The sequence below is a fragment of the Oligoflexus sp. genome (assembly GCF_035712445.1).
In the GTDB taxonomy this organism is placed as follows: Bacteria; Bdellovibrionota_B; Oligoflexia; order Oligoflexales; family Oligoflexaceae; genus Oligoflexus.
Window position 1 is genome coordinate 1 of sequence record NZ_DASTAT010000071.1, and the last position, 57,671, is coordinate 57,671.

Genomic DNA, 57,671 nt, shown 5'->3' on the forward strand with positions numbered 1-57,671 from the left:
TGTATGATGTATTTCTCGATTCCACTCGGGCACCGATGGATCGCCTCTTGAATATGGATGGTTTGCTCGCGCCTTCCTATGAATGGCAGAAGGAATTGGGAACCCTGCCCTCCATCACTCTATTTGACACAACTCAGCCCATGGACCTTTGGTAAGGCCACTTGCCTGGGCCTTGCCTTGCAACAAATTCCCTGTTCACACGTTCCTGAGATGAGACGAAACGTTGAATAGGGCATCCGCGTTATGATCGAACCTTTGGGATACCTCGATATCATCCTTAAATCGCTGGAACTTTTCAGCCTCATTGGGCTCCTTGTGCTTTTTTTCATGCAGCATAAGGGCTATAGGCGTGCAAGCATCGGGCGCGATTCCTGGCCTACAATTTTGGTTTATAATATTTTGACTCTCGGAGCCTACGGTATCTATTGGCGCCTTAAAGTCACGTACGCCCTTCATTCCCGCGATCGTTTGTCGGGGTGGCAGTGGCTCCTGCTCCTGCTGTTCGTGTTTGTTGTTTATGTCACCGATATCAGGGTTCTGACTATCCTCACGATTTGGGATTTCATCCTGGGCAGTCGTCTCCAGAAGACAACTGGGGAGCAGTTTTCATGGCTGTGGACTTTTGTGTGCGGGCATCTTTATCTTGCAAGTTATGTGGAACGTGAAGCGGATCGCTTGCCTCTTGATTTCCGAGTTGAGCGCCCCGATCGAAGGCCGGGTATTGTGACACTTTACTGCGCTGCGGTTTTGGTGGCTGTGGGGGTTATTGGTGTTTCTTTGTGGGCTCTCGCTCGGCATCGGGCTCAGGAATTTGCGAAGATTCCGAACGAAGCTTTGGACCACAGTGGATACTGGCACGAGGTTCATGAGAAGTACGAGAAGATTTATGCCGAGGATGAAAAGGGTCGTCGTGATGTTTACGTGATGATCAATAGTCCTGAGTTTAATAATGTGAGGGAGTGGGCACGCTTTACTCTCGACACAAAGTTTTACAAGGGGGGGTTCTATACCTATAACTGGTTCAGCTGCGTGGATCGTTATGAGGTGGTGGAAAGCCGGCCGGATCTATTGGTGACCAGGAATGATAACGCTCAGTCTATTGTTGAAAATCGAATTCAGGCTGAGAAATTTGCAGTCAATCGGGAGGATTTTCTTAAGAATGCCACTGTCGCCCGAGGCTGGGAGCTCGGGCAGCTTTTGAGGAGTCCTTGGTCCTGTGAGCTGAGCTTTATCCTCCACGCTTGGAACCAGGCGATCGACTTTAGTCGAGATCTGGTCATGCGGCGCATTTTTCCGGACTGATTCCGCGTTCACGGAAAGGCAAGCTCTGGTCTCCCAAAATCAAATCTCATGAACATACCGCCTCCGTGCATCCAGAGGCGCTTCCGTTCATCAAGATACATATTCGAGATGCTGATCATGCCCCATTCATTGATAAGATCCTTCGAGAAGGGTAGCAAGGTCCACTTTCCCGTCTTATGATCGACCTGAAAGATTCCCCGTATGGTCAAAACAAGGCTGGAATTTTGCTCAAAAGGAATGACCTTGGAGATTTCCGTGACTTCCTCCAAAGGAACCTTAAGCGGAAGGACTTTGCCTGACTTCACGTTGAGTATGGTTTTCTGATAGGCATCTTGGATGCGAACGATCGCATAGATCCAATCGTTCATCAAGGGAACAGCTGAGAACACGTCTTCGAACTTCATATCAAAGTCGGAGTAGTCGATTCGGTATTTTTGGGAGAAGCTCAAGTCCTTGTAACCTACAAAGCCCTGGCCATCAGTTCCCCAGAGACCGTCATCCAAAGGGAAAAGAAGTTGACCGCTGTAAGGAACAGAAAAAATTCCCGCATCCCTTGCAATCAGAACATGACCCCCACCTTTTCGCGTGTAGAAAGCCATGTCTCTCCACGTCTGAAAATCACCTGTCCCAGGTGCGGACGCTTGCTCTTCAGGATAAACGACCGGTTCCCACGGGCCATCCTCTCGCGACACGAAGATCTTAGAACCACTCACTAAGAATACGCTGCCATCCGGCGCTCGATATCCGAAGCTGGCCACGGGCAGCTCGACTTTTGTAGTAGGCTTCCAAACGCCGTCTCTGAGGCCAAACAAGGGCCCTTTGTAATAATTAAAATTCAGCTCCATGGGAATCCCAGGGCTTGACCAGACGCTGTAAAAATCCTTTGTGGATGGAAGTCCCATATCTTCAAGACTGAATGCTGAGAGAGAATTCACTTGAAAGACGTAGGTACCATAAGAGGAATCAGACACTCTTAGGGCGCTCAAGGTCAGTGTCTTCTCACCTGTGATCGACACACTACAGGGAGTGGACTCATCATAACAGCTTAAACCATAAATATTCAGAGGAATTCGAACCCGACTCCCATTGAGAAGTCCTGTTATCCCGTAGTTATCAAACCACCACACCTGCCCTCTGTTATCATAGAGCGGGTAGTATGTCTGAGGCGCTTCGACAATATCAGATGGATAGGGCAAAGCTTCCCATCCATTGATTTTCGGACTCCATACAAAGCGTCCAAAGGTTAACACCCCTGCTGGTGAGAGATGGAACTGATCCCGTAACTCCTGGGTTACGGGCGGCAGAGTCACCTCGACAAAGCCCTTACCATCCAGACGCTGGACAGAGGTTGTTTCGCGCACCTGACCGTTCGAAACCATCCAGACGATGCCGTCGCGATCCTCCAAGAGTCGGCTTTCGTCCTTAATTATCAGTTCTTCCCAGCTCGACATGCCCATCTGAAGGCGATACGCTTTGGAGTTTCCGTAGATCCAGAGGGCGCCTTTCGAATCTTCGTAAACTTGAAAATTTCTGCCAAGATCAGACACTTCCTTGAGCGGAATGAAAGACCAGATGCTATCTCGTCTTTTTGCCAGAGTTGTCACGCCGCTTCCCATGGCATCCTCGACGCCGCAGAGGATCTCGCTCACGCTGCTCTTATAGAGAGCGGAACACTCGGTCGATTGAACCCGATCCCATGTGCGCCCATTCCATTCATAAATCCTGCTTCCGGTTCCTGACGCTGGTTCCGGATTGCCGAGGCCAAGAATTTTTCCATCACGATTCTGTACGAACTCCAGAATGTGCGCACGTCCTGCATCGTCGGACGCCGTCAGAGCCCATTGGTCATCCTGAACCCGATACACATTGTTTTGCTGATGAAGGAAGAGAAAATTCCTCTTGGAATCGGTAAGGACAGACCAGGGTTGATACACCTGAGGCGCGTCCTTTACCGGCTTCAAAGACCATCGACTGGAATTGAGCCAAACTCGGGCCGAAGCGGTTTCGGAATGAGATGCCCCATCATCCACTTTTGCTGTCAGTTTGATCTGGGACATTTGAATGTTCTTCTGTTCCCAAGCTTTTTGAATACTAAACGAGAGGGAAGTATCGCAAGGAACGAAATCACCCATGCTCTGACCCTGGCATCGACCGCTTGTGCAGATAACGCGATCGCCCTTGAGGGCGTCATTCCCTTGAAGCAGAAACTCGACTTTGCACTGAAGTCTTTCCTTAAGCTCGTCCTGGCTTAGGAGCGGATGTGTCAGCTGAACCTGAGCCTCCAGATTCGCATAAGGAAGATCCATGACCTCACCGCCATCGGTATTCCACTGGCTTCTGTTCCACCGGAGTTCGATCCTGGGTGCCTCGGTCGAGACCGCCAGCGTCTGGCATTGCAAGGGACTTGCGTTTTCTGCTTTGTCCTGAGTGTACACAAAGTAATCGAATAATCCCGATTCATTCACAACAACGCTGCGAACTTTCGTGAACATGCTGCGGACAGCGCACTCGCCTGTCGGAATGCATTGTCCTGCGTCTGACCTCTCTCCCCTGCTCGAGGACTTTTCCTTACATACAAAGAGACTGTCGCTGACATTAGCCGGTTGCCAGGGCAACTGATCCCCAGGTTTGAAGACGGGGACTTTAAGCTTTTCATCGACGGGAAAGGCTGAACTCAATAAAGGGCTGGCACGTATGATAATGAGGTCGCAGCTTTCGTTCGGGACCAGAGGGCGGGGACCAGCATCGAAACCATCTGCTGGATCTTCCATGTGTGCCCGTATTCTATAAGTTCCCTCCTCCAGGGAACTTGCGTCGAGCTGCAAGGGAAGAGACAGCTGGGTCGCACCCCAATTTTTCACAAATAAGTCGGTTTCCAGCCGCGTTTTCTGATTCAAGGCGGAAATCGTGATGCGGACAGGAGCCAGCGAGCCTGTGACTTCAATCTTGAAGGGCTGGAAAAACCTGGCGTTGGCGAAAATTCCTTGAGGATCGCACTGAAGACTTGCCTTAACCTCAGGACTTGGGGTCAGGGTGACCTCCGGTTGGGTGAAACTCCAAAGGCTGGCTCGGTGTTCATAAAAAGCGCTAGATCGGGAATCCTTGCTACTGATCAGAACCTGCCCGGACACGGAAGGAAGCTTCACGCAACCTTTCGATGTAACTGGGAGATTATAAGAGATCTTCCGGTCATCGTCTCTAAATACGACACGCAGATTCAAAGCTGACAGTCGGGTCTCTGATTGAGCCTCGAAGTCCGATATCCTGAGGTACTTGCCTTTTTGTACCTCCTCTTTGGCCACTCCACAGTCCAGCGCCAATGATTCTGCTTGATTGCTCAGCCTGTAACAGCCCTGCATCGACATTGCTAGACCGGAAAGTATCACAAGCGGGATCAGACAGCGCAGCAGCATAAATGCTCCAACTCAGAAAAGTCCTCCTCAATATTCCAATAAATGTGCCAGGGATCGGGAACCGCGAAGAGAGACTTCGAAATTTTGATCTTAAATAATTTATTTAACACACTGATTTTGATGCTAAATTTTCGTGCATTTCCCATCATTTGATGACGCCAGGTTTGATGCTTAATTCCCTCGAGCGAATCGCAAAATAGCCGATAGAGATCAATCTTGCGACGACTATTCCGCTCAACAAGGGATCCAGCCATGCAAAGTTCCCATAAGCTTTCAAGGGTCATTTACTGTCTTTTGTTAGGAACTCTGCTGTCCTGCAGCAATGAAACAAGACCAAATCCAGATCAAGTCACACGCCGTGCAGCCGAAGCTGTGCAGGCCCCTGTGCCGAATACGGGCGACCCTGCCAGCAATGAAAGCCCTCAGACCACTACGCAGGATCCTGGAAGCCCTGCATCGCCAGTCGCCCCTCAAGGCCAGGCGCCGACCATGGCGACGAACGTGGCAGCCACTGGGAAGGTCGTCGTTGACTTTACCCCTGTCGCCCCCGTCCCTGCCGGGCGATACGCGCCGTCCAACATCATGGCTGTCTTTGTCACCGATGCGAATAACACTCTGGTTCGAACGCTGTTCGCAACGCCGAGCGGCCCCAGAGCCATGTATCTCAGGCGCTGGCAAAAGCTGACGGGAACTCAGCTCGATGGTTTCACAGGCGCTACGCTGACCGCAGTCGCCAAGCCACCAGTGGACAAGCTCTCTTGGGATATGAAGAATCGTGCGGGAGTGATCGTACCGAATGGGAACTACAAGCTGTGGTTTGAAATCGCCACGGACAATATCCCCGCATTGGCAGCAGACGTGACCAATGCGGCTCTATCGAACGCTCTTCCCATCGATACAGCGCGTGGCTATAAGAACCTGATCGTTCCGATCGTTGTGGGACCGGCTGGCAGCAATAAAACGGACACAACGAATCAGGCTTTCACCAATGTTTCCATTGTGCACACACCTTAAGCATTATCCTTCAACTTGATATCCGACCGCCGCCGCTGAGTTTCCAGCCACTTGCTCAGGAGTTTGTTCATCTCCTCCTGGCGAAGCTGGTTCTCAAGCTGCGGCTTCAGCTTCACGTATTCATCGCTTCCCGAGAACTCACGCTTGGCGACGTAGAAAATCGAATAGCCCATGGGCGTTTCGATGGGCCGGGTGTAGCGGCCTTCTTCGAGTTCACGGATGGCGTTTTGGAAAAGTGGTGCAAGGTCTTTCAGGAAGACCTGGGGCATCAGTCCACCGTTCTCGCGGGCGGATTCGTTGTCGGAATAGATCTTCACAGCTTTCTCGAAAGGCATGCCGCCTTCGATTTCCTGATAGACTTTTTCCACGAGCTGCTTTTTACCGGCTTTCACAGCATCCACCGCACCGGGAGGAACGGCGATCTGCAGCTGACGCAGGGTCAGGCGAATGTTTTCCGCCATCGTTCCCGAGTTGCGCAGATAAAAACTCTGCACATCGCGATCGGTGATCTTCACCTGGGGCAGGATTTCACGGCCCTGGAATTGATTGATGATCATCTGGGTGCGGAAGTCTTCCCGATACTGGTCATAGGTCATTCCCTGCTGGCCCAGAGCTTCCATCAGCTGCTCGCGCGTCAGGTTACGACGGGCGAGGAAACTTTTGATCTCCTCGTTCAAGGCTTCCTCGGTGACTTCGATATCGAGTTCATCCGCTTTCTGCATGATGAGCTTTTTATTGATCAGATCCTGAATCGCAACCTTGGCAGGTGGATCATTTTCCTGAGCGGGCCAGGGCGAGACTTCCACCAAAGGTCCCTTCTCGACCTTGCTCTGCACTTCGCTGGCGGTGATGGCCTGACCATTCACTTCCGCCGCGAGCCGATCGATCAGCTGCTCCGCAGCCGGGGCCGTGGGAACGCTCAAAACCACGGGACTGCTCAGCAGCACCATAGCAGTGACAATATGACGCTTTAGAGCGCTCGTGAAGACTTGATTGGTATGGTGTTGAGAGCCATTTCTACCCATTTTTTATATTCCTCGTCCTCTCGCTTTTTCCTCAGGATATCCTGAATGCGCCCTTTGGCGGCTTCAAAGCCCAGATCGGCTTTGGGGAACTTTCGTTCTAGCATAATAATGTGGAAACCATAAGTTGACTTTAAGATTCCCTGGATTTCACCGGGCGCCATTTCAAAGGCCACATCGAAAACCGAGGGCATATCCGACTTGGCAAAAGGTCCAAGCCGGCCACCTTCCTTGGCCTCAGGCGAAATGGAAAGCTCGCGGGCTATGCTTTCGAAATTGCTCGTATTCACCCGAGCCCTGACTTTCTTCGCTTCGGATTCCGACGCCAAAACGATCTGGCGTATGGTGACCCGAGCGGGCTCATGAAATTCACTCTTGTGCGACTGATAATATTCCTTGAGTTCAGGCTCAGTCAGTTTGATATTCCCGGCAATCCGCTCCTTCATGTACTGATCCAGGATATCCTTCTCACAGAGCATGTTCTTCAGCTGATTGCGGGTTTTTTCATGAGCGAAAAGATCACCCTGCCCCTGCACGGTGCTGGTCCACTGCTCAAGGCAATGCATAAAGCGGCTCGGCTCGTTGATGTTGAATTGCTGATCCGAGGCAATGAACTGATAAAGAAGTTTGCGTTCGATGAGATCGGCCATGATCTTGTTATAAAGTTCAAAGATGGGCTTCTGCGGAGGCTGCGCTTCCCCGCTTCCCCCCTCCTGGCTTGGAGCGGCATTCAGCTGCTTCAAATAAAAATTGTATTCCCACTCGATATCCTGATGCGTGATCAGGTAGTCACCGACGTAAACGGTGAAATCAAGATCCTCAAGCGAGGCGTCCTGCGTCTGCTTGCCAAGGAAAAAGGTGCCTGTATGAAAGATCTTCCATGTGAAGTAACCCACCAGGAAACAGCCGATCCAGGCCCCCAAAATCACATAACGTTTCCTGAACATGGACCCTCCTTAGGCTTCCAGAGTCAAAGGCAAAAGAACCTCGATCAGGCGCTGCAGGTTCCCCCCATGAGGCACCTGTTTCAGATGAATCATCAAACGGAAATCCGCGGTCAGGCTCAGCGTGCCCGCATGCTTCTGCACGGCTTCGGTCAGACGTCTGATATGGTCCTCTTTAAGCTGCGCAAAACGCAATTCAAAGAGTCCCTCGCGAAGCTGCTGCAGCTGCTGCACGCGGAGTTTTCGCAGAATAACTTTGAGAGCAGCGACCTGGAACAGACACTGGGCCTCATCAGGCGGCGGTCCGAAGCGATCCCGCGACTGCTGCACAAGGCTCTCCACTTCCGCCACATCCCGCGCACTGAAAAGCGTCTTGTAAAGCCAAAGGCGCTGTTTCTCTTCGGCGACATAAGCCGCCGGCAGCGAGGCCGAAACCGGCAGTTTGATTTCCGGATCGATCTCGGGCTCGATATCCCGCCCCCGCAGCGAATCCATTTCCTTTTCCAAAAGCTCCATATACATATCAAAGCCAACATCCGCGATGTGGCCGGACTGCTCGCCACCCAAAAGATTGCCCGTGCCGCGCAGCTCCATATCGTAGCTGGCAATCTGAAAGCCGACTCCCAGCTCCTGATGGGCTGCCAGGATCTCAAGCCGCCGCCGCGCATCATCACGATCCGCCAGAGCCCCTCTGGTCAGAAACCAGGCATAGGACTGCCGGCTGGAACGCCCCACCCGACCGCGCATCTGATAAAGCTGGGCCAGCCCGAATCTATCGGCGTTGTTGATGATGATGGTGTTGACGTTCGGCATATCGATTCCGGATTCGATAATGGTCGTGCAAAGCAGGACCTTATACTTCTGCTGAATGAAATCTATTATAACCGATTCCACGTTGTTTTCCTGCATCTGACCGTGGGCGATCGCTATACTCACGCCGGGCAGCAGTCTTTCCAGGAAATTTTTCACCTCGGCAATGTCCTGGACGCGGTTATGGACGAAGAAGACCTGACCGCCGCGGGATACTTCCTGTTCAATGGCTTTTTTGATCAGCTCGTCCTCGAAGGGCGCGATATAGGTCCGAATCGCAAGACGCTCGGTGGGCGGGGTTGCGATGACCGAAATATCCCGTATCCCGAGCAGCGACATATGCAGCGAGCGCGGAATGGGTGTGGCCGTCAGAGTCAGGACATCACAGGAGGCCTTGATGTTTTTGATAGCTTCCTTATGCCCGACACCAAAACGCTGCTCCTCATCGACAACGAGGAGTCCGAGGCGGCTCGGCTTCACATCCTTCGAAAGCAGCCGATGCGTTCCGATCAGGATATCCAGCTTCCCTTCATTAAAGGACGTGATCGTCTGCTTCATCTGTCCGGCCGGGACGAAGCGATTGGCAACGCCCACTTCGATTCCATAGTTTTTACAGCGGGCCTTGAAGGTCTCGTAATGCTGATAACTCAAAAGCGTGGTCGGGGCCAGGACCATCACCTGCCCTCCGTCCAAAGCCACCCGCATGGCGGCGCGCAGGGCGACCTCGGTCTTGCCGAAGCCGACATCACCGCAGACAAGGCGATCCATCGGCTGTTCCGACGAAAGGTCGTTATTCACCTCATCAATGGCCTTTTGCTGGTCGGAGGTTTCCACATAAGGGAAATCCGCTTCAAACTGATAATAAACATCCGTGGGCGGACTGAAGGGATCGCGCTTTTCCAATTTCCGCTGGGCATAGATCTTAAGAAGCTGATCCGCCATATCCCGAATGGCTTTGCGGGCCTTGGCCTTGCGCTTCTGCCAGCCTGAAGACTGGAGCTTATCCACGGACGGCTGCAGCTCTTCATCAATCTTGCTCGCATAGCGCTGCAGAAGATTCAGGCGGTGAACCGGCAGATAGAGGCGATCCTGATCCGCATACTCCAGAATCAGAAAATCCGTCTTCACACCCGCGACTTCCATGGTCCGCATTCCGATGTAGCGACCGATTCCATGATCGACGTGAACAACAAGGCTTCCGGGCTCGATATCGTTGAAGGATTTAAAGGCGTTGGCGGCGGACTTGGGCTTTCTTTTGGGGACCTGGTAGTTCTCGCTGAAGATCTGATGCTCCGGCAGGATCAGTAGGCCTTCGCGTTCCTCCCAGATCATCTGCGGTGTGTTTCCCACCGCTATCGCGACCGCATGCTTCCACCTGGGTCTTGATTCCAGGCTTTCCACGCCCTTTTCCGTGAGTATGGAAAAGGGAATGTGATGATGCTGCAAAACGCTCTTCATGCGCAGAATATGTTCTTCCTGCCGAACCAGGATCAGAGCCTGGCGGGCGGCATTCGGGAAATCGGCCAGACGCTCCATCCAAAAATTCACGCTGGCCTTTTCCGTGGCGGCCGGAGGCACAAGATCGGTGGGAAGAAGACTCGCAAGACGCCAGGTCTCGACCCCTTGCCTTTCGCTCAGAAGGCCCCATTCGATCGAAGAGGGAGCGGCCTCCAGTTTCGCCTGGAATCGTTCCATGGAAAGAAAATGTTCATGCGGATCAAAGGATGGCCGCTTCGCCAAACGATCATCCTGGTATTCGGCCTGGATTTTCTGCAGAAACTGCTGCAGCCTTTCCTGGCAGACATCAAGCGAATCGACAAAGACCAGTCGATCCTTCGCTCGCATGAAATCCAAAAGGCAGGCCCCGCGACGCTCCCGAAAGACGGGCAAAAAGAGCGGAATTTCGCCAATCGCATGCCCTGCGGCAAAGGCATCCACAAGACCCTGGCGATCAGATGTATGCAAATCCTGATCGAGCAAAGCCTCATAAAGTTTCTGAGCATCGGCCGCCCGCCGCTCCCTGGGCAGGACCTCCTCCCACACCGGAGCGAGCCAAAAACCCTCATGGTGGTCTTCCGAAAGTTGGGTCTCGGTCGCGAAACGCCGAATGCTGATCAAAGTGTCAGCCATGAATTCAAGGCGCATGGGGCCTTCGGCAGCGGGACTGAAAACATCCAAAAGCATCCCACGCACTGCAAACTGCCCGGCTTCCTCGACCTGGGCCACCTGCCGATATCCCTGCTCCAGAAGGCGGCTGATCAGGGCATCCACGTCGTATTCCTGCTCTTTTTCCAGATAAAGCAGAGCTTCCTGCAGCTGCTGGGGATCACTGGTTTCCTGCACGAGCCCGGCGAATGAAACAAGACAGAGTCTAAGGCGCTGCCGCGTGGAAAGAAGTCCCGAGAGTACACGCATACGTTGATGACGAAGATCACTTTGATTGGCATGACGCTGCAGGCCCCAGAGCGAAAGGGCCTGAACGCTTGGGATATCGTCCTCCAGCTTGCAGTTGACCCGCAAGACTTCCTGCCACTCATGCAGACGCTTCGGATCCGCGACGACAAGAATAAGGCACGCATCGTCGCTCTTTTGCGAACTTTGATAGTGATGCGCCAGAGCCGAAGCCAGCCAACACTTTTGCCCTTCCTGCAAACCCATGATCTGCAGCTTTTTCCGCAGCTGTTCGGGAGCCAAAAGGCTGTCGTAAAGACTTGATATACTCGAATGCACTTGCACCTGATTCACACCTTGTCGTGCGTACTTTGAAAAAAACCCCGAGGGCTCCAGCACCGCTACTTGAGACACCTCAAGAAATACTATAGAAGTCTAAACAAGAAATTTCACCCTCCGCGTATCGCACAGAGTGCAATCCCTATGAGGACACGATGGAAACAAAAGGCAAGGTCATAGCGAACAAACGTCTACTGGTTGCCAACCGGGGCGAGATTGCCATCCGCATCTTTCGCGCCGCCACCGAACTGAACATGCGAACCGTGGCCCTTTATAGCCACGAGGATCGCTTTTCCGTCCATCGCTTCAAGGCCGACGAGGCTTATAAAGTCGGCAAAAAAGGGGACCCGCTGGGCGCGTACTTGAACTGGCAGGAAATCATCGAACTCGCTGTCGAGAAAAACATCGACTTCATTCACCCAGGCTATGGTTTTCTATCTGAAAACGCTGATTTCGCCAAGGCCTGTGCCGACGCCGGGATACTCTTTTGTGGTCCGTCAGCGCACGTCTTGAATCTTTTCGGGGATAAGCTGGCAGCCAAGCAGGTTGCCAGGGAATCCGGCGTGGCTGTTATCCCCGGGACCGAGCAGCCCGTGGAAACCCTGGAGGAGGCCCGCCGCTTCTGTGCCGAGATCGGTTATCCTGTGACCCTCAAGGCTTTGTCCGGAGGCGGAGGCAAAGGCATCCGAGCGGTGAAAAACGAAGATGAGCTGGTCGAGGCCTTTCAAAGAGCCCGCTCGGAAGCGATGAGTTCCTTCGGCCGTTCTGAGGTGTATCTGGAAAAAAATGTGCAGCACGCCAAGCATATCGAGGTCCAGATCGCAGGTGATAAGACAGGGCAGATCATTCACCTTTATGAACGGGATTGTTCGGTCCAAAGACGTCATCAGAAAGTGGTCGAGGTCGCCCCGGCCCTGGGCATCAGCAGCAAAACCCGCGAGGCGCTGCTGAAGGATGCGGTGAAAATCGGTCAGCACGTGAATTACGTGGGTGTCGGCACGGTGGAATTTCTGGTCGGTGAAGACGGTCAGCATTATTTCCTGGAAGTGAACCCACGCATTCAGGTCGAACATACCGTCACCGAGATGATCACCGGCGTCGACCTTCTGCAGATGTCGATCATGCTCCCTGCGGGTCGCAGCATGAATCACCCGACCATGAGCATCCGCTCGCAGGACGATGTGCGGCAGCGCGGGGTTGCGATTCAGTGCCGTGTGACGTCGGAAAACCCTTCGAAAAACTTTGCGCCTGATACGGGCGTGATCCTTGCCTATAGACCGGCCCAGGGTTTTGGAATCCGCCTGGATGAAGGCTTCGGCAACTCCGGGGCCATTGTCACGCCTTACTACGATTCGCTTTTGGTGAAGGTCACTGCGCATAGCGTCGACCTTTACGGGGCTGTGCAGAAGATGATCCGGGCGTTGAATGAATTCCGGATCCGCGGGGTGAAGCATAATATCCCTCTGCTTCTGAATATCGTCTCGCATCCGAAGTTTGCCAAGGGCACCATTGATACGAGCTTCCTTGAGCAGCATCCGGAGGTCTTCGATATCCAGCAGCCTCGCGACCGTGCGACCAAGATTTTGAAGTACATTGCCAATGTCACCGTGAACAACCCGCACAAACTTCACTCCAAGATCAACCCGCGGGAGCCGGATTGCTATAAGCTTGAAACCAAGGGTTTGCCGACGCAGAACATCGTTACGGCCAAGCAGGTCTTTGATCAAAAAGGGGTGAAGGGCCTTCAGTCCTGGATCATGGAGCAGAAAAAACTCCTGATCACCGACACCACCATGCGCGATGCGCACCAATCGCTTTTTGCCACGCGCCTCAGAAACTATGATATTTTCCAATCCACAGCCTACTACTCCAAAGCCACGCCCGGATTCTTCTCGCTCGAATGCTGGGGTGGCGCGACTTTTGACACCTGCATGCGCTTTTTGAAGGAAGATCCCTGGGAACGCCTGGCCCATCTGCGCGAAGAGATCCCCAACATCCTCCTTCAGATGCTCCTGCGCGGGGATAATGCGGTGGGTTACACCAATTATCCTGAATGGGTGATCCGTGATTTCATTCGGCTTACCAAGGAAGCCGGACTCGATCTTTTCCGTATCTTCGACTGTCTCAATAACCCTGAGCAGATGGCTGTCGCCATGGACGAAGTGAAAAAGCGTGGTGCGATCGCCGAGGCTTGTATCTGCTATACAGGTAACATCCTGGATCCGAACAACACCAAGTACACTATCCCCTATTATGTGAACATAGCCAAACGGCTGGAAAAAATGGGCTCGGACATCCTTTGCATCAAGGATATGGCGGGCCTTCTGCGTCCGCGCGCGGCCTCGATTCTTATCCAGGCTTTGAAGGAAAGCATCAGCATTCCCATCCACCTGCACACGCACGCCACATCCGGCAGTTCCGAAGCCATGCTGCTGGCCGCGGCGGAAGCGGGCTGTGATATCGTCGACGGTGCGATCAGCTCCATGTCGGGCCTCACATCACAGCCCAGCATCAACGCAATCGTGGCGAGTCTGGAAGGAACCGACCGCGCGCCTGAGCTTTCCATTCGAAATCTGGATGAACTCAGCCGCTTCTGGGAATCTGTCCGGGCTCAGTACCATGCCTTTGACCCTGGCATCAAAGCGACGTCGACCGATGTTTATGAACATGAAATCCCTGGCGGGCAGTACAGTAACCTCTACGATCAGGCGCAGAAGGTGGGTGTGAAATCCACAGAGTTCTACGAACTCACCCGCCGCTATCAGGAGGTGAATACTCTTTTCGGGAATATCGTCAAGGTCACGCCGTCCTCGAAAGTCGTGGGCGACATGGCCCTGCTTCTGCAAAAGCATGGCATGACAGGGCCGGAGCTCATGGAACGGAAGCCGGCGCTTGATTATCCCGACTCCGTGATCAGCTTCTTCAAAGGGCACATGGGCGTGCCCTACGGTGGATTCAATGACGAGCTGCGCGCCCTCATCCTTGGACCCAATCCCCCCGCTCCGGAAAAGCCGCCTGTTACCAATGATGACAGCTTCGACAAAGCCCGGGCTGAACTGACCCGCATTCTGGAAACCGCGCCGCATGATCGCGATGTACTTTCCTACCGGCTCTATCCGAAAGTCTTCAAGGAATACCTCACGGATATGCGGGACTATGGAGATGTCGCGGGCCTTCCGACCGATGTCTTCTTCTATGGCCTTCCCACCAATCGCGAAGTCGAAGTGGAGCTGGAGCCTGGAAAAACCCTGATTATCAGCATCTCCGGCATCACGGAGCCGGATCGCGACGGCGTGCGCAGGGTCTTCTTCCAGTTGAATGGTTATCCAAGGACGCTCGAGATTCTGGATGAATCCGTCGCGGCCCCGGGTAAAAACCGCCCGAAAGCCGATAGCATGAACACACTTCATATCGGGGCGCCCATGCCTGGAAAAATCCTGGAGGTGCGGGTGACTCCCGGCCAAAGCGTGGACAAATCCCAGGTGGTGATGGTGACCGAATCCATGAAAATGGAGTATGCGATCAGCGCCAAGGTTGGAGGCAAAATCAAGGCGGTTCTCGCCAGCAAAGGCGAGCTTGTTCAGGAAGGTGACCTTCTGATCGAGCTTGAAGGCTAAGCCTTCCCCTGCTTTCCCGAAGCCGCCACGTAGCGCATAAAGACCAAAACACCGGCCCAGGCCAGGATCACAAGGATGCTGATGATCTGGGCCGGTGACAAATAATCCGTAAATATCTGCCCGCGATCATCCCCGCGGTAGAACTCCAAAACAAAGCGTGTGATCGCATAGCCGACAATCCCTATGGTTCCGATTTCTCCGGGTCGCCGCTTTAAAAGCGTTCGCTTTGACCAGCTGTAACCTGCAATGGTCAGGCAGACCGCTGCCTCTATGAGCTGCACGGGATAACGGTAAAGCTCATCGTTCAGGTTGGGAAACTTCACGGCCCAGAACGGTATCTCGGATTGATTGGGAAGGGGCAGGCCGTAATCATCACCATTCAGGAAACAACCGATGCGACCAATGGCAATGCCAAGCATGAGGGACGGCAGAGTCAGATCCGCCAGACGAATGATGGAAAGTTTTTTCCAGTGCGCATAAAGTATGGCCGCAAACGCGGCCAGCAGAATTCCACCGTAAAGCGTCATGCTGCCGAGCTCAAAGAACCCGCTCAGGCTTTCCCCTTCCAGAATTATGGAAAGCCCGCGCGCGCCCGTATATCCCGCGATATAAGCGATTAGAAACAGCGAATCCAAGGACCTTGCCTGACCCTCAGGCCAGGCGAGCTTCCCCCAAAGACCAAGCGTCCACCAACCCATAAGGGCAGCCAGCACAAAGAATGCATGCCAGCTCGGAACGACAAAGCTGCCCCATTGAAACAGGATTGGATGCATACGCCCCCCGCATATTTAAGATCCCAGATTCTGCTGTTTCCAACTTGCAATCCCAAGCTGCTGCAGTGAAGCCGCGGCTGAACCGAGGCCCAGAAGCAGGAGCAAAAGACTGATTACCCATCGTCCTTGCGCAGCGCTGAGAGCAGCGAACCCGAACGTGCTCAGCACGCTCCAGGCCGTCCATATCCGAAGGCGCATAAACCAGCCCGCGATGCCGCAGGGTGAATCCCGGTCGCTCCACAAAAGTATATGATCGTCCGGCAGCTCCTTTCTCGGCCAGTCCTGATAAAGCCAGCCTAGGGCTAAAAATCCAAGAATGGTCAGGACCCAGACCCCAAGAGTATGCTGTCCATCCAGACCCGCGCGCGCATCCATGAACAGGAAGTAAAGGATCGGCGGCAGGAGCAAAAGGCTTCCTTTATAGCTTAAACTCCGCTGCACGCTCGCCTGCACGCCTGAAACAAGGACTGATGCCAAACAGCCCAGGATCAAAACAGCCGCAAAAATCTGCTGATTGAAAGGGCTCAGTCCACCGAGGATGGCCGGCATCAGCTGCCAGGCTGCGAAGATGATGGCAAAGCGCATTTGAAGCGACCAGCGCCGATGATCCTCGGGCCTCACGACATCCATGAGATCCACAAACCCTTGCTGAAAAGGAGGAAGGCCAAACTTCAAACAAAGACCGATGAGAAAGAGAAAGCCGGCCAGCACCGGCCGGATGCGGTCCAGCTCGACCGAGGGCAGCGGATAAAAAAGATTCTCCACAATCGGATGCACACCCGAGAGCGCCACCGCGGTTCCAATCAGCAGCCAGCTTAAGAACCAGCTCATGCTGACTTTGATCCAGGCTTCACGCAGGGCATCCGTGGATCGCCGCGAAAGAAGATCGAAGAGTAAAATCAGAACCAGAACCTCGACACCCACCCACGCAGCCAGGGGCTCATCCAAAGCGAGCGCCAGGATCCACGGTAAAAGAAAAAGCGTATCCAAAAGCATAAGCCATGCACTGCGCTTCGACGAGGGTTCGGATGCATGCGGCACGAATCCCGGCACAGCCACGAGCCAGACCATTACGATCGGATAAAACCAATTGGGAAGACTCATCGCTGCACTCCCGGCGTCTGCATGAAATAGCCGAGTACAGTCAGCAGGAGAAGGGCGAGCAGAACGAAACGTATCTGTTTGGAAGTGTCGCCAGTCATCTTGGTGCTCAGGACGGAGCCGATGACCTGAAGCGCTTGCAGGATCCCTTTCATCTTCACCCTTTCAACCGACGCAATCGATCCATTGTCATTTCATCCCAGTCCGGCCACTTACGGGCCACAGCAGCCGAGAGGAGAATGAGCCAGCCAATATTCAAAAGAACAAGCGTTGTTCCCAGCCAAAAGCTCGGAGCTTGCGACAGCCATATTTCATTCTGGGCGATCACAAGCGGAAGGAAACACCAGGGAAGGTACTTGACCCTTTTTAAACGCATGAGCAAAAAAAGGCTCAGGATGAGAAATACTATCATCAGGTCCACCAAACTGAAGGACAGACACCACAGGCGACGCAGCCCGTTCCCAAAATACAGCCAAAGAGACCGAAAAACCAGGGTTCTTCAGTCCCCTGCGTCCCTGCCTTCGCATCCGTGCCTGAAGTGCGACCCGCCCAAGCCTGACAACTGCGCCTGCAGCACGATCCGCCCAAGCCTGCGGCAGCTGCGCCTGCGGCACGACCTGTCTCCACCTCCTCTTGCTTCGCTCGCGACCGTCCCCTATGATCGGGTTTTGTAGCTTGCATTAAAGGTCTTTTCGACGTGGGGGCATTTTGTCGAACAACACACCTGCAGCCAAAATCACAGTATTAGGCTCCGGCAACTTCGGGACCTGTCTTGCGCATCACCTTGCGCAGAAGGGAACTCCGGTCGTGATGTGGGGCCGTTCCCAACTGATCGCCGACAGCATCAACACCAAACATCGGAATCCCAAATACCTGAGTCATATAGAATTGTCGCCTCTTCTGAGCGCAACCACCGAACTCAGTGACGAACGCCTTAAAAACACCGAATTTCTAATCCTGGCGATTCCCACCCAATCGCTGCGGCAGGTCCTTGAGACTCTGAAGGGACGCATTCGTCCGGACACAGTGATCGTGTGCGCGGTCAAAGGCATCGAGAATGATACGCTCTGTTTTCCCTATAACATCATTCAGCAGGTGCTTGGAGAAAACTATGCGACGCAGACAGCCATCCTTTCCGGTCCCAGCTTTGCGATCGAGGTCGCCGAGCAAAGACCCACGGCCGTGTCCGTCGGCTGCATGGATAAGCAGGTCTGTAACCGGGTCCAGGAACTTTTCCACACGGCTTACTTCCGCGTTTATACCCTGGATGATCCCATGGGGCTTGAGGTGGCCGGCGCTCTGAAAAACGTCATTGCCGTGGCCGCAGGCGCCGCGGTGGGACTGGGCATGCAGCAGAATGCACGGGCCGCCCTCCTGACCCGCGGGTTGGCCGAAATCACGCGCCTCGGCGCCATGCTCGGTGCGCAGCCTTTGACGTTTATGGGGCTCGGGGGTGTAGGTGATCTCTTTCTGACCTGTACCTCGGAAAAAAGTCGGAACTTCACCGTGGGCTATCGCCTTGGCAAAGGTGAACAGCTCGATGTCGTTTTGAAAACGCTTGGATCGGTGGCGGAAGGCGTCTGGACCGCGCGCGCCGCTTATAATCTGAGCCAGAAATTGGGTGCGGATACGCCGATCATCAGCGCCGTGCATGGCGTTCTATTTCAAGGGAAGACGATTTCGGAAGCGCTCTATGGGCTTTTGAATCGGGATATGAAGGCGGAAGTGCAGCTGCCGCAAGGAACGAAGCCGCACGCATGAACGTGCGGCCGCTTTTTCAACCCTGATCACCCGGCTGAAGTTTTTCACTCAGCTTGGGCTTGGCGCTGAAGTTTTCAAGGAGCGAGCGTGGGGCCTTATAGAAGGCATCCGTACCCACCTTCATAGACACATGCTCCGCATCCCCCTCGATTTTCCAGATCGAAGCCTCCACGGTCTTGCCATCCTTGAAGGTGAATTTGGTGGAATGAAGAGGAGCACCCTTCATCAGAGCCAGCGCCTCATCAGCCGTCAACACCACCGCGGCTTTGGCAAATTCGAAATCAACCAGCAAAAGTCGGATGAAATCAGCCTTGTCTCCGCCTTCCTTGGTCTGCCATTCGCCGTCCTTTCTTACGTAAACCTTGCCGTCCACATCCACCTCGGTGGCCTCGGTCGAGTTGAAGCTGAACATGGCCTTATTCTGGAAATCAGCCAGGGATTTCTTCAGACCATCCTTCATCTTCTTATCGAGCACGATAATGCCGTCGTAACCGGGAACCGTGGTGTAGATGTCCTCGCCGTTTTGCATGAAGGCATACTGAGTCAGCTGGTCAGCACCGCCGGTCAGCACAAGAGTCGCAAGACGCGTTGTGCCGGGCTTTTTACCGCTCAGAGCCTCTTTCAAAGCCGGGGAAGGATCGTCCATGAATTTGGCCACGCGCTGATTCTCAAAAAAGCTCAGGAACTGCTTCACCTCGGTCGCATCCGCCTTGAAGGGCTTCGGCGTTTCGATGGACCAGTCTTTATCCTGACGCTTCAAGGAAATCAGCGGCTCATTCTGATACTGGTAGCTGATGGCCTTCACCTGGTCCATGTTCGGCCAGCGAAGACTTTTGTCACGGAAATCGAAGAGCTCTTTGTTGCTGGCCGTGAACGCGTAATGATTGACGAGATAAACATTGTTCGTCTCATCAACTTTCGCATAGCTGCTGTAACCGACAGGGCTTTTGGCCCCGATGCGAATCGTGGTTTCCTTGCCGTCCTTATCCTTCATAGCCACGGTGACTTTCGGCTGATCAAGACCGTATTCCTTCAGCTTGTCACCGGCCGCTTCAAAACTCTTTTCAAACTTCAGCTCTTCAAAAGTTTTCAGGAGCCGGCCCACGCCTTCCGCATCACCAGGATAGGCAATCGGGGAAAGAACCTTCCATTGATTACCTTCCTTGGCCATCTGCACCTGAACCGTCCGGCCGTCATCGACCTTGGTGTAGTTGAGGCTGGTGATCTCATCCGGCTTGAAGGTCAGAAGCTTGTTTTTCAGCTCCTTTTCCTTGGTCTCAACTTTCGTCTGCCACTCATCCCAGTACGCGATTCCGCCCAGACCCAGGAGGACCACGCTGAAAATCAGGGGTTTGACAAAGGTCTTCATTAGGCTCTCCTTCTCCGCATCCAATAGAATACGCCCGCACCCAGAAAGCTGGTGGGATACACATAAGCCAGGAAGAGGAGCAGGAACTGGCTCGACGCCGTGGTCAGATCCAAAGTACTCCTGTCACCGTCCTTGGCCCGGATGGAAATAAAATCCTCATCCTGAGTCAGATAGTTGATCGCATTCAAAAAGAGATCAACGTTCTCCTGGCGCTGGGCCCCGAGGTTACTGGCGAGCTGCGCTGAACCGCCAACGAAAACCCGCAGTTCCTTGGCCGCATTGCCCTGCGAATCACCTTTAACGTCAGCCTGAGCATCCTTATTCGCTTCATTCGTGGCGACCTTGGCGCCACCGACCTTGCCGCTTGCGGCACCGAAGACATCGAACGAGCCCTCGACGATACGGTCTTCGGTCAGATTCTTAAGGTCAGCCTGCGTTTTCACGCCGGTCACCTTCACAATGATCTGGGAGGACTTGGCCAGACCAACAGGCTTAAGCTGAAGTTTATTGTCATTCACGATGTCGATCGACCGGGTATTGGCCGTCATCAGGGCGACTCCACCGCGTTTGACAAAATCCGCAGTGACGGGCGAGAAGCTGTCAAAGTCGGTGACGATCGCATTGTTCTGACCCAGGACCTTGGCGCGTTCATCACCCGGGCGGATGATCAGAAGGTCATCATTGAAGCGGAAACCCACGGACTCGACCAGCTTGTTCAGGTTCGGCACGGGCGTCAGCGCATCGACAAGAACCATCAAAGGCCGGGCGCTTTGCAGATACTGCTCCAGCACAGCCAGCTCGGAAGGCTGCAGGTCATACTTCGGTCCTGCGATCACCAGAAGATCCGCATCGGCTGGAATGGAGGTGGTTTCAAGAAGGTTCAGCTCTTTGACCACAAAGCGTTCCGATTCCAATTCCTGCTTCGCGGCCGAATAGCCCAGAGCTTCCTGGTTACTGAGTTCCGGTTCGCCATGGCCTTTGGTGAAGTAGATGGTCTTATCCTTCTCCTTCATCACCCGTACCAGCGCGTTGCTCATCTTTTCTTCGGTGAATGAAGTCAGACGGGCTTCCTGTTTTCCGTATTTAAATATCACGGTATCCACGGTCGTGATGTTCTCGGCCATGGCGCGGGTCGGATCGGTCTGAGGATCTATGTACTCGACCTCAAAGCTGCCGCCCTTCAGCTCATAAAGCGAAAGGGCCTTACGGAACTGGTTCTTCTTCATCTCATCCTGGAAAAACGCCAGAACCTTGACCGGCTCTTTGCGTTCTTTCAGCTGATTCACCAGCTTCACCGATTCCGGACTCAGGGTGTTGATCCCTTCCTTGGTCACGTCGAAGCTTTTATTGAAGCGATCACGGCGACTCAGGTAGCCGGCACCAATGGCCAGAAGAACAGCCAGAAGCACGCTGAGCCCTTGACTCATGCGGTGGCGGCTCCCCTTGCGGGTGAACATCGTTTTCAAGCGTTTGCCATCCAGGACGACCCAGACGCTGATCGCGAGCGCGGCCAGAATCCAAAGGACGATACTGACCAGCGGAAATTCCTTGTAAGCGCGACCTGTAGCCAAAGCCAGAACCGCGGTAAAGACACCCAGAAAAGGCAGAAATAGAAGACCACTGCGCATTGCCAATTACCTCCAACGCTGCGATTCGACGGCGACGTTTGTGAAATAAAGAAAAAGACTGATGAACGCGACGAAGTAAGTCACGTCTGCGACCGTGATCAGACCATTGAAAAAGTTATCAAGGTGCGTGGTGGCCGCCAGGTATTTCACAAACTCTTCCATCATGCCGGTGCTCGAAATATTGGGTGCGATCCAGGTCAGGATCAGCAGCAAAAAGAGTCCGAAGACGGTGAACATGAACGCCAGAAATTGATGACTGACCATCGACGAGATCCAAAGACCGAAAGCCACCTGCGAGCACATGAGAAGGAAAAGGCCAAGGTAGGAACTCAGGATGGGTCCGAATTCAGGATTGCCGTATTTGAAAAGGAAGATAGGGAAAACCGAGGACGCGAGCAGAACCATGCCCAGGACGCCGGCAGCGGACAGGAACTTGCCGAGCACGATCTGGGTGGACGAGACAGGCGCCGTCATCAGAAGGCGGTGAACCTGCGTTTTCTTTTCCTCCGCGAACGAGGCCATGGTCACTGCGGGCACCACGAAGAGCAGGATGAAATGGAGGTTCTGAAAGATGGCCGTCAGCAGCTGACTCAACTTGGGCGTCTCGCCGCCCATCTGCATGGCCTGATTCTGCAGGTCAAGAAAGGTCGTGCAGAAGGACTGAAAGAACATACCCATGAAAATGAGCAGAAACCAAAAGGTCACCGAACCTTTGATGGATGAAAAATAAGCCTTCAGATCGCGCTGAGCAATCGTCAGTACAGCTCCCATGTTTGACTTTCCTCCGGTTGATTAGTGGGTCAGTTGGAAGAACACGTCTTCCAGCTTCTTCGACTTCACGGCCAGCTCCTGCAGACCATGACCGCCGTTCAGAACTTCCTGCGCCACGCGGTCCAGCACCTGATCCTGATCAGCTGTGCGGAAGGTGATGGTCTCGGCGCTTTCCGACTCCAAGGTCAAAGCGCTGAGAGACGGCAGGCTTTTCAGTTTTTCCACCAGGGCCGAGGCCCCCTGACGAACGCGCAGTTGATACTGACGACCGGATTCCAAGCGGGAGACCAGCTGCTGATGGGTTCCCTGCTCGACCACGCGGCCGTGGTCCACGATCACGATCTGATCGCAAACGGATTCCACTTCCGAAAGAATGTGGGACGAGAAAAGTATGGTGTGCTGACCTTTGAGGGATTTGATCAGCTCGCGAATCTGGACGATCTGGTTCGGGTCCAGGCCTTCGGTAGGTTCGTCGAGGATCAGGACTTCAGGATCGTGCACCAGCGCATGCGCCAGCCCCACCCTTTGCTTATAGCCCTTGGAAAGCTGACCGATCAAACGGTTCCGCATATCGGTGATTTCCAGCTTTTCCATCAGCTCCAGCGTTTTCTGCTTCGCTTTGCTTTTGCTGAGGCCATGCAGCTGGCCGACATAAAGCAAAAATTCCTCGACCTTCATCTCTTTGTGCAGGGGCGGTTCGTCCGGCAGATAGCCGATCCTTCTTTTGACCTCGATCGGGTTTTCCGAGATCTCATAACCAGCAATCCTGGCTGTACCAGCATCCGCACCGATGCATCCGCACAGAATGTCCATTGTCGTGGTTTTTCCGGCACCATTGGCTCCCAAAAACCCGACGATCTGACCTTTCTCCACCTTAAAGGTGATGTCAGTCAGAGCAGGAACGTCACCGAAGCTCTTTCGCAGGCCGACGACTTCAATCATCCATACCCTCCTAGACTTGTTCGCTAAAAACAGGCGAGCAGAACACACAACCCCACTGGCCAAGGCGGTTCGGGCTTATGATCTGCGACTTTTTCCAGAAAAGCATTGTTAATCTGAGAAGTCCTTAAGTCAATGCCGCTTCATCCGGACTTCGTCCTGGCATTTAGCCCTTCCTGGCTAAGGTCCGAGGGAAGCGACCTGCCCGGATCCTGCACACTTTCCCAAAATAATTTTTGGTATCCGATACTTCCCGAAAACTTTGGAACTTGATAGACTCATCCATTGGAAGGCATTGGGGAAACTACGATCCCGTTTTGGCCTAACTCGGAGGTATCGTAATGGCTACTTTGACCAAGGACGTTCTGGTGGAGATGATTCGCGATAAAGTTGGCTTTCCTGTCAAAGAAGCCAAGGAGATCCTCGAGATTATTCTCGAAGAGGTCAAGCTTCGCCTGGAAGACGGCAAAGACGTCAAAATATCTGGTTTCGGCAAGTGGACCGTGAAGGAAAAGCGTTCACGTCCCGGTCGCAACCCGCACACAGGCGAGAAGATCGAAATCTCGGCCCGACGTGTCGTGACCTTCCATCCCTCGGATAAAATGCGTGATCAGGTGAACCGCGAATTCGCGCACCTCACAGGCGACGAGTAAATCAGACCACGCTTGAAAAGCCCTGGACAATTTCCCTCGGACTATGCGATCCCATTCGCATTGCTGTCGTGGATAGCGTACAGTATTGCGATGGACGCTTGGGAGGGCGGGACGTGAGACTCACGAAGATTTATACCAAGATTGGTGACAAGGGTGGAACCACCCTCGCATCCGGGGACAAGATATCCAAGGCCGCGCTGCGACTCGAAGCGTATGGGACTGTGGATGAGCTTAATTCCTGGATGGGTCTTTTGCGCGATCAGCTCAAGCTGCAGAATGAATTTCAAGGTCATTGGTTGGATCAAAGTCTGGAGCGCATTCAGAACGAGCTTTTCGATCTGGGTGGTGAACTCGCGACTCCAACGAAGCATCTGAACATCGAAAAGCAGCGGGTGGTATCAGCCGCCGACGTGGAAGTCCTGGAACAGGAAATCGATAACGTAAACGAGAATCTTCAGCCCCTGGCGAACTTCGTTTTGCCCGGCGGACATGTTTGCAATTCCACGGCGCATCTAGCACGAACTGTGTGCCGACGCGCGGAACGCGAACTCGTGCGGCTTCGTATTGACGAACCGGACGTTCGTGGAGAAACTCAAATATACCTCAATCGTTTGAGTGATTGGCTCTTTGTCATGGGCCGATTGATCAGCCAGCGCCTCGGTTGCCCGGAAGTCCTTTGGCAACAGAAGCGGCCAGCGGCGACGCGCAAGTAGAAGCCTATCCGAAAACCCCGGAGGGGCGAGGCAACGGGAAGCGAGCAGCGCAGTTTGCGCCCGGAAATGAGCAGCGGAGCGACGAAGTCAACGAAGCATATCCGGGGTTTTCGGATAGGCTCTAAGGTTTTTGGCGTGATGGGCGAATCCAATCCACTCTACTCGGAGCCTGAGCCTAGGCCCAGCACCGAGACATCCAGAATGCCCGGAACGGGTCTGATTCCCCGTAAATCACGGGTCCGCTGGTGGCTTGCGCCGCTATGGGCCACTGCGCTTTATGTCAGCACGCATCAGGCGGCCAAGGCAGCGATTGCCAGCGCCTTTCTTTTGCAGGATCCTGAACTCACCATCCTACTCAACAAGCCCCAAACGATCGCCCAGGACGGCCAAAGGTTTATCCAAAGGCATTTCCTGGGCTATGGGGTTTATATCCCGCTGGAGGACATTGTCATCCGCGGCAAGACGTCGGTGGAGCCGACGATCGTTCCTTTGATGGAACAGTCCTGTGGCGAGGGTCAGGCCTATGTGTGGGTCCCCCTCAGATTTCAACTGCCCGTTGTTGGCGAAAAGGTGCTCGAATGGTGTCTGGTCAAAGCGTAGAAGAAATCCCGGTCATTCCCCCGTTTGCCGTTATTGATGGAAGCGTCGGCGGCGAGTGGCGCAGTCCGCTCGATCAACAGCGCGAGGATATTATCAACTGGGTGGTGAACCTGCTCGGTGTCGAGGAAGTCGTGCGGGCCAAGGAAGAGTTCTTTGCGCAGACCGGCATGATCTTCCACGATGATGAAAGCTATCATCGCCGGATGAGCTACTTCATTGATTACTTCCTTTTCATTCGACCGCTCGTGCATCTGGATCCCGAGAATCCACCGACACCCTTCGCCCTTTATCGGGACAAGCATCCCCAGACGACGATTCACAGCTATACGCATTCGCTTTTCAAGGTGCTCAAGATTCAAAGCACGGGCCTTGTGCTGAAAGATCTTTGTTCCGACGATAAGATCCGGATTCAAAAGCAATCGGACGAACTTTTTGATGGAATCGCCAAGAGTGATGTGTTCCAGGGCTTTGTCTTTCATATGGACGAAGCCCCGGTCCTGAGTCACGGCCTGATCTTTCATCCGGCCCGTTCACATCGACTTTTGGTCAAAGCCCTCAAAGAAGCTAAAAAACAGGGTCTTTTCGATCGCTTGACCTTCCTCGCCCAGGGCGCGCGTCTGCAGCTGAAACACGCGAGGCTCCGGCACGTAGATCCCCGCATGGTCTATGCGGAGCTTCGGTCCTGACATCACGGTAAAGCCAGAGCCTGGAATGCCGATAATCCCGTCGTAGGCCTTTCTCAAGTCGACGACGGGAGTCTCATGCTGCGGCAGTTTCATGAAATCGCGATCAACCAGCTTCGAGTTGATCCCAAGATCATGGCGGAAGCTGAAGCCCTTGCCCGCACCAAGAACGTGCTTCTGGTGCATGCGCTCATTCGTGTGAAGGCCGCGGATAGCAATAAGCTCCTGGCAGCCTGGGCGCATTGCCACAAGCTTCAGATCGCCGACCTCGACGCCATGGACATCCCCTCCGACATCATTCAATTGATCCAGGACCAGGTCGCGCGTCAGGCCCGAGCCATTCCCATTGACCGCGTGGGCAATAACATCATCGTTGCCGTGGAAAACCCTCACGATTTGAATACGATCAACCTGCTTCAGCTGAAGACGGGCTATTCCTTGAAAACCGTCCTGTCGTCCGAGGATAAGATCAACAAGGCCCTGGCGCGCTATTATCCGCAGCGCGGCCTTGAAATGGACAAATTCAATAAGACGAGCGTCACCCAGACCCGAAATAAGCCGGCCGAGCAGCGGCTGGTCATCGACGAGAACTCCGGGAATGATGATGGTCCCGTCAATGATCTGATCAATAGAATTATGATGGCCTGTCTTCAGCGGGGCGCCTCGGATATTCATGTCGAGCCCTATGAAAGCTATATGCGCGTGCGTCTTCGCATCGACGGGGCGCTGCAGGAAATCGCCCGTCCCCCGGCGCACATGAAAGCCGCGATGGCCTCCCGATTCAAGGTTATGGCCGGTCTTAAGATCGAGGAAAAGCGCCTGCCTCAGGACGGTCAGATCAGTGTGACGATCGAAGGCAAGCCCATCGACTTTCGTATCAACACGCTCCCGACCTGGCACGGCGAGAAGGTGGTTCTGCGTATCCTCGATAAGTCGAGCCTTCAGGTGGACATGACCAAGCTCGGCTTTGAGCAGGACGACCTGCGCCGCTTCAAGGACAGTATCCATAAGCCTTATGGAATGGTGCTCGTCACGGGTCCTACCGGTTCCGGTAAAACAACGACGCTTTATTCCGCTCTGGCTGAACTGAACCAGGTAGCCGACAATATCATGACAGCGGAAGATCCCGTTGAATTCACCCTCGATGGCATCAACCAGGTCCATATCCGGGCGGAATTCGGCCTGACCTTTGCCGATGCTCTGAAAGCCTTCCTCCGCCAGGATCCCGACATCATCATGGTCGGTGAGGTGCGCGACAAGGAAACCGGGGAAATCGCCATCAAAGCGGCGCTCACGGGTCATATGGTTTTGTCCACGCTCCACACCAACAGCGCGTCCGACACCATCGTGCGTCTGCAAAACATGGGTCTCGAATCCTTTAACCTGATTTCCGCCCTGCAGTGCGTGGTGGCCCAGCGCCTTGCGCGCCGCATCTGCAGCAACTGCAAAATCGTTGATGCATCCATCAAGCCCGAATACCTGATGAGCATTGGAGTGCCGCGTGAAGTCGCGATGACAGCCAAGGTTCACAAGGGCAAGGGCTGCGAACTTTGCGGTGGCACAGGCATGAAAGGTCGCGTGGCCATCCATGAAGTGATGGTGATGAACGATGAACTGAGATCCGCCATCATGCGATCAGCACCGGCAATGGAACTCAAAACCATCGGCATGCGCAACGGCATGCGCACCCTTCGGCAGAATGGTCTGATCAAAATGCTGAGAGGTGAGATGGACGCCCTGGAGGTGGTCAGCAATACCGCCGCTGATGATGAAAATGAGCATTCGGGCCATAACGCAGCCTAGAGGTAGACGATGGATTATTCAATGCAACAGCTGCTGCGTACGCTGGTTCAACAGGGAGCCAGCGACCTGCACATCTCTTCAGGTTCGCCGCCCCGTCTTCGTATAGATGGGCACGTGGCCCCTTTGAATCTGCCGCCCATGACGCCGCAGAAAACCATGGAACTCTGCTACAGCGTTCTGACTGAAACGCAAAAGAAAATGTTCGAGCAGCGGAAGGAGCTTGACCTTTCCTTCTCGATTCCGGGCATCGCCCGCTTTCGTGCCAACATCTATTATCAGTCGGGTCAGATCTCGGGCGCGTTCCGTGTGATTCCGCATAAGATCAATACTCTGGATGAATTGAGCAGTCCGCCGCTCCTGAAAAGCCTTTGCGCACTGCCTCGCGGCCTCGTCCTGGTCACCGGTCCCACGGGTTCCGGTAAATCGACGACCCTGGCCGCCATGATCAATCACATCAATGAATCGCGCTATGATCACATTGTAACGATCGAAGATCCCATCGAATTCGTGCACCAGCATAAAAACTGCGTTGTCGATCAACGCGAGCTGGGCGAGGATACACAGAGCTTCGCCATGGCTCTCAAATCCGTTCTGCGTCAGGATCCCGATGTGATTCTGATCGGTGAGATGCGCGATCCCGAGACCATTTCCGCGGCCCTTACCATTGCCGAGACGGGTCACCTTGTTTTCGGAACGCTCCATACCAACGGTGCGATATCGAGCATCAACCGCATGGTCGATTCCTTCCCCCCGCATCAGCAGTCCCAGATTCGTACGCAGCTGGCTATGAGCCTTGAAGCCGTGCTTTCGCAGATGCTTTTGCCCAAGGAAACAGGCGGCCGGGTGATGGCCATGGAAATCATGCGAATGAACAGCGCTATCCGTGCTCTGGTGCAGGAAGGCAAGATTCAGCAGATCTATTCCGCGATGCAGACAGGTCAGGCCGGAAGCGGCATGCAGACGATGAATCAGTCCCTTTATCAGCTGGTGAGTCGACGCCTCATCACCAAGGAGCTCGCGCTCCAGAAGAGTGCGATGCCGGATGAACTTCAGGATATGCTGAGTGACAATAAACAGAAAAGCATAAGACGATAGGCGATAAAGAGTGCCGAAGTACGCATACAAAGCGAAGTCGAAAACCGGGCAGGTGAAATCCGGAGAGGTCAGTGCCGCCAATAAACAGGCAGCGAAGACGCTATTATCCAATAAGGGCCTGCGCATCCTGAAACTGACGGCCACGGCGGATGATCTGGGTGATGGCTCCAGAATCCGTGGCCTCTCGCGCTTTATCTATCGCGACAAAAGCGGCAACATTCAGATTCGCCTGGGAGCGCAGTTGCCGACGACCCGCGAACTCGGCCTTTTCACCAAGCAGTTCTCGCTTATGATTGAGAACGGCATTCCCATGCTGCAGGCTTTGCAGATGCTTCGGGATCAGCAGCGCAAGATCGACTTTTCCGAAACCATAGAAAAAATCATCCGCGCGATCGAACAGGGGGCAAGCCTTACTGATGCGCTGGAACCCTTTCCCGAGATCTTCGATTCGCTTTATGTGGCCATGACCCGCGCCGGCGAGGCCTCGGGTCGCCTGGATGTGATTCTCAAGCAGCTCGTTTCCTATATTGAAAAAGCCGCGAAACTGAAGGCCCAGGTGAAGTCGGCCATGGCCTATCCTATCATCATCGTGGTCGTCGCCGTCGCCGTCGTTACCCTGCTTCTGGTCTTCGTGGTGCCGAGTTTCGCCAAGCAGTTCGCTGAAAGCGGTCAGGAGATTCCAGGCCTGACTCAGCTGGTGATCGACATGTCCAACCTGCTGGTCGATAATTGGATGGAAATTTTGGGCACCATCGCCGCGAGTTTCTTTGCCCTTCGCTATTACTTGAAAACTGAGAACGGAAAATCTGTATTTGACAAAGCCATTCTGAAAGCCCCTATTATCGGCGAAGTCATGATCAAAATTTCCGTGGGGCGTTTTTGTTCCACGATGTCGACGATGCTCAGTTCCGGCGTTTCCATTCTCGAAGCCCTGACCATCTGCGCGACGTCATCAGGCAACAAGTCGGTGGAAAGATTCGTTCTGAATGTACGCGAGGAAATCTCCAAAGGCAGCACCTTCGCCGAGCCTTTGGCCGTCGACGACTTCTTCCCGAAAATGGTGGTGTCCATGGTGGCTGTCGGCGAATCCACGGGTACGCTCGATGAAACCCTGAAAAAGGTCACCGACATTTATGAAGAGGAAGTCGACAATGCGATCGCCGCGATGATGTCGATGATCGAACCTCTGATGATCGTGGTCATCGGCGGCATCGTCGGCTTCATCGTGATCGCCATGTATCTGCCGATCTTCGGTATGGCGGGTACGGTCTGATCAGGGACCAGGAGCCTTGGTCCACTTGTTATGGCATTCGGAACAAAAATACTGAAATCTTCCGTCAGCCTCGTATTTTGTGGCTTCCGGTCCCGGGTGCTGGCAGCGCGGGCACTTTTCGTTCTGATGATTGAACGAACAGAGTGAATTCCGGCAACGATCCTCTCCATTCACATCCTTGGTCGGCCCCTGACAGATGGGGCAACGGGACCGTACGCGACGCTCAGAAACACTCATGACTTCCGGGCTCCTTGATGCTTTTTCCACCATTGTATCAGTTTTTTAGCCACAATGGGGAGGAGCGCCATCGCAATGAAGGAAAGAATCAGGCGCGGCGAAAACAGATCGCTGACGCTTTCGATCCCGCTCAATTCCGTTCCTGTATAGGTAAAGAGAAAAATCACCGGCAGCATACCGAGCTGGGTCGCCCAGAGGAAGGTCCGCGTCGGGATCGGAGTCAGGCCCATCACAACATTTGTGACAAAATAGGGAATGACGGCAAACAGCCTGAGAGACACAAGGTAGAACGCGCCCTCGTCGCGAAAGCCGCGATTGATCATCTCAAGCTTCCCGGCATAACGCTTTTGTATACTGTTTCCTAACAGATAGCGGGCCGAGAGAAAGGCTCCGGTCGCGCCCAGTGCCGATCCCACGGATGCGAGCACAGTCCCGAGCAATGGCCCGAAGATCGCACCGGCGGCAAAGGTCAGTGACAAGGCTCCCGGTACGGACAGGGCAGCCAGGACTATATATGTGACCACAAAAAGCAGCGCCGTCATCACCCTATGCGAGGCGTAGTAATCCAAAAGTTCGTGTTTGGCTATTTTCAACTGGGCAATGGTGAGAAAGCGTCCCAGATCGTAGTGGATGAAGGCGGTAAAAAAGAGGAGGAGGATGAGGACCAGGAGCAGTTTCTGCCAGCCAATCCTCATGCCACCTCCTTATGGTCGATTAAAAGAATTCCCCGTCATGCGCGGTTGCCGTCCGCATCTCACGCCAGAGCGGGAGCAGCTGCCTTAAAAGAATCTCCGCCTGCTTTTGCGAAAGCTGGGTCGCCGCATCGCTCTTGGCTTTGTTCGGATCCGCATGCACTTCCAGGAAAAAGCCATCCAGATAACCCGTCGCCGTCGCCGCGCGGGCCAGCACGGGAGCAAATCCGCGAAGACCGCCCGAGATTTCGCCGCTCGATCCCCCGGCTGCCGGCAGCTGCAGGCTGTGAGTGATATCGAAGATCACCGGCGCTCCCAGGTCGGACATCACTTTGAGTCCGCGCATATCAACTACCAGATTACCATATCCAAAGGTCGCGCCCCTCTCGGTCAACGCAAAATCCGGCGTGAGCTTGTCCTCTTCGGCCGCCGCCAGCACCTTACTGATAATATGCTGGGCATTTTCAGGGGCAAGGAATTGACCCTTTTTCACGTTCACGGATCGCCCGGTCTTCACCGCGGCGACGACGAGATCAGTCTGCCGGCAAAGGAACGCGGGAATCTGCAGCACGTCTATGACTTCGGCCGCGGGTCCCACCTGCGCGGTCTCATGCACATCGGTGAGGACCTTCAGGCCTGGGAACTTGTCTTTCAATTGGGAGAACCAACGCAGGGCCTGATCAAGGCCGGGTCCACGATAGCTGTTGATGGAGGTGCGATTGGCTTTATCGAAACTGGCTTTGAACACCAATTGGAAATCGAGTTCCTTCGCAAGTCCAACGAGCTGCGTGCAGACGGCTTCGAGGAGTTCATAGGATTCAGCCATGCACGGCCCGGCAATCACGACGGGTTTGCTGGGCTGGCGTTTGAAGAGTGGAGTATTCATAGCGGCCTTTCACAAGTGCGTCAGGAAAAGAAGGTTACCATTGGCACAGACTCTGTTACTCTAGTCAGACGCAAGTGGCAACTCAAGCTTCTCGCAACGATTTGGCTTTATACGAAGAAAGTCTTGACTGAAAATCAGGACTGCTTTATTTACGAATCTCCCTTTTGGGAAGTGGCTCTTTAGCTCAGTCGGTAGAGCAGTGGATTGAAAATCCACGTGTCCCCAGTTCGATTCTGGGAGGAGCCACCATTATGTTCCTTCGGTGGTAACATGGATATTTTCTTGACGGTCGTTCACATCGCTGCTGCTATCTTTATGATTGTTGTGATCATAGTGCAAGGCGGCAATTCTGGCGGTGTAGGCGCAGCCTTCGGTGGTGGTAACTCAACAGGTCTCTTTGGCGCCGCTGGTGCTACAAGCTTTCTTGGCAAGTTGACCTACATCATGGCCGGTGTATTCATGGTTACGAGCATCGCCTTAACGATGGTCACGGGTAAAACTGGTAAAACTGGTTTGACGGAACGCCTTGAAAAGGCCGGCGCCAAAACAGAACAAACCACTCCAGCCCAGCCTCAACCCGAAGCAGCTCCTGCTGTTCCGCCAGTTGAAGGTCAAGCACCCCAAACCGAACCGAACAAACCCTAATTCTATTGCTCAGGTGGTGGAATTGGTAGACACGCATGTTTGAGGGGCATGTGCCGAGAGGCGTGCGGGTTCAAGTCCCGCCCTGAGCACCAGTCTACTAAGAGTCAAACCCGGTGACCGAGAGGTCTCCGGGTTTTTACTTTTTGCCCCTGCTTGCCAGTCCTGAAAACGATTTCTTCCAAAGTTTTCTTTACTTCCACAATTTTTGCCAATGTACGAGCTGGCTACATAAGTCGAAAATTTTCGTCTTTTTAGGCTCTTACTTTCCCAATGCCTATCCACTTGGAAAAGCGTCCAAAAACGCTGGAATTCAGCCCAAAGTCGGCCATTGACACAAAGCAGCTAGTTTTTTAAGTCTCGGTCCTCGTAACGCAAACCACTTAAGAGATCTGGACCATGACTATCAAAAAAATTCTACTCCCTGCTTTCCTTATCTTCGCTTCTGCATGTGGTCAGAACGCTCAGCAAACTGAAGCCGTTTCCACCGCCATGGGCAACGATGACAGCTGCCTTACATTTCCACGGCCATCGGATGGAAATCTCTATCACTGCGCATCTTATCCCATGCACACCTTGACAGGCGATTCGGCCGGATTCCGTTCCACACTGTTCCAAATTTCAAGTGCCTTCAATCCTGCTCAGCAGCAGAAAATTGCGCGCGCTCTGGATCTTGCCATGTGGGCCGTGGGTGAGCACTTCATTCACCGTTACGTGGAAAAGCAGGCCAACTCTGATTTCATGGCATGTCTGACTCGGAAGAATCCGATCGAGCTGGTGCCTGCTGGTGCGCCCGCGGCCATACGCGGAAAAACTGCGGCTTTCTATGCGGACTACGCAATGGGTGGGATCACTATCCTTCAAACGTTCCATGACCAAAAACGCGTTCCAGCAAAGATCACCGTCACCAACCAGCCGGCAACCACTCTGGCCCAGGCTGTCGTTGGAAAGGATTATTCCGCAGTCGGCGCGAGTCAGAACATGGACATCCAGATCAATATTCAGGCGCTGAATAAAGGTACGGTCAACGATCTGCCCATGACCGACCAGATTTTGGCTGGCATCATTTTCCACGAATGGCTGCACCGGATTGGCTTTGAGCATCAATCCGGTCAGGAAGCGAATACTTTTGTTCGTGCAGCCGGTGAGTGTGTGGGATCTCAAAATCGTTAATACACTGAAGGGCTGATTCAAAGTCAGCCTTTCAGCTTTCATCCATAGTAAAAATAAAGTTGAACTGATCCAGAATCAATTCCCAGTCTGCAATGCTCACAAAATCACCCTTGCAGGCAATTCTCGACTTGGGAATGATATAAACAAACTGCTTTCCCTTCTCTGTGTTCGGCAGTCTGACCCCCGCATAAGTCCCATCCGCAAGGCATTCGTCTTTGGTTTCCACAGTGATCGTTTTCATTTCTTCCAGAGCCAGCGCGAGGAGCTGTCGAGTCTGATCCGTCAGTGCTTTTCGTGTTTCTTGCTGAACAGCAGGACTACCCAAGTTTTCCACTTTTTCCAGGTAGCCGCCACGGATGCGATAGACGACATCAGAAATAACGGAGTCTCGAAATTCCTGACCCTGTTCATTTTTGCAGCCAATCCATGCTCCGCTGGTGCCTTTCACCAGCTCGAGTTCCAAATCATCTCGAATTTCAAGCTTTGGAACAGCAACCGCGTCCTCGGATTTCTCCACCGCAGCCTGGGTTTTCATCTCCCGTGATTCCTGCTTGGATGAACACGCCCCCATCAAGGGAAAAGTAGTGGAAACAAAAATCAGCACGAGCCGTCGCATAGAAGTCTCCATCCGGTTAGACCCCTTTCCATGCAATACTTGACCCAGTCTTTATATCTTATAAATCAATAACTTGGATGGGAAAATCTGGGTAGAAATCTGACGGTGGCTACCCTCGATTCAGTGGGAGCGTGTGGCTTTTCGGATACGTCTGTTACCAGAATTTTTGGGCTTTTCGGTGAAAAATTCGAATTATTTCAGCACCTGAAGATGGCTCTGGGCTTGCATTTCAAAGCTTGGCTGAGTTTTTGTATGAAAAGGAATATAAAATGAAATCAGGAATCCTCACTGCGACTTTTATTATGCTGGCTTTGACTCAAACAGCCTGCCTGACAACCGTTGAAACACGACCCTTTCCCGAAGCTTACGCGCACGATCATCATTACCATCACGCTAACTGCCAACACGTTCATCATGAACACAGTTCCTATCATCCAAGCACTGTCCGCGTTGTTCATCCACGTCGCGTGTATGTCCCGGTTTATCGACCAGCCAGAACCACGGTTACTGTCCGCCGCTATTAAACCAGGTTTTGATCTGCTCAAGAGTTTGATGCAGGACCTCTGCATCCTCCTCTTTCACGCCCGCACACGCTTCTTCCAAACGTTCATCCTTGGTCACCGCCATCGCAATCAAAGCATTCCGCCGCAAACCCTCGCGCTTGGCGCGGGTTAAGGGTGTGCCGCCCATCCAGGCTTCGTAGCGGGATTGGCTCATGGTGGCGAGGTCGAGGAGATCGGGATTGATCAGGTCGGGACGGGTGGGTTCGGATGTGGGGAGGGCTTTGCGGTTATAGGGGCACGCGAGCTGGCAAAGATCGCAGCCGAAGATATACGTGGGAAGGTGGGGCCAGAATTCGAAGGGGATAGGACCACGGTGTTCGATGGTCCAGTAGGCGAGGCACTTGCGCGCGTCGAGTTTATAAGCTGTATCGAGGGCCCCTGTTGGACAGTTGACCTGACAACGACGACAGGTGCCGCAGCCGCCTGCGTCGGTTCTTTGGTCAGGGTCGACTGGGGAGGTCGAGTCACTTAAGGTTAAGTGATGGCTCAGGAGGATCTCTCCGATCAGCATGAGGCTCCCGTGATCAGGATGGATGAAGCAGGTGTTCTTACCGATGAAACCGCGCATGGTACGGGCAGCAAGGGCCCGTTCGAGAAGTGGCGCGCTGTCGATGGTTACACGGCCTTGCAGGCTTGGTTGTTGCGCTTGAAGCTTGGAGAGAATGCGCGTCGCCTTTTGCTTCATCGACTTATGATAATCGCGAAGACGAGCATACTGCGCTACCCTATACTCCCCTTTTAAAGCTGCATTCAGCTTATCTCCCTGATAGTAGGGCAAGGCAAATACAAGCGCCTGCACCGAATCCGGGAGCAGCCCACGCGGATCTTCCCGCAGTTGTTTATTATTCTCAAGAAACTGCATACCCGCATGCTGACCTTCGCTGAGCCATTTTTCAAATAGCTCAAAACGCGGTTCAGGCCCGAGGTCCACCAGCCCCAAAAGGAGCAGACCTTCATCACTGCAAAGTTTCTGCAGTTCCTCGCGTTTCATGTCGCGCGGCTCCGGAGCATCGCCTCGACATCAGAAAACTCCGCGGATTTTCCCCACCAGAGTTTCTGCCCCAAAAGCGCCTGACCGATCAGCATCGGCAGACCATCCTGCACGGGAATTTTCCTGGCCTTCAGATCATCAAGAAGCGCCGATGTTTTCCCATAAACCAAATCAACAAACGTCCCCTTGAAGGAACCAAGCCCAGGCAGCAAATGATCCAAACGATCCCCATAAAGAGGCGCGCTGGTGGTCTGCAGCAATAAAATTTTCGAATAGCGCTGACACACCGCATCCAGAGTACCCGCATCCAGATCAAGGAACTCCACACGTCCAACTGGTTTTTGCCAACCTGCATCCCGCTCCGGTGTCCTGCGCAGGACAATCAACGGCCTCGGCGTCACCTTTAAAAAATGCTCATAAAGCGCCAGTGCGGCCCCACCATTCCCTAAAAAGACCACAGCCTCATGATCATCCAGCCCACACCCAAGCTGCGCCAGCCCCAGCAAAAACCCTTCGGCATCCGTGGATGTCGCCTCCCAACCATTCTTCCCACGATAAATCGTATTCACCGAAGCCAGCCCGGACCCCAGAAAAGTCCGCGCCGCTTCCTCTTTAAAAGGCACAGTGACATTGAAACCAAGCGCCCCGAAATCCCACATGGCCCGGAAAAAATCCGGACCTGGGAACTGGCGCGAGGGACTGTCGAAACGCAGATAGACCGCATCAATCCCGAGCTGGGCCGCAGAATAATTGTGAATCAAGGGTGAGAGGCTGTGACTGATTCCACTGCCCAGTATACCCAGGCAGCGGCTGCTGGCTTGAATCATCGTGTTTCCCCGTGACAGCGAGCGTCAAAACTCAGGCTGGAGGCAGTTCCGTCTGCTGTTGACGCATCTCGTGCATGGGAAGGTTATGCTCGATGAATTGAATATTGACGAGAATATTTTCGGGCGAGCCACCCAGACTCTTCATCCGGGTCACTTGGCCACGAATCGGCGCTGTGGCGCCGGCATCGTGCGGGTGCAGAGGACCCAGATCAAGACGCAGTTGACTTCCCTTGCGCAATCCACGATCCGCAACCACCAAAGTGGCGCGATCTGACGTCAGCGAACGCAGATAACCCTGACGCGGAGGCTCGGACTCGCGCTCGGTGGTATAGGCGATTTTCATGGAAAGCTGATCGGTACGGGTCTCTTCCAGTGGAGGGATCATTTGACGCTGGCGACGGAAATACCAGATGACAAGCGGCCCAACGAAGAGAAGCACCGTGAAACCCAGAAGCAGGGCAAACATGCCGATTCCACCACTGGGATCTGTACTTGAAAGTTCTAGAGCCATGCCCTAACCAATCTGTCCCTCGCTTGACAACCGGCCTGGATCGCCGTGCTATACTTGTGATAGGCAATTGCGCCTGTTATCAGGTGATGTTACATATCAGGGCAATTCTTTTGCGCACCTTTTGAAACCGATTATAAATCACAAATCTCTTCAGCGCAAAGATACTAAATCTGCAGCAAAGGATATTTTTTTGAAAGTTTTGCGCAGTCCTTCAACCCCAATGCCTCATGCGTTTCCCATGGAAGCAAGCGCGATTACGATCGGCAACTTCGATGGCTGCCATCGCGGACATCAGGAACTGATTGCCCGAGTACGTTCCATGGCTCAAGCCCAGGGATATTCCAGCCTGTGCTTAACCTTTGATCCGAATCCAAAACAATTTTTCAAACCGGATCGCCAGGTTGGTAAACTTTTTCAAGCGGCACAAAAGCTCAGGGCCCTTGCTGAACTTGGTCTCGATTACACTGTGATCCAGGAATTCGACCTCGCCTTCAGCCAGCTTAAACCCTATGAATTTTATCAAGCTCTTCTTAAGCAAAGCTTAAGAGTCAAGGCCATCGTTGTCGGTCATGATTTCCGTTTTGGAAAAAATCGCGAAGGCACCCTTGAAGTCCTGCAGACACTCGCACAGCCTGATGCCTGCGCGGTCGATGTCGTGGAGCCTCAGGACTGGAACGGTCAGGTCATAAGCAGCAGTGCGATCCGAGGCTATCTGCAGGAACGCGAACTGCAAAAAGCCCGTGATCTTCTGGGCCGGCCCTATCTTTTGGAAGGACCTGTGGTCAGCGGTAAAAAGTTGGGTCGACAGCTTGGTTTTCCCACGGCCAATGTCGCGACGCAGGATCAACTCCTTCCAGGACTTGGTGTCTATGCGGGCTTTGTCGTGATCGGCAAGGAGCCCAGCATTTTCAAGATAGCCCCGACTCGCAAACCCTGCATTCTCAACATTGGCAAGCGACCCACTGTCCCAGGGGCCGAGCCGACCGTGACGACCGAAGTTCATATTCTCTCAAATGATATCGGAGCGGACGCTCTTTACGGGGAAACCCTGGGGGTCTACCTCACCCATTTCGTGCGGACCGAGCAGAAATTTGGATCCCTGGACGAGCTGAAAAATCAGATTGCCTTGGATTGCCAGAAAGCGCGGTCGTTGCTGGAGAGAGCGTAAAAGCAAGGGAGTCGACGCTCCCTTGCTGAAGATCATTAACGAGGATTGGCGCTGATCTCGGTGTAAACAGGATTGGCGTAAGTCTTCGCCACCCAGTCACTCACATCAAAACTCAAACGGCGAATTTCGCGATCAAGCGTGAATTTTGATTCATAAATCAAAGTCACGCGGCTGCCTGTCACCGACAGAATCTGAGCGTTCGAGAGCGTCGTATCAAAATCCTGCGGCTTGGGTATCGTTTCCTGATCAAAGTAGGAACAGGGCTCAGACACCAGTCCTGTCCAGGGTGTGGTTCCATTGTCACGCGTCGGCAAAAGCGGCAAGGAAGCGCCATCACTCATGCGAACGAGCAGCATGATGTTACTCGCCTGCGTGCGATTCTTACAGAACCAGGCTTCGTAGCCAGTCAGAAGAAGGTAGGCCCCGTCCGCGGTTGCCGAGATATGGCCAAGAGTCAGAGGCTGATTGCGGCGATAGGCTTCCGCGGAAAAATCCACGGGACTGGCCGCAAAAGCCTGAAATTGAGTGGCTTCCTGAACAACGCCGACGTTTTTCTGATAGCCTTCGGCGCTTGTTTCATAGGTCCCGAGCTTGGCCTTCAAACGCACGCTGTCAAGGGACTTGGCATAGACCAATCCCAAAGCCGAGGCTGCGCTTGGAATATTCGCATCGGCAAAATCCAAAGCCAAAGTATCGGTTTGAAGATCCCAGCTGCCGCCTGCAGAGCGCTTCCGATATTGAACGGTCACATTCCCATTGGTCCCCGCCTTGCGGGTGAAGACATAAACATCCGACCCGGACACGGCGAACTGGGCTCCGTACTCGCCGCTCAGAACAGCCTCTTCGGCCGCCACGGGAGGCGTGCCAGCTGTGAAAGAATAAATATGTACCGAATCCTCAGCGTCCTTGCGCTCTGTATAGGCAAAATACCGCTGGCCAGAGGGAGCCAGGGTCAATTCCCGAAGGCGCGACGCTGTTTCCAACGGCAGCGTGGTCGACTGGGTCTGATCAAACGAGTTCAGCAGCAGATAGCTCTTTTCTGTTCCGTAACGCCAGGTTAGGATCCAGTTTCCATCGTCGCTGAGGCTTGTGCTCAATTCATTGAGGTCGGGCTCCAGAGTCATAGTCTTGGAAAGACGCTCCAGCTTCGTCTCTGCGGCTTCGTTATAAACGAAAACGCGGTAGGCTCCGAGATCGCGCTGTGACAGGAACACCATCTTTTGGCCATCAGTGCTGGATTGCGGCGCAAAATCAATGTAGGCGGGGTTTTCAGCCACAGCAGCTGTGCCAGTTCCGGTTTTGGTCGTTTCAGTGGTGCTGCTTCCGCAGCTGATAAGGCACAAGGCCAAGGGCCCAATCCAAGCTCGCATAAGACTTTGATTCCTCCGATGATGGGAAAACGCCGACAGGTATTTTATTCCTATGGGCAAGCGGGGCATGACGGGCTATGCTCAAAGGGTGGAGCCCTCTCTGCCCAGTTCAATGGCACGTCCTCAAGGACATATCCCTAGCGCGGCACCGATTATAACCATGAACGCAGAAAAATTGCGAAAGCTAAACCATAAAAGCCAGGATGACCGTTACTTTAACCGGGAACTCAGCTGGCTTGCGTTTAATTTTCGAGTCCTCGAAGAAAGCCGTCGTTCCCGCACGCCACTTTTGGATCGCTGTCGCTTTTTGGCGATTTGCTACTCGAATCTGGACGAGTTTTTTATGGTTCGGGTCGCTGGCAAAAAGCGCTCTCTGCGGCAGGGCTCCCTGCCCGGTGACAGCCCTGATCAGCTGTCCATTCCCGAAACGCTGGCGCGCATCCATGAAGGCACCAAACGCCTCGTCGAGGATATCGGCGAGATTTGGAATAACGAGCTTTTGCCCGAGCTTCGCGCGCAGAATATTCGCCTGGAAAAAATTGATAGTCTGGATGCTTCTGCCCAGAAGGCTTTGGCTCAGTATTATCGGGAAACCGTCCTGCCCGTTCTTACGCCTTTGGCGGTGGATCCGGCGCATCCCTTTCCCTTTCTGGCCAATCGCCGCCTTTATTTGATCGTCGTTTTCAAACCGGAAAAGGATGATGTCCCGCTGCCGCCCATCGCCTTTGTCGAAGTGCCAGCGGTTTTGCCGCGACTTTTACCGGTGAATACTGATCCGAATGATCGCGTGTTCGTGATGATGGAAGATCTGATCGCCACGCACCTCGGTACGCTTTTCTTTGGAATGCCCGTCACGGCCGCTTATCCGATCCGCGTCACGCGGAATCTCGATTTTAAGTTGCTCGAAAGCCAGGTCGTCGATCTTTTGAGTTCGGTGCAGACCGAAGTCAAAGCCCGCGATCAGGCGGAAGCCGTGCGCTTGGAATACGGCGCGGATATCCTGCCGGAATTGAAGGCGCACCTGGAGCTGCGCCTTGGTCTGACGCCGGAAGACAGTTACGCCATGAACTGTCCTTTATCTATGACCGATCTCGCGCTTCATGAAATTCCGCGCGATGATTTGAAGTTCCCCTCGTTCAATCCGCGCCTGCCGCCGCGCATGAATACGCAGCGCAGCATTTTTTCTTTGATCCGCGACGAGGATATGCTCCTGCATCATCCTTTTGAAAGCTTCTATGCCGTCATCGAGCTTTTGCACACGGCGGCCTGGGATCCGGATGTCCTGGCCATCAAGCAGACCCTCTATCGGACATCAGGCGACTCCCCTATCATTGACGCCCTGATTCTGGCTGCAGAGCAGGGAAAGCAGGTGACCGCCGTCGTCGAGCTGAAGGCACGCTTCGATGAAAACAACAACATCACCTGGGCCCGCCGCATGGAACGCGCAGGTGTGCATGTGGTCTATGGTTTCGTCGGCTTGAAAACGCACTGCAAGATGACTTTGATCGTGCGGCGGGAGGATCATCAGCTGCACCGTTACGTGCATCTCTCGACGGGCAATTACAATTCTTCAACCGCTCGCCATTATGTGGACATCGGCTATATCACGGCCCGCCCGGCTTTCGGCGAGGATGCGAGCCTTCTTTTCAATATGCTGACGGGCTTTAATATCCTGAGTCGGGAAACCGAGGCCTTCAAGCCCTTCCCTTCACCTTTGCAAAAGCTCGTCGTAGCGCCGCTTTATCTTCGGGATGAACTCCTTCGCCTGATTGATCGGGAAATCCAGGCTCATGCCGAGACGGGCGACGGCTTGATCTTTGCGAAAATGAACTCGCTCGTCGATGGTGCTTTGATTGATAAACTCTACGAGGCGTCCCGCCTGGGCGTCCGTATTCGCCTGATCGTGCGCGGCATCTGCTGTCTGCGGCCGGGCGCACCGGGTCTGAGCGAGAATATCGAAGTGATGTCCATCATTGGCCGTTTTCTGGAACACAGCCGCATCTTTTATTTCCGGAACAAAGGCGCGGATGATGTGTACCTGGGCTCTGCCGATTGGATGCCGCGGAACATGGACAGAAGAATTGAGGTGGTTTTCCCCATCGAGGACAGCAAGGCCAAGAGTCGCATCGTCGAGGAAATCATCCCGACCTATTGGGCCGATACCGAAAATGCCTGGCTGCTGCAAAACGATGGCGCCTATACGATGCGCAGCACAGTCGAAGGGTCAAAATGGGACTCTCAGCAGAAGTTTATTGAAATTGCCCGGGAGCAAGGTATCAAATCGCTTCCATATGACAAAGCCATACGGCATGATTTGAAGCGTAAAGGACGGCCGATTGTGAAGAAGATCGGCAACCGAAAAACCGCGAAGTCAGAGGACTAGACCATTCCAATCCGACCGAGTTTTCAACCCAAGTCTCCTCTGGCTGTGATTGATCTCGGCAGCAATACCTTTCATTTGGCGATTACTGCGCTGGATGAAGCCGGCCAGATCCACGTGATTGACGGTCAGAAGGAAAACATGCGGATCGCCGAGGCGATCGAAGACGGCATGATTCCGGAAAAACTGTTCCAACGTGCCACAGAAGCCTTGCTGGCCATGAAAAGCATCGGCCAAAGCTACAAGGGTGAGTTCCGGGTCGTTGCAACCCAGGCCATCCGTGCGGCGCATAACCGTCTCGCTTTCATTGATCACATTCAAAAAACCACCGGCCTGAAGATGGAAATCATCGACGGCGTGGAAGAGGCGCGTCTTTCCTTTCTCGGTGTTTCCCAAAGTCTGAGCTTTGGCACGGAGAATCTTTTATCAGTGGATATCGGCGGCGCCTCGACGGAAATAGCCGTGGGACGCGGGGCGGACTGCACCTATTTGAGTTCCTTGAAAATGGGGGCTTTGCTTTTGTCGAAGACCTATTTCTTTGACAAGGGGCACACGGCTGACCAGTTGGAAGAGCTCAGGCAGTATGTTGAAGCGCGCTTGACACCGATCCAGGTCGATCTCTTCGGCGCCAGTGTGCAGAACGCAGCCGCCACATCAGGTACGGCCAAAGCCCTGGCGCGCATGATTCATCAGGATCGCACCCGCACAGAGCTGGATGATCCGCACGGCTTTCGTTTTACCGCGGCGGAACTCTATGCCGTGGAACAGGAGCTTGGAAAAATTTTGCATCCCGATCGGATCGCCATCCGTTGGGGCCTTGATAGCAAGCGGGCGGACATCGTTCTGTCCGGTTGCGTGATCCTTGCAACGCTGACCCGATTGCTTCAGATTCCGCATTGGATCGTCTCCGCGAGCGGTCTTAGGGAAGGCGTGGCGCTGGATACCTATGAGCGAAAAGGTCTTTTGCCGCGCGCTCACTGGCAGGATCTGCGTTGGCAGAGCGTCGTGGGTTTTGCCGGAAAATTGCGGCTCGATCCGGCCTTCGCAGCCCAGACGAGCGACCTGGCCGTCAGGATTTTTGATGAAATGGTCGCCTTCCCCGCCTTTGCCGATATGTCGAGCGATGCGCGTTTGGATCGCGATCTGCTTCTGGCCGCCGCGTATCTTTTGGAAGCGGGCAAGTTCATCAACTTCACCAGCTATCATCGGCATTCCTATTATCTGATTACCGAATCCAACCTTCTGGGGTACACGCAGGAAGAGAAGAACCTGATTGCGCTGATCAATCGTTTTGCTCGGAAAAGTCCGGCCAAATCCAGTAAATCGGACAGTCTTCCCTATCTCGACAGGAACCTTTCGCGGGTCAATCTTTTGAGTTCCTGCCTCAGGATCGCGCGCTGTCTTCTACGCACGAGGCAAATGAAAATACAAAGCCTGAAAATCACCAAGCAGGGCGGCAGCTATGCGCTGCGCATGACCACAACCCCTGGAAGCCGCATGGATGCGGAAAAGCTGGCGCTGAAAAAAGACGCGAAGAGCCTGGAAAAAGCCCTGGACTGCGGTTTGGATTTTCAATTCGAAGCACCTGGGAGCAAGTCTTGAGCTATCCAAAAAAATCCCCGTATAAGACCTATCGTCATGGTCTGCCGGCGGTATTGAAAGAGGACTTCTTTCAGAAGCATAAGCTTCTCGTTCTGCGCGGCGAGGCCGACTTTCTGGTCACCGAAACCGCACGCAGCCTGAGAGCCATTTATGAAGCCAAAAACTGGGCTATCGAGCGCTGGGAAGGTCCCCAGGTCAACGCTGAAAAATTTCTGCAGGCGACCGCTGCGGCCTCGCTCTTTGATCCGGAAACCCTGACCTTCATCAATCAGGCTCAGGGGAAGAACGATCTTGCGAGTCATCTGGCGACCGTGAAGCAGGCCAAGGATATTCAGAACCCCGTCTGCCTCCTGTGGCGAGGCGGTGATCCCCCTGCGAAGTTTCAAAAGGAACTCGACCGGCTGCAGGCCTTCGTCCTGGCCTGTGATGAGCCGGCACCCTGGGAATTCCGGGATTTCGTCGTGGATCGGGCCCAGCATTATCAGATGAAGATCGCCGGTGATGCCGCCGATCTTTTGCTGGAAGCCGTGGGTTCGGACCTCTTCAAACTCGATAATGAATTGAATCGCGTGAGCCTGACCCTGGGCGTGGCGGGACAGGTGGCGATCGTCACCGCGGAAGCCATACGGCCTTTGCTCGGGTTTTTGCGCGAGGATCACATCTTCAAACTCGATCAGTTCCTGTGTCAGGAAGCTTATGGCCGCGCGCTTTTGCTTTTGAAGGATCTTCTGGATCGCGGAGAAAAGGCTCTGGGTCTTTTGGCGATTCTTGCCATGCATTGCCGCAAGGCGCTGCAGATCCAGGCCGGTGTGAAGCAGGGGCAGAATCCTGCGGAAATGGCCCGTACATTGCGTTTGCCGCCGTCTGTGATCCAATCCTACATGGGCTATGTGCAAAGACGCCCGCCCCAGGGTTTTGCCAAAGCCCTGAGACTCTGTCATGAGGCGGATCGTCGCTTGAAAAGTCGCGGGGAAGGCGAAGAGATCTGGCTGAATCAGATCGTCTGGGAACTGCGGACGCATGCACGCCCGCCTAAGGGTTAGTCGCGAACGGTGAGGATCTCGACCCGTCCATCACTGCGAATGGCCAGAGTATGTTCAAACTGGGCGGAAAGGGATCCATCGAGGGTCACGGCCGTCCATCCGTCCTTTTTCACCTTGGTCCGCCAGTCGCCTTCGTTAATCATAGGCTCGATGGTGAACACCATCCCGGCTTCAAGCCGCACGCCACGACCAGGCTCGCCGTAATGAAAGATCTGCGGATCTTCATGAAAATTCTTGCCAATCCCATGACCGACGAAATCACGCACCACGGAAAAGCCATTCGCATGCGCATGCTTTTGAATCGCGGCCCCGATGTCACCCACGCGGGCTCCAGGACGCACCACGGCGATCGCCTGATCCAGACATTCCTGGGTCACCCGCACAAGCTTTTTGGTTTTCTCGCTGCAGTTGCCCACGAGGTAAGTGCGTGAGGCATCACCATGATAACCATCGACGATCGGCGTCACATCAATGTTGATGATATCGCCGTCCTTCAAACGGGTTTTCGACGAAGGGATGCCGTGACAGACGACATCATTCACCGAGGTGCAGATGGACTTGGGGTAGCCTTTGTAATTCAAAGGCGCGGAAATCGCCCCGCGGGCCACGGTGTATTCGTGACAAATATCGTTCAGCTCCAGGGTGGTAATCCCTGGCTTCACATGAGCTTCGATCATATCGAGAAGTTCAGCGGCGAGACGTCCGCTCTTCTTCATCGTATCTATTTCCTGATCACTCTTTAGATAGATCACACGTCACCTCTTAAAGACCAATAAGCTGCCGGAACCAGTCGGGATTTCGAACAGCGATCTCGCCTTTCGGCTGCGGCCGGTTCAACCTGGCTTCCAGGCATACCCGATGCTGCATCAAAACCGAGAAAGGCTCCAGCTTATACACCAGATCGTGGATCTTTTCCAGAAGCGCGAAATTGGGGGTCTTTTGCGTTAAAGACAGGGCATAGGCCTCCAGGGCCTGATCCAGGTTCTGATCCTGCCAGGCCCAGGGCCAGCTGCGTCCACTCACCCGGCTATGAAGATGCACAGAGAGATCCCCATCGGGCCATGACGTCAAAATGCCGGTCAAAAGTCCGTCCGGAACCCCTTCACCTTCATTGATAAAGCGGAGCTTGATACCCAGGGCGCGGAAGCTGTCGTCAAGCACCTTGCGCAAAAGAATGGATCCTTCGTGATCGCGGGCCAGGATTTTGACTTCCAGAAGCTTGCCGCTGGCGTCGCGACGGAAGCCATCCTCTTCAAGTCGGCGATAGCCGAGCTCATTGAGCATCGCATCCGATCGCGCGGGATCATAGGCCGGCACCAGAAGATTACGTTTGTAACCGGGATGCGCCCGCAGGATGGGACCGGATATCAGATCACCCATGGAGCCCGCACCGGCCCGCAGAAGCGCGCCGCGTGGCGTCAGATGGGTGATGGCCCGTCGGAATTTCGGATCACGCGTCGCGGCACCCTGGGGATTCCAGGCGATCACCGTGATGATGGGTGTATCCATGGGGCGTTCGCAGGTCAGGTTTTGCGTGATGGGCTTCTTTGAATCAGCGCCCGGCATTTCCTCGCCAAAGGCGAAGGACAGGCGCCGCTCATTGCCCGCGGCTTTCACTTTGTGATCGGTGCTCAAAAGAATATCGTTCTGCCCTTCGCCTCGGCGGTCCTGCAGCAAAAGCCCAGCGGTTTTGGGTTCCACCTTCCAATTGCCCGCGCACTGCACACCCAAAGCGTTCGCGGCTTTTTTGCGAAGGGGATGCTCGTTGAAAACAAAGGGCCCAAATCCAGGCTTCTGAGCCCATTGAATGCTGAGCGTGCGATCCTTGCTCGACAAAGTGTGCTCGGGAACAGTCCAGGCAAAGCGTCCCTGTGTCAGCTGCTGTGGCTGCAAAGTCTCGCGCACGAACGCTTCAAGATCGGCCATGGTCACCGCCGATTGATCCCACCAGGTCAAGCCCGATGCGAGTGTGAAGCGCCAGACCTTGTCCGCCTCTTCCACCTTTTCCAGCAGCAAGGGTTCCGAGCTTTTCTTCGCAAGATTGAGTCGTGTCAGTCCCGGACAGACCATACTTTCCATGATGGCATCATTGCTCAGAATGGCCTTTTGTGCTTCATTCGTTGGAAGGGGCCATCCCGTGACCAAAATGGGAGCCGGTTTTTCTGCGAAAGCGGTCGAGCTGGAAGCGGCGAGTGCCGGCAAAAGAGCCAGAATACGGGCTTGGGCCTTGGATATCATGATGTCTCGCTTTGAGATCGAATGAATGGGGGTTCGCCATGTCTGTTCCGTACGAGTTCGATATTGCCATAATTGGCGGCGGTATCACAGGCCTTTCTGCGGCGTATCACCTTCAAAAGCTGGGCTTTTCAAGGCTTTGCCTCTTCAGCAAGGCCCCCGATCACAGTGCGACGGCCCAGTCCACGGGATTTCTATCCGGGGGAATGGCAGATAATTTCACAAGGTTATCCCATCCTCGCGGCGTCTCTACCGCAAAAGAAATATGGAGTTTTTGCGATCTCGCTTACGACAATCTGCTGGAATACCTGCAAAATAAGGGTATTCCCTATCAAAAAGGCGAGCGTCTGCGCTGGATGATTTCGGAAGCCGAGACTCTGGAGGCCCATACGGCCGTCCAGCAGATGAGTGGAGCCGGGATGGCCGGCGCGTGGGAGGCGGCAAACCCTTCCCAGCCAGGGCTTTCAAGCACAAGATGGCTTGGGACGCAAAAGGATGGGTCGCGTGCAGCCGCGGTATCCGTGCCACTTCTTTTGCAGCAGCTGCGTGCCGACAGCCGGGTGACGGGTTTTGGCGAAGCGCAATCATTTCAAAGCAGTGGCGACGCTCTGGAGGTGACGCATGCGGGCGGAAAAGTCCGCTGCGAGTTCATCGTCTGCGCCCAACATTTAAGTATCGGAGATCTGCTGCCGAATCTGGCTGAGTCTTTGGTGCCCTACGCGGATCAATGGAGTGAGTGCCAGCTTCAGAACCGCGACCGGACACTTCCGTGGCCGCCAGGTACGGTTTTCAGCTGGCAACACAGCCACATCTGGGGTGTCATTACGGGTCCCAACACCGTGCGCATCGGCGGTGGCCGTTATCTTCGCGCCATGGCCGGGATCGAGGCGAAGGTTGCGAGTTACGAGCAGAAGATCACCCGGCATCTGGCCGACGCGTGGAACGGATTATGGCCGGACCTTTTGGTGGAACCCACGGGTCCTGGATTTGGAATACGCGACTGCCGTCCCTGTGATGAGCTGCCTTTGATCGGTCCGATGTTTGGGGAAGGCCGCATTCTCGTTGCGACAGGATACATGGGTCAGGGTTTGAGTCTTGGTTTTATGGCTGGACGCTGTCTGGCTGAATTAATAGCAGGTCAACCGACAAAGCTTCCGCGCCTTTTATGGCCGGAACGCCTGCGGAGTCTGCCACGCGAGAAGGGAGAGGAATCATGAGCGAAGAGAAGAAACCATCAGCGCGGATCGTACGCTGTCCATGCTGCGGAAAGAGCGCGCGTTATGATCAGACCAATCCCGCACGCCCCTTCTGCAGTCAACGCTGCAAGACCATGGACGTGGCGGCGTGGGCCGAGGAATCCTATCGCATACCTGCGAAGGAATCGTCACCCGGCGACTTCGAGAGCGACGAGCGCGATTGATTCACTCGGTGGTCAGAACATCGAGGTAGAGTTCGAGTTCATCGGAATACACCGTTTCACGGCTATCCAGACGACTTTGCAGTTCTTCACACTTTTCCTGGAGTTCAGCGAGGATCACTTCGCGATAAGGTCCACGCTCATCCGCCTGCAGGGTTCCCTGCTCAAGCAGCGTTTCCACAACTTTATCAATCTGCTGAATCTGTCTTTGCAGGACTTCGATGCGCAGAAGACGCAATTCCTGGATACTGGCAAGGGTCGCTTCATCAATGGGGCACTCAAATACAACAACAGCCATGGGAGCTCCTTCAGAGACTGATCCCGAGAGGCGGGATCTTCAGCTCTGAAAGTGCAACAAGCGAGCCATGGTGGACCAGGGTCTTAGCCGAGGACGACATCTTTGATTTCAGGAATCTTTTCGCGAAGGATGGGTACGATACCGTTGAACAGGGTAATCTGCGACGACGGACAGCCGGAGCATCCCCCGTAAAGTCGCAATGTTACGATCCCATCATCCACATCCAAAAGCTCACAGCCACCGGCATGAAGTTCGAGCTGTGGGTTGATATCTTTCTCAATGATCTCTTTGATTTGTTCAATCATCATCATGTCTCCTGAAGCCGAAGCTTCCATTTGCTCTAATTTAAATCGGAATTTTTGGAAAGCAAGGCCAGCTCTTTTTGCAAACCGCGAATCGCGGCTTCGCCCATCGCTAAAACCGCCTCCTGGCTGTTGCCTGCGGTGTGCGCTGTCCCCACGAAATTTTCCAAGGAATACAGATCTTTATCGACGAGCGGCTCGCTTTGGAAAACGTCGAGTCCGGCACCGGCCAGTTCACCCTTTTGCAGGGCTTCCTTGACCTTTTCCTGATCGAGCACCTCGCCTCGACTGGTGTTGACGATATATACGGCCGGCTTGATCAAAGCCAGCTCATTCGCTCCAAACATCTTAAGGGTTTGCGGCGTCAGGGGCACGTGAAAAGTCAGAAGATCGGCTTGCTTCAAAAGATCCTGATATTTCACCTGTTTGGCACCGACGCGTTCGGCTTCCTCTGTCTTATCGAGGATATCATGAACGAGAATTTGACAGCCGAAGCCCTGAAGAATCTCGGCAACCCGGGTTCCGATGTAACCGTAGCCAACAATGCCAACTGTCATCGCGGAAAGGCTGCGACCACCGTTTTTCCACCAGATGCCCTGTGACAAACGCCGGGACCCGAGACCAATGTTCCGGCAGAGAGCGAGCATGAGTCCCAGCGTGTGTTCGGCCACGGCATCGCGATTCACACCGCCTTCCCAGGCAATGCGAATTCCAAGCCTGGAGCAGGCTTCGACATCCACGTTATCAAGACCCACACCATATTTCGCGACGACGCGCAGAGCCGGTAGCGAACTTAAAATCGCCGCATCAGCTGGTTCGCGACCGACGAGCCAGGCTTCAGCGCCGTCCAAAACTTTCAGAAGTTTGTCCCGCGTGTCGACACGGGATTCTTCTGCATAGATGATTTTTTCAGTGGGAAAGGCAGCTTCCAGACGCCGGCGCAGCTGAGGCACCTTGAGAAAACTGGAAGCCGTTACGATGATCACAGGACTGCCATCAGCTGATCAATGGTCAGGGCACCAAACACACCGAAAAGGTAGAAGCAGGAATAATAAAAGAGCGGCATGGCCCTTTGATTTTCCTTGGTGCGCAGAAGGACGAACGCGAGCCACACGAAATAAAGCGTGAGGATCAGCGAAAGAACTCCGTAAACCCAACCGGCCGCGCCGAACACCCAAAGGGAAAGAACAGTAGGAACCAGTGTCAGGGTATAAAGAAAGATCTGACGACGGGTGACTTCCAGACCTTTAACTGTGGGCAGCATCGGAATTTTAGCCCGCGCATAATCATCCTTGTACTTGATCGCCAGCGACCAGAAATGCGGCGGCGTCCATAGGAAGATGATCATGAACAAAGCCCAGGCAGGCCAGGCGAGGTCGCCGGTCACAGCAGCCCAACCGATCAGTGGACCCACGCAACCCGCGGCGCCACCGATCACGATGTTTTGAACCGTGCGGCGCTTGAGGTACATCGTATAGATCACGACATAGAAAAAGTTGGCCGCGAGCGAAAGCCAGGCAGCCAGCGGTGTAGCCCAGACCCAAAGAATCGCGAACGAGGCGATCCCGCAAACCATGCCAAAAGTAGCTGCCCTGGCATTGCTGACCTTGCCCGAAGGGATGGGCCGGCTACGGGTTCTTTTCATGTGCTGATCAATGTCAGAATCAACAAGGTGATTGAAAACGGCGGCGGAACCGGAAGCCAGAAAGGTTCCGATCAACGAAGCCATAGCGACGGCGAAACTCGGGAGGCCTTTCTGCGCCATAAAGAGCGCGGGCACCACGGTCACCACCACCAGCATCGAGATGGTTGGCTTCATCATCTGGTAGTAACTTTGCCAGTCGATGGGCTCGGCCGTCACAGGCATGGTGAGCGAATCGGACTTGGTCTTCTGATCCATGGGATTATTCCTTGTGCTCTTTGGCTCATGCCTGCAGGGGAATTCCCGGATTCCCCAGTGGAGCACTGGGGAAAGGACACAGGCAAATGATGGCCGGCTCTCTAGATACCCCGAGCCTCGGAAGTCTTCAATAGGGTGTTGCTATGTCAAGCCAGATAGGGAACCAAACGCAAACGAAGAACAGGATGGGGAAGAGAATCATAATAGCCAGCAGTTGGAGCCAACCCGCTGCTTCCATTCGCTTATTCTTTTCAAGATCTTGACTCGACATGGGTGACCTCCAACTATTCTGGAACACTAAGCCTCAGTTGCATGCGTGCTTCAATCGAACCCACCTTTTATCATGGAGTTTATGCTCACAAAAGTGGTTTTGCAGCGGGCAAACCGCGAAGCCAACGATAGACCTCCCAGTTCCGCCAAACGTTCTTGGTGTAACCGCTTGTCTCTGCGAAGCTCAACGCTTCGATCCATACCAATGGGTCCTCGGCGTGGCGGCGCTGAAGCCATGCATCCACCACATACTCACCGGCATTGTAGGCTGCAAAGGCCTGGTGCCACTGCCCACGATAGCGGCGGCCCAACTCAGCAAGATAGGCCGTCCCGAGAGCGATATTCAGCTCGGGTCTTTTCAAATCCGCCACGGGATCATTGATACGAAGACCAAGTCGTGAAGCCTGGCGCTGCGCTGTATTGCTCATGAGCTGCATAAGCCCGATCGCTTCCGCTGGAGACATGGCATCGGCTTCAAAGCTGCTCTCCTGGCGGGAGATGGCCACGGGTATCTCCTGGTCCATGTAACTTTGCGTGGCCGCGCGCTGATAGATATCCTGATAGGGCTGCGGGAAATAGACAAGCACCTGCTCAGGATAGGCATCCCAGAAATCGGGAATCTTATTGCTCAGCTGGGTGGTCAGGGAAATAGCAGGCAGGTAGTTGCCGGCCATGTGAAGGAGCCTCGAAACGTAAAGCGTCGCTTCCGTATCTTTCATCAACGGAGCACGACTGTTCACATAACGGAAAAGTTCATTCGAGACGGGCTCAAGCCAAACGGTGACATTCGCAGCCAGCATCAGCTCCAAACGAGCCACGCGGCGCTCCGCTTCACGATCGGCGCGGTAGGCTTCCCAGGAAATGTCATCGCGGTCACGAAGCTTTCTTTGCAGCCTCTGCACCGATCCGAAGAATTCCCCTGTGCTGTAATCCTTGTCGATGCGCGGCAAACCTACGACTGTATAAAAGCTTAAAGGATGCTCTTTCTGCAGCTTTTCAAAGTAATCTTCGGCATCACTCTTCAAACCATTTTCGTAAAGTACACGGCCGATCCAATAATAATAGCGCGGCTTCAGCTGATCATCTGTGACCTGACCCAAAAGGGTTTGCCAGATCCGCACAGCCCGGATGCGATCTTTCATCATGTAAGAGAACCAGGCTTCCGACCAGTCGAGGCGCTGGCGCCATTCCGGGGAAATGCCGGGAATATCCTGGCCCATGCGCGTCAGGGACAAGGCCGCGGTCAGATCACCTTCCTCATAGGCGATCCGTGACGCGAGGATATTATAGCCTTCCGCTTTCAGATCATTCAGATCGGACGATTGCTTGGCCGTCAGACCCGTGAGCTGCGTTTGCGCCTGATTGATTTGATTCAGGCCTTCATGGACAGCAATCTTTGCATTCTGATAATCACCCTGCAAAGCCTTGTTGCGCGCCACCCAGAAAAAGGTATCGATGCGTTTGCGCCAAAGCTCGAAGGGAGTCCAGCCGAGTGCTGCGCTTTGCGTTTCCGTTTGACTCAAAAGATCCGCGAGCTGCTGATAGGCGATCGTTGTTTCTTCACGCTGACCGAGGCTCTTGCGGGCTTTCACAATACGGTCAGCGGCATTTACAGCATAAGGCCAGGTGCCAAGACTGAGACGCAAACCAGGCAGCGCCTGTTCATACTTGCTGATGGCCGCCTGATATTCCATGCGGCACGAGGCCTGCAGACCTTCCCAATAGAGTTTAAGATCGGTGCTCAAACCTTTGAGCCAGGTGCGCCAACCCTCGGGCACATCGCGGCGACAGGAGGCTTTCGCGGCTTTTTCGAGAAAGGGATCATCCTTGAAATCACGTGGTGATGCAGGTAAAGACGCCAGACCCTTCGCGGCAGCCTCGCCCTGAAGGTCCTTGATCCTTTGCGTCAGCTTTGTGAGATCAGCAAGCCCCTGCTTTTTGAGCCAGGGCGCGTCCTGACCTTCATTGGTTTGCGCCAACAGAAGACGGGCCAGAAGATCGGCCTGCACAGGTTCGGCCACCAGTTTTTCCTGGGCTTTCACCCAACGCGGAAAAGCCATGGCGGCCATGGCTCCTGTGTCATTTTCCAAAACGAAGAGCCACTGCTTGGCAGCTGTTTCCCAGGCATTGGCTTCCTCGGATTGCACAGCTTCCATGGCGACCAGAATATCTTTGACAGCGTCCTGTCCCCCTTCACGATCCTGCACCACCGCGCGCAGACGGCGATACTGTTCCTTCATGGGGCTTGTCGTCGGTTTGAAACCGGCGGCATCAATCGTCACCAAAGGTTCATGGGTGACACCAGCGCAGCCTGTGAGCAGGCTGACACACAAAAGGCTACGCGCTATCCGTTTCATAAGGATCCTTGTACTTCTGTTCCTTTGAAGCTCACCGTACCATCGAGGATCTGTCCACCGGCTTCCTGCACAGCGGCCTTCACCTTCGCATGATAGCGAGGTTCAGCGAAAATGGCCATCACACCGCCACCGCCGGCTCCACAAATACGGGAAAACATGGCGCCAGCCCCTTGCGCGGCTGCACTGATGCGTTTTGTTTCCGTTGTCTCGATATCCGACCACATGCGGGTGCGGAGCTGCCATTCCTGAGCCGAGAGCTTAAAGACTTCGCTCCATTGACCGGCCAGTACTGCTCTGGCCACGGTTTCGGAAATGGTGCCGATCTCGTTTAAAATGCCGAGTATGGTCTGATCGCCTTCAAAAGCGCGGCGGAAGATGGCCCAGTTGTTGGTGCCGGACGCCCGCGAAACACCGCTGTAACAGAGCAGCAAAAGCTCCTGCAAAGCCTGGGCCTTGTTATCATGTATGGTTTGAACTTGAACGCCGCCTGGGGGATAGCTGATGATATTGATGCCGCCGCGCAGGCCGCCCCAATAATCCTGGCAACCCGTCGGAACACGAATAAGGCCAGTTTCCAGATCCTGAACAGTTTGCACGAGCTGATGATCGGTGAGTTTCAATGGCTGGCCAATATCCTGCCTGGCCTTCAAAAGCGCCGAGGCCATCGCTATGCCGAGGCACGATGATCCGCCAAGGCCCGCGCCGGCCGGGGATTTCGCCTGGATGCGAATGCTGAGGGGCGCCCATTCCTTGCGCCAAAAATAGCCGAGAAGTTTTTCCAGCCAGGGCAGGGAACCCGCGCCGACGACTTCATCAAAGCCGCCTGAGATCGTGCGCCCCTGGTCTTCGCTTGTAATATTGAAATCCTTGGGGGACTTCTCGATTTCCACGCGAGCATGCAGCGTGATCCCGAAATTCACGGTTTGCCGATGCTGCAGTATTTGTGTCAAAGGAGTGATATCAAGCGTGCCTCCTGCTATATCCACACGCGTAGGACTCAGTGCCTGGATCACCATGCCTCTCTCCCTTCATGACAAGTGCGCTGGCCGCTTTCTAGCGAACCTCGGTGGCCTCATGCTAAACTATACAGAAAGCAGGGTGTAGCGCCCAAGCTGAAAAGGAGAAAGCGCGATGAGTCGTCGCACGGATTTTCTGCAGATGCGCCGCCGCCTGTGCATCTGGGATCTGGAACCCAAGCGGGCCGATGCTCTCAAACTCAATGTGGAACGGTCGCTGCGTTTTCTTCCCCAGCTCGATCTGGTACGACTCAAGGCCCTTGATGATCCCAACCTTCTGCCCTGTGATCTTCTGGTGGTCTTTGCCACGCATCTTGGGGAAGAGGAACTCATCACCTGGCTCTCGGGCTTTGAAAAGCGCATGGCGCAGCAGCAGCAGGGAATCTGGATTCCGGCCCTGATTGTGAATGCCAGTGAGATGACGCGGGTGGTCGAGGTCCTGGAGCAGACGCTGAATTCTAACTGGTATTTTGACTTACTACATCCTGACCATCTGAGCAGTCTGCCGGTTCGTGTGGCAAACTTACTGCGGATGCACGACCACTTGCACGAGTTGCTCCGCTATGAGAAAGAATTAAAGCGCATGCAAACGGATATTGGTCGCATCGAAGCTGAACTTCAGGCTTTGCGCTAACGTATTTTCAGCGAGGTCCCTGTGAGTTATATCCCCCCGGAACAATTGCAAGGATCCGCACTGATCGTTCAGTACGTCATTGATTTGCGCGCCAAAGGTCATTTTCTTCCCTATGACGAGCATCGTATTATCAATAAATGGGTAAGCGCGGCCGGAGATGCTGACACGCTTCTTTTGATTCTGGCTGATCTTTTGCCTGACTTTTATGGCAAGGCCCAAAACCGTACCCATCCGCCTTCTTTAAGCCGTCTCGACAAGAAGATTACGCAGATTCTCAATACCCGGCGTCATCGGGAGCATTTTGTCATCGAATCGTAAACCTCGCGGAGTTTGAATCATGGAGTCCCCCCTGCTCAACCTCAACGATGAAACGCTCAGGACCTGGCTTTCCGAGAAGAAGGGGCCGCTGCTCGTTGCGTTCTGGGCTCCCTGGTCGGGTCCCTGTTCGGTGCTGGAGAGCGCGCTGAAGGAAATAGCCTCGGACTATAACAAGCGCATCACCGTCGCGCGTTTGAACGTCGATGAGAATGCGCACGCGCCGGCCGAGTATGGCGTCAAATCCATTCCGCACATTCTGATCTTTGAAGATGGCAAAGTCGTCGCCACGATCGCCGGTCCGCAGCCGAAAGCGAAAATAGTGGAGACAGTGGAAAGACGGCTATCGAGTTGAGCGCGAGTTTGGTTTATGATCGCGGCCTTAAGCACCGTGGAAAAGGAATTCCCGAGCATGGCCAAAAAACCAGCAAAATCCCCGCGTGATACCAGCAAGCAAGGAAGCATCGAGCGCAGCTTCATCAAGCAGGGCCTGAAAATCCTGGGCGTTGATGAAGTGGGCCGCGGCTGCATTGCAGGTCCGGTTTATGCGGCCTGTGTCAGCCTTGATTATGATGCTCTGAAAGACCTCGACACCAAAACGCGGGCTTTGATCCGCGATTCCAAAACACTCAGCAGCGCTCAGCGGCAACGAATACTCCCCGTCCTGCACATCGTCTGCCGGGATTGGGCCGTTGGCGTTTCCACCGTCACCGAAATTGAAGAGCAGGGGATCGTTCCCGCAACCTTCCAGGCCATGCTTCGCGCCTTTGAAGCGATGAAGGAAACGCATGATCTTCTTTTGATTGATGGCAAGCAGCTGAATCCCATGCTGCCCATTCGTCAGGAGGCCATCATCGGTGGAGACGGCCTTTGCTTTGCGATCGCTGCGGCTTCGATTCTGGCCAAGGAAGCCCGCGATGATTTCATGCGGCAGGCGGCCTTGAACTTCCCGCACTATGATTTCCATGAAAATGTCGGCTACGGCACAAAAAGTCACTTAACGGCGATGGAAGCGCGTGGCATTACGCCTTTGCATCGGCGCAATTTCGCTCCGGTCACACGTTATGCGGAGCTTGGTCATTACTTTACCGCTACGGTATAAACGCGCCCGCCGCGGCGAAGCCCTGGTTGCTGCCTGGCTTTCTCACCGCGGCTTTCACGTCATCGCTCAAAATTTCCGCCGCAAATCCCTCGAACTCGACCTCGTCGCCGTCAAAGGCCGCGAGCTTCTGATCATCGAAGTGAAAACCCGCAGCGCTCCGATTGATGACTGGCAGCATCTCATTCCACCACGCAAACTCGCCGCAATCTGGCGAGGCAGCGATCGCTTTCTCAATGAGCATCCAGAATATATGGATTATACCATACATTTGGGACTCGCACTTGTGACGGAAAAGTGTGGTGTGCCTGTTGCTTGGATGCGTCTGCCGGCGGCTTCGGATTCCACTTGATTTGCGCGCGTATCTATTTGGGGCGTGGATGGCTCAATTAGAATTCTACCAAGTGTCGGTGAAGAGATCGGTATAGGCAGCCGGTAGATGAACGACGCTGCGACTTCCAATTCCTGGAACGAAAGTTCCAGGAATTAACGGAGCGCAGGCCCTGTTATTGAGATAAACACCCCGGTGAAAAAACTCTCCCGCAAGGAAGTGTTCTGTCAAATGGAGTTGACTCATCCCAAACAGTTCCGCTGTCGAAATTGTCAGGATTTCCCATATCAATCGCTCCTGGATTGGTAACGGGGCGTGGCGGCTGACGGGGCAACACAAAAATGCTACTGCCGTCGACTTTAACACCACGAACCGAAGCACCCAGACCGTAATTCAACTTCTTGAGATAATCCGTACAGTAGGCTTTTCCCCAATAGGATTCATCACAGATACCCATTTTCAGCAACTGGGTATTGATTTTTTTAAGTTCTTCTGCGGTTTTACTGCTGTCTGTCTGCACGACGACTTTTGAACCCATTCCCCCGTTTTTTCCAAACTTCTTCTCAACGGCTTTTGCCACGCAAATCTGCATGGGGCTCAGTTTAAGCACCCCATCATTGGCAACAGTTGATACTGCTGTGTCAGGGTTTTTAGTAGCCTCTTCGTTGTCAGATATCACCTTTGTGGAAGAATCAGAAGCTTCCACTGTCTTTGTATCATCATGTTTGGAAGAGTTATCCGCAAGTTTGGACGTGTCGTCCGCAGGTTTGGACGAGTCGTCC

At 54.0% G+C, this 57,671-nt stretch carries 51 protein-coding genes and 2 tRNA genes (1 of these 53 running past the window's edge); 26 read left to right on the forward strand and 27 right to left on the reverse strand.

The window, feature by feature from the left end:
* The first annotated feature begins 243 nt into the window (after window positions 1–243).
* Window positions 244–1,302 carry a hypothetical protein gene (locus tag VFO10_RS15665; protein WP_325141785.1) on the forward strand — a complete coding sequence of 353 codons (1,059 nt, stop codon included), beginning with the start codon at window positions 244–246 and terminating at the stop codon, window positions 1,300–1,302.
* An 8-nt stretch (window positions 1,303–1,310) separates the two neighbouring features.
* Here VFO10_RS15665 and VFO10_RS15670 read toward each other — a convergent pair whose 3' ends face one another.
* On the reverse strand, window positions 1,311–2,951 hold the full coding sequence (locus VFO10_RS15670) for a hypothetical protein (RefSeq protein WP_325141787.1): 1,641 nt from the start codon (window positions 2,949–2,951) through the stop codon (window positions 1,311–1,313).
* Between the two features lie 2,016 nt (window positions 2,952–4,967).
* Here VFO10_RS15670 and VFO10_RS15675 point away from each other — a divergent pair.
* Window positions 4,968–5,729 carry a DUF2271 domain-containing protein gene (locus tag VFO10_RS15675; RefSeq protein WP_325141788.1) on the forward strand — a complete coding sequence of 254 codons (762 nt, stop codon included), beginning with the start codon at window positions 4,968–4,970 and terminating at the stop codon, window positions 5,727–5,729.
* On the opposite strand, the gene VFO10_RS15680 is transcribed toward VFO10_RS15675, so the two are convergent.
* From VFO10_RS15680 to mfd, 3 genes are read right to left on the reverse strand one after another with little or no spacing between them, the layout of a single operon-like run.
* Window positions 5,726–6,754 (reverse strand): SurA N-terminal domain-containing protein, encoded by a 1,029-nt coding sequence (locus VFO10_RS15680; RefSeq protein WP_325141790.1) that lies wholly within the window; start codon window positions 6,752–6,754, stop codon window positions 5,726–5,728. The genes VFO10_RS15675 and VFO10_RS15680 overlap by 4 nt on opposite strands.
* Window positions 6,700–7,698, reverse strand: a complete 999-nt coding sequence (locus VFO10_RS15685) for a peptidylprolyl isomerase (protein ID WP_325141792.1) — start codon at window positions 7,696–7,698, stop codon at window positions 6,700–6,702. Before VFO10_RS15685 ends, VFO10_RS15680 begins: the two co-directional genes overlap by 55 nt.
* 9 nt (window positions 7,699–7,707) lie before the next feature.
* Window positions 7,708–11,250, reverse strand: coding sequence for a transcription-repair coupling factor (gene mfd, locus VFO10_RS15690; RefSeq protein WP_325141794.1), 3,543 nt, complete (start codon window positions 11,248–11,250; stop codon window positions 7,708–7,710).
* Between the two features lie 140 nt (window positions 11,251–11,390).
* Between mfd and VFO10_RS15695 the strand changes: the two genes are divergently transcribed.
* On the forward strand, window positions 11,391–14,852 hold the full coding sequence (locus VFO10_RS15695; protein WP_325141797.1) for a pyruvate carboxylase: 3,462 nt from the start codon (window positions 11,391–11,393) through the stop codon (window positions 14,850–14,852).
* On the opposite strand, the gene VFO10_RS15700 is transcribed toward VFO10_RS15695, so the two are convergent.
* From VFO10_RS15700 to VFO10_RS15710, 3 genes are read right to left on the reverse strand one after another with little or no spacing between them, the layout of a single operon-like run.
* Window positions 14,849–15,625, reverse strand: coding sequence for a prolipoprotein diacylglyceryl transferase (locus VFO10_RS15700; protein ID WP_325141799.1), 777 nt, complete (start codon window positions 15,623–15,625; stop codon window positions 14,849–14,851). The genes VFO10_RS15695 and VFO10_RS15700 overlap by 4 nt on opposite strands.
* 15 nt (window positions 15,626–15,640) lie before the next feature.
* The gene (locus tag VFO10_RS15705; RefSeq protein WP_325141801.1) at window positions 15,641–16,729 is read right to left on the reverse strand and encodes a hypothetical protein; all 1,089 of its coding nucleotides are present in this window, start codon (window positions 16,727–16,729) and stop codon (window positions 15,641–15,643) included.
* Entirely contained in the window at window positions 16,726–16,881 is a 156-nt protein-coding gene (locus tag VFO10_RS15710; protein WP_325141803.1) for a hypothetical protein, read from the reverse strand. Before VFO10_RS15710 ends, VFO10_RS15705 begins: the two co-directional genes overlap by 4 nt.
* A gap of 553 nt (window positions 16,882–17,434) precedes the next feature.
* Here VFO10_RS15710 and VFO10_RS15715 point away from each other — a divergent pair.
* The gene (locus VFO10_RS15715; protein ID WP_325141805.1) at window positions 17,435–18,487 is read left to right on the forward strand and encodes an NAD(P)H-dependent glycerol-3-phosphate dehydrogenase; all 1,053 of its coding nucleotides are present in this window, start codon (window positions 17,435–17,437) and stop codon (window positions 18,485–18,487) included.
* 16 nt (window positions 18,488–18,503) lie between these two features.
* Here the strand turns inward: VFO10_RS15715 and VFO10_RS15720 are convergent, their stop codons facing one another.
* The 4 genes from VFO10_RS15720 to VFO10_RS15735 are packed head-to-tail and all read right to left on the reverse strand — an operon-like array spanning window position 18,504 to window position 23,197.
* Window positions 18,504–19,856 carry a DUF4340 domain-containing protein gene (locus tag VFO10_RS15720; protein WP_325141807.1) on the reverse strand — a complete coding sequence of 451 codons (1,353 nt, stop codon included), beginning with the start codon at window positions 19,854–19,856 and terminating at the stop codon, window positions 18,504–18,506.
* Window positions 19,856–21,484, reverse strand: a complete 1,629-nt coding sequence (locus VFO10_RS15725; protein ID WP_325141809.1) for a GldG family protein — start codon at window positions 21,482–21,484, stop codon at window positions 19,856–19,858. Before VFO10_RS15725 ends, VFO10_RS15720 begins: the two co-directional genes overlap by 1 nt.
* A gap of 6 nt (window positions 21,485–21,490) precedes the next feature.
* Window positions 21,491–22,255 carry an ABC transporter permease gene (locus VFO10_RS15730; RefSeq protein WP_325141811.1) on the reverse strand — a complete coding sequence of 255 codons (765 nt, stop codon included), beginning with the start codon at window positions 22,253–22,255 and terminating at the stop codon, window positions 21,491–21,493.
* A 21-nt stretch (window positions 22,256–22,276) separates the two neighbouring features.
* Window positions 22,277–23,197 (reverse strand): ABC transporter ATP-binding protein, encoded by a 921-nt coding sequence (locus tag VFO10_RS15735; RefSeq protein WP_325141813.1) that lies wholly within the window; start codon window positions 23,195–23,197, stop codon window positions 22,277–22,279.
* A gap of 338 nt (window positions 23,198–23,535) precedes the next feature.
* Here VFO10_RS15735 and VFO10_RS15740 point away from each other — a divergent pair, with 338 nt between their 5' ends.
* The 7 genes from VFO10_RS15740 (at window position 23,536) to VFO10_RS15770 (ending at window position 30,014) form a co-directional block, all read left to right on the forward strand.
* Window positions 23,536–23,847, forward strand: a complete 312-nt coding sequence (locus tag VFO10_RS15740; protein WP_141736511.1) for an integration host factor subunit alpha — start codon at window positions 23,536–23,538, stop codon at window positions 23,845–23,847.
* A 113-nt stretch (window positions 23,848–23,960) separates the two neighbouring features.
* Window positions 23,961–24,560, forward strand: coding sequence for a cob(I)yrinic acid a,c-diamide adenosyltransferase (locus VFO10_RS15745; RefSeq protein ID WP_325141815.1), 600 nt, complete (start codon window positions 23,961–23,963; stop codon window positions 24,558–24,560).
* 201 nt (window positions 24,561–24,761) lie between these two features.
* Window positions 24,762–25,160 (forward strand): hypothetical protein, encoded by a 399-nt coding sequence (locus VFO10_RS15750; RefSeq protein ID WP_325141817.1) that lies wholly within the window; start codon window positions 24,762–24,764, stop codon window positions 25,158–25,160.
* Entirely contained in the window at window positions 25,139–25,846 is a 708-nt protein-coding gene (locus VFO10_RS15755; protein WP_325141819.1) for a hypothetical protein, read from the forward strand. Before VFO10_RS15750 ends, VFO10_RS15755 begins: the two co-directional genes overlap by 22 nt.
* Window positions 25,847–25,921: 75 nt before the next feature.
* Window positions 25,922–27,646 carry a GspE/PulE family protein gene (locus VFO10_RS15760; RefSeq protein WP_325141821.1) on the forward strand — a complete coding sequence of 575 codons (1,725 nt, stop codon included), beginning with the start codon at window positions 25,922–25,924 and terminating at the stop codon, window positions 27,644–27,646.
* 21 nt (window positions 27,647–27,667) lie between these two features.
* Entirely contained in the window at window positions 27,668–28,741 is a 1,074-nt protein-coding gene (locus tag VFO10_RS15765) for a type IV pilus twitching motility protein PilT (protein ID WP_325141823.1), read from the forward strand.
* A gap of 10 nt (window positions 28,742–28,751) precedes the next feature.
* Window positions 28,752–30,014 (forward strand): type II secretion system F family protein, encoded by a 1,263-nt coding sequence (locus tag VFO10_RS15770; RefSeq protein ID WP_325141825.1) that lies wholly within the window; start codon window positions 28,752–28,754, stop codon window positions 30,012–30,014.
* Between the two features lie 233 nt (window positions 30,015–30,247).
* Here VFO10_RS15770 and VFO10_RS15775 read toward each other — a convergent pair whose 3' ends face one another.
* Together VFO10_RS15775 and kdsA are read right to left on the reverse strand one after the other, a co-directional pair.
* Window positions 30,248–30,946 carry a TVP38/TMEM64 family protein gene (locus VFO10_RS15775; protein ID WP_325141827.1) on the reverse strand — a complete coding sequence of 233 codons (699 nt, stop codon included), beginning with the start codon at window positions 30,944–30,946 and terminating at the stop codon, window positions 30,248–30,250.
* 19 nt (window positions 30,947–30,965) lie between these two features.
* Window positions 30,966–31,829, reverse strand: a complete 864-nt coding sequence (kdsA, locus tag VFO10_RS15780) for a 3-deoxy-8-phosphooctulonate synthase (protein WP_325141829.1) — start codon at window positions 31,827–31,829, stop codon at window positions 30,966–30,968.
* 173 nt (window positions 31,830–32,002) lie between these two features.
* On the opposite strand from kdsA, the gene VFO10_RS15785 reads away from it, so the two are divergent.
* From VFO10_RS15785 to VFO10_RS15800, 4 genes are all read left to right on the forward strand, one after another.
* A tRNA-Phe gene (locus tag VFO10_RS15785) sits at window positions 32,003–32,078 on the forward strand.
* A 21-nt stretch (window positions 32,079–32,099) separates the two neighbouring features.
* A complete protein-coding gene (secG, locus tag VFO10_RS15790; protein ID WP_325141830.1) occupies window positions 32,100–32,474 on the forward strand; it encodes a preprotein translocase subunit SecG in 375 nt (124 codons plus the stop codon).
* Window positions 32,475–32,481: 7 nt separating this feature from the next.
* Window positions 32,482–32,566 (forward strand) — tRNA-Leu (locus VFO10_RS15795).
* A gap of 304 nt (window positions 32,567–32,870) precedes the next feature.
* Window positions 32,871–33,644, forward strand: a complete 774-nt coding sequence (locus VFO10_RS15800) for a hypothetical protein (RefSeq protein ID WP_325141832.1) — start codon at window positions 32,871–32,873, stop codon at window positions 33,642–33,644.
* Window positions 33,645–33,675: 31 nt separating this feature from the next.
* Here VFO10_RS15800 and VFO10_RS15805 read toward each other — a convergent pair whose 3' ends face one another.
* From VFO10_RS15805 to VFO10_RS15820, 4 genes are all read right to left on the reverse strand, one after another.
* Entirely contained in the window at window positions 33,676–34,296 is a 621-nt protein-coding gene (locus tag VFO10_RS15805; protein ID WP_325141833.1) for a hypothetical protein, read from the reverse strand.
* Between the two features lie 468 nt (window positions 34,297–34,764).
* Entirely contained in the window at window positions 34,765–35,814 is a 1,050-nt protein-coding gene (gene queG / locus VFO10_RS15810; RefSeq protein ID WP_325141836.1) for a tRNA epoxyqueuosine(34) reductase QueG, read from the reverse strand.
* A complete protein-coding gene (locus tag VFO10_RS15815; protein WP_325141838.1) occupies window positions 35,811–36,641 on the reverse strand; it encodes a hypothetical protein in 831 nt (276 codons plus the stop codon). Before VFO10_RS15815 ends, queG begins: the two co-directional genes overlap by 4 nt.
* A 31-nt stretch (window positions 36,642–36,672) precedes the next feature.
* The gene (locus VFO10_RS15820; RefSeq protein WP_325141840.1) at window positions 36,673–37,107 is read right to left on the reverse strand and encodes a hypothetical protein; all 435 of its coding nucleotides are present in this window, start codon (window positions 37,105–37,107) and stop codon (window positions 36,673–36,675) included.
* A gap of 283 nt (window positions 37,108–37,390) precedes the next feature.
* Here VFO10_RS15820 and VFO10_RS15825 point away from each other — a divergent pair, with 283 nt between their 5' ends.
* Window positions 37,391–38,320, forward strand: coding sequence for a bifunctional riboflavin kinase/FAD synthetase (locus VFO10_RS15825; protein WP_325141842.1), 930 nt, complete (start codon window positions 37,391–37,393; stop codon window positions 38,318–38,320).
* Between the two features lie 35 nt (window positions 38,321–38,355).
* On the opposite strand, the gene VFO10_RS15830 is transcribed toward VFO10_RS15825, so the two are convergent.
* Window positions 38,356–39,690: a hypothetical protein gene (locus tag VFO10_RS15830; protein ID WP_325141844.1), complete on the reverse strand. Its 1,335-nt coding sequence runs from the start codon at window positions 39,688–39,690 to the stop codon at window positions 38,356–38,358.
* 160 nt (window positions 39,691–39,850) lie between these two features.
* On the opposite strand from VFO10_RS15830, the gene ppk1 reads away from it, so the two are divergent.
* From ppk1 to holA, 3 genes are all read left to right on the forward strand, one after another.
* Window positions 39,851–42,073, forward strand: coding sequence for a polyphosphate kinase 1 (ppk1, locus tag VFO10_RS15835; protein ID WP_325141846.1), 2,223 nt, complete (start codon window positions 39,851–39,853; stop codon window positions 42,071–42,073).
* Between the two features lie 75 nt (window positions 42,074–42,148).
* Window positions 42,149–43,672, forward strand: coding sequence for a Ppx/GppA phosphatase family protein (locus VFO10_RS15840; protein ID WP_325141849.1), 1,524 nt, complete (start codon window positions 42,149–42,151; stop codon window positions 43,670–43,672).
* The gene (holA, locus tag VFO10_RS15845; protein WP_325141851.1) at window positions 43,669–44,715 is read left to right on the forward strand and encodes a DNA polymerase III subunit delta; all 1,047 of its coding nucleotides are present in this window, start codon (window positions 43,669–43,671) and stop codon (window positions 44,713–44,715) included. Before VFO10_RS15840 ends, holA begins: the two co-directional genes overlap by 4 nt.
* On the opposite strand, the gene map is transcribed toward holA, so the two are convergent.
* Both map and VFO10_RS15855 read right to left on the reverse strand, forming a co-directional pair.
* Window positions 44,712–45,467, reverse strand: coding sequence for a type I methionyl aminopeptidase (gene map / locus VFO10_RS15850; protein ID WP_325141853.1), 756 nt, complete (start codon window positions 45,465–45,467; stop codon window positions 44,712–44,714). The two genes, holA and map, sit on opposite strands and share 4 nt — an antisense overlap.
* Before the next feature lie 10 nt (window positions 45,468–45,477).
* Window positions 45,478–46,953, reverse strand: a complete 1,476-nt coding sequence (locus tag VFO10_RS15855; protein WP_325141856.1) for an ABC transporter substrate-binding protein — start codon at window positions 46,951–46,953, stop codon at window positions 45,478–45,480.
* Window positions 46,954–46,991: 38 nt separating this feature from the next.
* Between VFO10_RS15855 and VFO10_RS15860 the strand changes: the two genes are divergently transcribed.
* Together VFO10_RS15860 and VFO10_RS15865 are read left to right on the forward strand one after the other, a co-directional pair.
* The gene (locus tag VFO10_RS15860) at window positions 46,992–48,167 is read left to right on the forward strand and encodes an FAD-binding oxidoreductase (RefSeq protein ID WP_325141858.1); all 1,176 of its coding nucleotides are present in this window, start codon (window positions 46,992–46,994) and stop codon (window positions 48,165–48,167) included.
* Window positions 48,164–48,370 carry a DNA gyrase inhibitor YacG gene (locus tag VFO10_RS15865; RefSeq protein ID WP_325141860.1) on the forward strand — a complete coding sequence of 69 codons (207 nt, stop codon included), beginning with the start codon at window positions 48,164–48,166 and terminating at the stop codon, window positions 48,368–48,370. The genes VFO10_RS15860 and VFO10_RS15865 overlap by 4 nt, the downstream gene beginning before the upstream one ends.
* 1 nt (window position 48,371) lies before the next feature.
* Here the strand turns inward: VFO10_RS15865 and VFO10_RS15870 are convergent, their stop codons facing one another.
* The 6 genes from VFO10_RS15870 to VFO10_RS15895 form a co-directional block, all read right to left on the reverse strand.
* Entirely contained in the window at window positions 48,372–48,665 is a 294-nt protein-coding gene (locus tag VFO10_RS15870; protein WP_325141862.1) for a hypothetical protein, read from the reverse strand.
* Between the two features lie 83 nt (window positions 48,666–48,748).
* Window positions 48,749–48,973: a NifU family protein gene (locus tag VFO10_RS15875; protein ID WP_325141863.1), complete on the reverse strand. Its 225-nt coding sequence runs from the start codon at window positions 48,971–48,973 to the stop codon at window positions 48,749–48,751.
* Window positions 48,974–49,005: 32 nt separating this feature from the next.
* A complete protein-coding gene (locus VFO10_RS15880; RefSeq protein ID WP_325141866.1) occupies window positions 49,006–49,953 on the reverse strand; it encodes a phosphoglycerate dehydrogenase in 948 nt (315 codons plus the stop codon).
* A complete protein-coding gene (locus tag VFO10_RS15885) occupies window positions 49,950–50,867 on the reverse strand; it encodes a heme o synthase (protein WP_325141868.1) in 918 nt (305 codons plus the stop codon). The genes VFO10_RS15880 and VFO10_RS15885 overlap by 4 nt, the downstream gene beginning before the upstream one ends.
* A 356-nt stretch (window positions 50,868–51,223) precedes the next feature.
* Window positions 51,224–53,494: a lytic transglycosylase domain-containing protein gene (locus VFO10_RS15890; RefSeq protein ID WP_325141870.1), complete on the reverse strand. Its 2,271-nt coding sequence runs from the start codon at window positions 53,492–53,494 to the stop codon at window positions 51,224–51,226.
* The gene (locus VFO10_RS15895; RefSeq protein WP_325141872.1) at window positions 53,491–54,510 is read right to left on the reverse strand and encodes a hypothetical protein; all 1,020 of its coding nucleotides are present in this window, start codon (window positions 54,508–54,510) and stop codon (window positions 53,491–53,493) included. Before VFO10_RS15895 ends, VFO10_RS15890 begins: the two co-directional genes overlap by 4 nt.
* A gap of 115 nt (window positions 54,511–54,625) precedes the next feature.
* Between VFO10_RS15895 and VFO10_RS15900 the strand changes: the two genes are divergently transcribed.
* Genes VFO10_RS15900 through VFO10_RS15920 form a run of 5 tightly spaced genes read left to right on the forward strand, consistent with a single transcriptional unit; the run spans window position 54,626 to window position 56,910 of the window.
* Window positions 54,626–55,144, forward strand: coding sequence for a hypothetical protein (locus VFO10_RS15900; protein WP_325141874.1), 519 nt, complete (start codon window positions 54,626–54,628; stop codon window positions 55,142–55,144).
* A 21-nt stretch (window positions 55,145–55,165) separates the two neighbouring features.
* Window positions 55,166–55,462, forward strand: a complete 297-nt coding sequence (locus tag VFO10_RS15905; protein ID WP_325141876.1) for a hypothetical protein — start codon at window positions 55,166–55,168, stop codon at window positions 55,460–55,462.
* 19 nt (window positions 55,463–55,481) lie between these two features.
* Window positions 55,482–55,814 (forward strand): thioredoxin family protein, encoded by a 333-nt coding sequence (locus tag VFO10_RS15910; protein WP_325141878.1) that lies wholly within the window; start codon window positions 55,482–55,484, stop codon window positions 55,812–55,814.
* Between the two features lie 15 nt (window positions 55,815–55,829).
* Window positions 55,830–56,561 carry a ribonuclease HII gene (locus tag VFO10_RS15915; protein WP_325141881.1) on the forward strand — a complete coding sequence of 244 codons (732 nt, stop codon included), beginning with the start codon at window positions 55,830–55,832 and terminating at the stop codon, window positions 56,559–56,561.
* Complete coding sequence (locus VFO10_RS15920) at window positions 56,524–56,910, forward strand: YraN family protein (RefSeq protein WP_325141883.1); 387 nt, start codon at window positions 56,524–56,526, stop codon at window positions 56,908–56,910. The genes VFO10_RS15915 and VFO10_RS15920 overlap by 38 nt, the downstream gene beginning before the upstream one ends.
* A 154-nt stretch (window positions 56,911–57,064) precedes the next feature.
* Here VFO10_RS15920 and VFO10_RS15925 read toward each other — a convergent pair whose 3' ends face one another.
* On the reverse strand, window positions 57,065–57,671 hold the 3' end of the coding sequence (locus VFO10_RS15925; protein ID WP_325141885.1) for a hypothetical protein. It continues 773 nt past the right edge of the window; only the last 607 of its 1,380 coding nucleotides appear in the window; the start codon falls outside the window, past its right edge; its stop codon occupies window positions 57,065–57,067.

What these genes read in the sequence shown, in the direction of transcription:
- secG (WP_325141830.1), top strand. Translation starts at nt 32,100, where the DNA reads ATGGATATTTTCTTGACGGTCGTTCACATCGCTGCTGCTATCTTTATG.
- queG (WP_325141836.1), bottom strand. Translation starts at nt 35,814, where the DNA reads ATGAAACGCGAGGAACTGCAGAAACTTTGCAGTGATGAAGGTCTGCTC.
- VFO10_RS15680 (WP_325141790.1), bottom strand. Translation starts at nt 6,754, where the DNA reads ATGGGTAGAAATGGCTCTCAACACCATACCAATCAAGTCTTCACGAGC.
- ppk1 (WP_325141846.1), top strand. Translation starts at nt 39,851, where the DNA reads ATGAACGCAGAAAAATTGCGAAAGCTAAACCATAAAAGCCAGGATGAC.
- VFO10_RS15750 (WP_325141817.1), top strand. Translation starts at nt 24,762, where the DNA reads ATGCCCGGAACGGGTCTGATTCCCCGTAAATCACGGGTCCGCTGGTGG.
- VFO10_RS15665 (WP_325141785.1), top strand. Translation starts at nt 244, where the DNA reads ATGATCGAACCTTTGGGATACCTCGATATCATCCTTAAATCGCTGGAA.
- VFO10_RS15830 (WP_325141844.1), bottom strand. Translation starts at nt 39,690, where the DNA reads ATGCGAGCTTGGATTGGGCCCTTGGCCTTGTGCCTTATCAGCTGCGGA.
- VFO10_RS15900 (WP_325141874.1), top strand. Translation starts at nt 54,626, where the DNA reads ATGAGTCGTCGCACGGATTTTCTGCAGATGCGCCGCCGCCTGTGCATC.
- VFO10_RS15775 (WP_325141827.1), bottom strand. Translation starts at nt 30,946, where the DNA reads ATGAGGATTGGCTGGCAGAAACTGCTCCTGGTCCTCATCCTCCTCCTC.
- VFO10_RS15815 (WP_325141838.1), bottom strand. Translation starts at nt 36,641, where the DNA reads ATGATTCAAGCCAGCAGCCGCTGCCTGGGTATACTGGGCAGTGGAATC.
- VFO10_RS15855 (WP_325141856.1), bottom strand. Translation starts at nt 46,953, where the DNA reads ATGATATCCAAGGCCCAAGCCCGTATTCTGGCTCTTTTGCCGGCACTC.
- VFO10_RS15825 (WP_325141842.1), top strand. Translation starts at nt 37,391, where the DNA reads ATGGAAGCAAGCGCGATTACGATCGGCAACTTCGATGGCTGCCATCGC.
- VFO10_RS15735 (WP_325141813.1), bottom strand. Translation starts at nt 23,197, where the DNA reads ATGATTGAAGTCGTCGGCCTGCGAAAGAGCTTCGGTGACGTTCCTGCT.
- VFO10_RS15710 (WP_325141803.1), bottom strand. Translation starts at nt 16,881, where the DNA reads ATGAAAGGGATCCTGCAAGCGCTTCAGGTCATCGGCTCCGTCCTGAGC.
- VFO10_RS15920 (WP_325141883.1), top strand. Translation starts at nt 56,524, where the DNA reads ATGCGGAGCTTGGTCATTACTTTACCGCTACGGTATAAACGCGCCCGC.
- VFO10_RS15695 (WP_325141797.1), top strand. Translation starts at nt 11,391, where the DNA reads ATGGAAACAAAAGGCAAGGTCATAGCGAACAAACGTCTACTGGTTGCC.
- VFO10_RS15765 (WP_325141823.1), top strand. Translation starts at nt 27,668, where the DNA reads ATGCAACAGCTGCTGCGTACGCTGGTTCAACAGGGAGCCAGCGACCTG.
- VFO10_RS15885 (WP_325141868.1), bottom strand. Translation starts at nt 50,867, where the DNA reads ATGGATCAGAAGACCAAGTCCGATTCGCTCACCATGCCTGTGACGGCC.
- VFO10_RS15725 (WP_325141809.1), bottom strand. Translation starts at nt 21,484, where the DNA reads ATGCGCAGTGGTCTTCTATTTCTGCCTTTTCTGGGTGTCTTTACCGCG.
- VFO10_RS15915 (WP_325141881.1), top strand. Translation starts at nt 55,830, where the DNA reads ATGATCGCGGCCTTAAGCACCGTGGAAAAGGAATTCCCGAGCATGGCC.
- VFO10_RS15910 (WP_325141878.1), top strand. Translation starts at nt 55,482, where the DNA reads ATGGAGTCCCCCCTGCTCAACCTCAACGATGAAACGCTCAGGACCTGG.
- VFO10_RS15730 (WP_325141811.1), bottom strand. Translation starts at nt 22,255, where the DNA reads ATGGGAGCTGTACTGACGATTGCTCAGCGCGATCTGAAGGCTTATTTT.
- VFO10_RS15675 (WP_325141788.1), top strand. Translation starts at nt 4,968, where the DNA reads ATGCAAAGTTCCCATAAGCTTTCAAGGGTCATTTACTGTCTTTTGTTA.
- VFO10_RS15860 (WP_325141858.1), top strand. Translation starts at nt 46,992, where the DNA reads ATGTCTGTTCCGTACGAGTTCGATATTGCCATAATTGGCGGCGGTATC.
- VFO10_RS15720 (WP_325141807.1), bottom strand. Translation starts at nt 19,856, where the DNA reads ATGAAGACCTTTGTCAAACCCCTGATTTTCAGCGTGGTCCTCCTGGGT.
- kdsA (WP_325141829.1), bottom strand. Translation starts at nt 31,829, where the DNA reads ATGAATACTCCACTCTTCAAACGCCAGCCCAGCAAACCCGTCGTGATT.
- VFO10_RS15700 (WP_325141799.1), bottom strand. Translation starts at nt 15,625, where the DNA reads ATGCATCCAATCCTGTTTCAATGGGGCAGCTTTGTCGTTCCGAGCTGG.
- VFO10_RS15820 (WP_325141840.1), bottom strand. Translation starts at nt 37,107, where the DNA reads ATGTTTGCCCTGCTTCTGGGTTTCACGGTGCTTCTCTTCGTTGGGCCG.
- VFO10_RS15705 (WP_325141801.1), bottom strand. Translation starts at nt 16,729, where the DNA reads ATGAGTCTTCCCAATTGGTTTTATCCGATCGTAATGGTCTGGCTCGTG.
- VFO10_RS15895 (WP_325141872.1), bottom strand. Translation starts at nt 54,510, where the DNA reads ATGGTGATCCAGGCACTGAGTCCTACGCGTGTGGATATAGCAGGAGGC.
- VFO10_RS15800 (WP_325141832.1), top strand. Translation starts at nt 32,871, where the DNA reads ATGACTATCAAAAAAATTCTACTCCCTGCTTTCCTTATCTTCGCTTCT.
- VFO10_RS15685 (WP_325141792.1), bottom strand. Translation starts at nt 7,698, where the DNA reads ATGTTCAGGAAACGTTATGTGATTTTGGGGGCCTGGATCGGCTGTTTC.
- VFO10_RS15890 (WP_325141870.1), bottom strand. Translation starts at nt 53,494, where the DNA reads ATGAAACGGATAGCGCGTAGCCTTTTGTGTGTCAGCCTGCTCACAGGC.
- VFO10_RS15755 (WP_325141819.1), top strand. Translation starts at nt 25,139, where the DNA reads ATGGTGTCTGGTCAAAGCGTAGAAGAAATCCCGGTCATTCCCCCGTTT.
- VFO10_RS15875 (WP_325141863.1), bottom strand. Translation starts at nt 48,973, where the DNA reads ATGATGATTGAACAAATCAAAGAGATCATTGAGAAAGATATCAACCCA.
- VFO10_RS15760 (WP_325141821.1), top strand. Translation starts at nt 25,922, where the DNA reads ATGCTGCGGCAGTTTCATGAAATCGCGATCAACCAGCTTCGAGTTGAT.
- VFO10_RS15740 (WP_141736511.1), top strand. Translation starts at nt 23,536, where the DNA reads ATGGCTACTTTGACCAAGGACGTTCTGGTGGAGATGATTCGCGATAAA.
- VFO10_RS15870 (WP_325141862.1), bottom strand. Translation starts at nt 48,665, where the DNA reads ATGGCTGTTGTTGTATTTGAGTGCCCCATTGATGAAGCGACCCTTGCC.
- VFO10_RS15865 (WP_325141860.1), top strand. Translation starts at nt 48,164, where the DNA reads ATGAGCGAAGAGAAGAAACCATCAGCGCGGATCGTACGCTGTCCATGC.